54 protein-coding genes and 1 pseudogene (1 of these 55 running past the window's edge) are annotated in these 57671 nt (G+C 35.7%); 54 read left to right on the plus strand and 1 reads right to left on the minus strand.

Annotated elements, in window-relative coordinates; all coding sequences use genetic code 11:
• The first annotated feature begins 256 nt into the window (after positions 1 to 256).
• The 24 genes and pseudogenes from rfbA (at position 257) to SBH76_RS05945 (ending at position 28311) form a co-directional block, all read left to right on the plus strand.
• Positions 257 to 1150, plus strand: a complete 894-nt coding sequence (gene rfbA / locus SBH76_RS05830) for a glucose-1-phosphate thymidylyltransferase RfbA (protein WP_007594425.1) — start codon at positions 257 to 259, stop codon at positions 1148 to 1150.
• Between the two features lie 77 nt (positions 1151 to 1227).
• Positions 1228 to 2250 carry a dTDP-glucose 4,6-dehydratase gene (gene rfbB / locus SBH76_RS05835; protein WP_317977124.1) on the plus strand — a complete coding sequence of 341 codons (1023 nt, stop codon included), beginning with the start codon at positions 1228 to 1230 and terminating at the stop codon, positions 2248 to 2250.
• Complete coding sequence (rfbD, locus tag SBH76_RS05840) at positions 2250 to 3110, plus strand: dTDP-4-dehydrorhamnose reductase (RefSeq protein WP_317977125.1); 861 nt, start codon at positions 2250 to 2252, stop codon at positions 3108 to 3110. Before rfbB ends, rfbD begins: the two co-directional genes overlap by 1 nt.
• Positions 3110 to 4456, plus strand: a complete 1347-nt coding sequence (gene glmM / locus SBH76_RS05845; RefSeq protein WP_317977126.1) for a phosphoglucosamine mutase — start codon at positions 3110 to 3112, stop codon at positions 4454 to 4456. Before rfbD ends, glmM begins: the two co-directional genes overlap by 1 nt.
• Positions 4457 to 4518: 62 nt before the next feature.
• Positions 4519 to 6183 carry a 2-isopropylmalate synthase gene (gene leuA, locus SBH76_RS05850; RefSeq protein WP_317977127.1) on the plus strand — a complete coding sequence of 555 codons (1665 nt, stop codon included), beginning with the start codon at positions 4519 to 4521 and terminating at the stop codon, positions 6181 to 6183.
• A gap of 78 nt (positions 6184 to 6261) precedes the next feature.
• The gene (locus SBH76_RS05855; RefSeq protein WP_317977128.1) at positions 6262 to 7242 is read left to right on the plus strand and encodes a glycosyltransferase family 8 protein; all 981 of its coding nucleotides are present in this window, start codon (positions 6262 to 6264) and stop codon (positions 7240 to 7242) included.
• Positions 7243 to 7251: 9 nt separating this feature from the next.
• On the plus strand, positions 7252 to 8130 hold the full coding sequence (locus tag SBH76_RS05860) for a glycosyltransferase (protein ID WP_317977129.1): 879 nt from the start codon (positions 7252 to 7254) through the stop codon (positions 8128 to 8130).
• Between the two features lie 8 nt (positions 8131 to 8138).
• Positions 8139 to 9119, plus strand: coding sequence for a glycosyltransferase family 2 protein (locus SBH76_RS05865; protein ID WP_317977130.1), 981 nt, complete (start codon positions 8139 to 8141; stop codon positions 9117 to 9119).
• Positions 9119 to 10546 (plus strand): lipopolysaccharide biosynthesis protein, encoded by a 1428-nt coding sequence (locus SBH76_RS05870; protein ID WP_317977131.1) that lies wholly within the window; start codon positions 9119 to 9121, stop codon positions 10544 to 10546. The genes SBH76_RS05865 and SBH76_RS05870 overlap by 1 nt, the downstream gene beginning before the upstream one ends.
• A 2-nt stretch (positions 10547 to 10548) precedes the next feature.
• Complete coding sequence (locus tag SBH76_RS05875; RefSeq protein ID WP_317977132.1) at positions 10549 to 11556, plus strand: ATP-grasp domain-containing protein; 1008 nt, start codon at positions 10549 to 10551, stop codon at positions 11554 to 11556.
• Between the two features lie 13 nt (positions 11557 to 11569).
• Entirely contained in the window at positions 11570 to 12802 is a 1233-nt protein-coding gene (locus tag SBH76_RS05880) for a lipopolysaccharide biosynthesis protein (RefSeq protein WP_317977133.1), read from the plus strand.
• Entirely contained in the window at positions 12799 to 13734 is a 936-nt protein-coding gene (locus SBH76_RS05885) for a glycosyltransferase family 2 protein (protein WP_317977134.1), read from the plus strand. The genes SBH76_RS05880 and SBH76_RS05885 overlap by 4 nt, the downstream gene beginning before the upstream one ends.
• Before the next feature lie 2 nt (positions 13735 to 13736).
• A complete protein-coding gene (locus SBH76_RS05890) occupies positions 13737 to 14426 on the plus strand; it encodes a glycosyltransferase family 2 protein (protein WP_317977135.1) in 690 nt (229 codons plus the stop codon).
• A gap of 1 nt (position 14427) precedes the next feature.
• A complete protein-coding gene (locus tag SBH76_RS05895) occupies positions 14428 to 14775 on the plus strand; it encodes a DUF2304 domain-containing protein (RefSeq protein ID WP_317977136.1) in 348 nt (115 codons plus the stop codon).
• A gap of 236 nt (positions 14776 to 15011) precedes the next feature.
• Positions 15012 to 15269, plus strand: a complete 258-nt coding sequence (locus tag SBH76_RS05900; RefSeq protein ID WP_009664024.1) for a type II toxin-antitoxin system RelB/DinJ family antitoxin — start codon at positions 15012 to 15014, stop codon at positions 15267 to 15269.
• Positions 15269 to 15484 (plus strand): annotated as a pseudogene (locus SBH76_RS05905) (Txe/YoeB family addiction module toxin). The gene SBH76_RS05900 and the pseudogene SBH76_RS05905 overlap by 1 nt, the downstream one beginning before the upstream one ends.
• A gap of 246 nt (positions 15485 to 15730) precedes the next feature.
• The gene (locus tag SBH76_RS05910; protein ID WP_317977137.1) at positions 15731 to 16063 is read left to right on the plus strand and encodes an RpnC/YadD family protein; all 333 of its coding nucleotides are present in this window, start codon (positions 15731 to 15733) and stop codon (positions 16061 to 16063) included.
• A 414-nt stretch (positions 16064 to 16477) separates the two neighbouring features.
• Entirely contained in the window at positions 16478 to 17434 is a 957-nt protein-coding gene (locus SBH76_RS05915; RefSeq protein ID WP_317977138.1) for a helix-turn-helix transcriptional regulator, read from the plus strand.
• On the plus strand, positions 17431 to 20130 hold the full coding sequence (locus tag SBH76_RS05920) for a dynamin family protein (RefSeq protein WP_317977139.1): 2700 nt from the start codon (positions 17431 to 17433) through the stop codon (positions 20128 to 20130). The genes SBH76_RS05915 and SBH76_RS05920 overlap by 4 nt, the downstream gene beginning before the upstream one ends.
• Positions 20131 to 21756: a dynamin family protein gene (locus SBH76_RS05925; protein ID WP_317977140.1), complete on the plus strand. Its 1626-nt coding sequence runs from the start codon at positions 20131 to 20133 to the stop codon at positions 21754 to 21756.
• A gap of 2 nt (positions 21757 to 21758) precedes the next feature.
• A complete protein-coding gene (locus tag SBH76_RS05930) occupies positions 21759 to 23816 on the plus strand; it encodes a dynamin family protein (protein WP_317977141.1) in 2058 nt (685 codons plus the stop codon).
• A gap of 8 nt (positions 23817 to 23824) precedes the next feature.
• Positions 23825 to 27160, plus strand: coding sequence for an ATP-binding protein (locus SBH76_RS05935; protein WP_317977142.1), 3336 nt, complete (start codon positions 23825 to 23827; stop codon positions 27158 to 27160).
• A gap of 1 nt (position 27161) precedes the next feature.
• Entirely contained in the window at positions 27162 to 27944 is a 783-nt protein-coding gene (locus SBH76_RS05940; protein WP_317977143.1) for a DNA/RNA non-specific endonuclease, read from the plus strand.
• Positions 27937 to 28311: an immunity protein YezG family protein gene (locus tag SBH76_RS05945; protein WP_317977144.1), complete on the plus strand. Its 375-nt coding sequence runs from the start codon at positions 27937 to 27939 to the stop codon at positions 28309 to 28311. Before SBH76_RS05940 ends, SBH76_RS05945 begins: the two co-directional genes overlap by 8 nt.
• Positions 28312 to 28550: 239 nt before the next feature.
• Here SBH76_RS05945 and SBH76_RS05950 read toward each other — a convergent pair whose 3' ends face one another.
• Complete coding sequence (locus SBH76_RS05950; RefSeq protein WP_317977145.1) at positions 28551 to 28718, minus strand: hypothetical protein; 168 nt, start codon at positions 28716 to 28718, stop codon at positions 28551 to 28553.
• Between the two features lie 191 nt (positions 28719 to 28909).
• Here SBH76_RS05950 and SBH76_RS05955 point away from each other — a divergent pair, with 191 nt between their 5' ends.
• The 30 genes from SBH76_RS05955 to SBH76_RS06100 form a co-directional block, all read left to right on the plus strand.
• Positions 28910 to 29737 (plus strand): Rpn family recombination-promoting nuclease/putative transposase, encoded by an 828-nt coding sequence (locus tag SBH76_RS05955; RefSeq protein WP_317977146.1) that lies wholly within the window; start codon positions 28910 to 28912, stop codon positions 29735 to 29737.
• Positions 29738 to 30064: 327 nt separating this feature from the next.
• Complete coding sequence (locus SBH76_RS05960) at positions 30065 to 30289, plus strand: hypothetical protein (RefSeq protein ID WP_317977147.1); 225 nt, start codon at positions 30065 to 30067, stop codon at positions 30287 to 30289.
• Between the two features lie 375 nt (positions 30290 to 30664).
• Positions 30665 to 30925 carry a translation elongation factor Ts gene (locus SBH76_RS05965; protein WP_317977148.1) on the plus strand — a complete coding sequence of 87 codons (261 nt, stop codon included), beginning with the start codon at positions 30665 to 30667 and terminating at the stop codon, positions 30923 to 30925.
• A gap of 161 nt (positions 30926 to 31086) precedes the next feature.
• Positions 31087 to 32127, plus strand: a complete 1041-nt coding sequence (argC, locus tag SBH76_RS05970; protein WP_317977149.1) for an N-acetyl-gamma-glutamyl-phosphate reductase — start codon at positions 31087 to 31089, stop codon at positions 32125 to 32127.
• Positions 32124 to 32585 (plus strand): GNAT family N-acetyltransferase, encoded by a 462-nt coding sequence (locus tag SBH76_RS05975; RefSeq protein ID WP_317977150.1) that lies wholly within the window; start codon positions 32124 to 32126, stop codon positions 32583 to 32585. Before argC ends, SBH76_RS05975 begins: the two co-directional genes overlap by 4 nt.
• Before the next feature lie 70 nt (positions 32586 to 32655).
• Complete coding sequence (gene argJ, locus SBH76_RS05980; protein ID WP_317977151.1) at positions 32656 to 33882, plus strand: bifunctional ornithine acetyltransferase/N-acetylglutamate synthase; 1227 nt, start codon at positions 32656 to 32658, stop codon at positions 33880 to 33882.
• An 11-nt stretch (positions 33883 to 33893) separates the two neighbouring features.
• A complete protein-coding gene (argB, locus tag SBH76_RS05985) occupies positions 33894 to 34760 on the plus strand; it encodes an acetylglutamate kinase (RefSeq protein ID WP_317977152.1) in 867 nt (288 codons plus the stop codon).
• Positions 34757 to 35944: an aspartate aminotransferase family protein gene (locus tag SBH76_RS05990; RefSeq protein WP_317977153.1), complete on the plus strand. Its 1188-nt coding sequence runs from the start codon at positions 34757 to 34759 to the stop codon at positions 35942 to 35944. The genes argB and SBH76_RS05990 overlap by 4 nt, the downstream gene beginning before the upstream one ends.
• A gap of 14 nt (positions 35945 to 35958) precedes the next feature.
• Complete coding sequence (gene glnA / locus SBH76_RS05995; protein ID WP_009663913.1) at positions 35959 to 37263, plus strand: type I glutamate--ammonia ligase; 1305 nt, start codon at positions 35959 to 35961, stop codon at positions 37261 to 37263.
• Between the two features lie 41 nt (positions 37264 to 37304).
• On the plus strand, positions 37305 to 37856 hold the full coding sequence (locus tag SBH76_RS06000) for an ANTAR domain-containing response regulator (RefSeq protein WP_009663904.1): 552 nt from the start codon (positions 37305 to 37307) through the stop codon (positions 37854 to 37856).
• An 18-nt stretch (positions 37857 to 37874) separates the two neighbouring features.
• Entirely contained in the window at positions 37875 to 38678 is an 804-nt protein-coding gene (gene dapF / locus SBH76_RS06005) for a diaminopimelate epimerase (protein WP_317977154.1), read from the plus strand.
• 327 nt (positions 38679 to 39005) lie between these two features.
• Positions 39006 to 40094, plus strand: coding sequence for a PucR family transcriptional regulator (locus SBH76_RS06010; protein ID WP_007594353.1), 1089 nt, complete (start codon positions 39006 to 39008; stop codon positions 40092 to 40094).
• 103 nt (positions 40095 to 40197) lie between these two features.
• A complete protein-coding gene (locus SBH76_RS06015) occupies positions 40198 to 41523 on the plus strand; it encodes a S41 family peptidase (RefSeq protein WP_317977155.1) in 1326 nt (441 codons plus the stop codon).
• A gap of 2 nt (positions 41524 to 41525) precedes the next feature.
• Positions 41526 to 44951, plus strand: coding sequence for an SNF2-related protein (locus tag SBH76_RS06020; protein ID WP_317977156.1), 3426 nt, complete (start codon positions 41526 to 41528; stop codon positions 44949 to 44951).
• A 35-nt stretch (positions 44952 to 44986) separates the two neighbouring features.
• Positions 44987 to 45916 carry an HPr(Ser) kinase/phosphatase gene (hprK, locus tag SBH76_RS06025; RefSeq protein WP_317977157.1) on the plus strand — a complete coding sequence of 310 codons (930 nt, stop codon included), beginning with the start codon at positions 44987 to 44989 and terminating at the stop codon, positions 45914 to 45916.
• Positions 45917 to 45946: 30 nt separating this feature from the next.
• A complete protein-coding gene (murB, locus tag SBH76_RS06030) occupies positions 45947 to 46828 on the plus strand; it encodes a UDP-N-acetylmuramate dehydrogenase (protein WP_317977231.1) in 882 nt (293 codons plus the stop codon).
• A 1-nt stretch (position 46829) separates the two neighbouring features.
• Complete coding sequence (gene rapZ / locus SBH76_RS06035; RefSeq protein ID WP_317977158.1) at positions 46830 to 47705, plus strand: RNase adapter RapZ; 876 nt, start codon at positions 46830 to 46832, stop codon at positions 47703 to 47705.
• Positions 47706 to 47713: 8 nt separating this feature from the next.
• Positions 47714 to 48676: a DNA-binding protein WhiA gene (gene whiA, locus SBH76_RS06040; RefSeq protein ID WP_007594340.1), complete on the plus strand. Its 963-nt coding sequence runs from the start codon at positions 47714 to 47716 to the stop codon at positions 48674 to 48676.
• Positions 48669 to 48929, plus strand: coding sequence for an HPr family phosphocarrier protein (locus SBH76_RS06045; RefSeq protein ID WP_317977159.1), 261 nt, complete (start codon positions 48669 to 48671; stop codon positions 48927 to 48929). The genes whiA and SBH76_RS06045 overlap by 8 nt, the downstream gene beginning before the upstream one ends.
• A gap of 212 nt (positions 48930 to 49141) precedes the next feature.
• Entirely contained in the window at positions 49142 to 49945 is an 804-nt protein-coding gene (locus SBH76_RS06050; protein ID WP_317977160.1) for a basic amino acid ABC transporter substrate-binding protein, read from the plus strand.
• Position 49946: 1 nt separating this feature from the next.
• Positions 49947 to 50639 carry an amino acid ABC transporter permease gene (locus tag SBH76_RS06055; protein WP_314098305.1) on the plus strand — a complete coding sequence of 231 codons (693 nt, stop codon included), beginning with the start codon at positions 49947 to 49949 and terminating at the stop codon, positions 50637 to 50639.
• Complete coding sequence (locus SBH76_RS06060; protein ID WP_007594329.1) at positions 50629 to 51366, plus strand: amino acid ABC transporter ATP-binding protein; 738 nt, start codon at positions 50629 to 50631, stop codon at positions 51364 to 51366. Before SBH76_RS06055 ends, SBH76_RS06060 begins: the two co-directional genes overlap by 11 nt.
• Positions 51367 to 51526: 160 nt before the next feature.
• Entirely contained in the window at positions 51527 to 52222 is a 696-nt protein-coding gene (locus SBH76_RS06065; RefSeq protein ID WP_317977161.1) for an MIP/aquaporin family protein, read from the plus strand.
• A 104-nt stretch (positions 52223 to 52326) separates the two neighbouring features.
• Positions 52327 to 53724, plus strand: a complete 1398-nt coding sequence (gene clpX, locus SBH76_RS06070; protein ID WP_290650182.1) for an ATP-dependent Clp protease ATP-binding subunit ClpX — start codon at positions 52327 to 52329, stop codon at positions 53722 to 53724.
• 8 nt (positions 53725 to 53732) lie between these two features.
• Positions 53733 to 54212: a signal peptidase II gene (locus tag SBH76_RS06075; protein WP_315085385.1), complete on the plus strand. Its 480-nt coding sequence runs from the start codon at positions 53733 to 53735 to the stop codon at positions 54210 to 54212.
• 19 nt (positions 54213 to 54231) lie between these two features.
• Complete coding sequence (locus SBH76_RS06080; protein ID WP_007594322.1) at positions 54232 to 55497, plus strand: HlyC/CorC family transporter; 1266 nt, start codon at positions 54232 to 54234, stop codon at positions 55495 to 55497.
• On the plus strand, positions 55497 to 56141 hold the full coding sequence (locus SBH76_RS06085) for an HAD-IA family hydrolase (RefSeq protein ID WP_317977162.1): 645 nt from the start codon (positions 55497 to 55499) through the stop codon (positions 56139 to 56141). Before SBH76_RS06080 ends, SBH76_RS06085 begins: the two co-directional genes overlap by 1 nt.
• On the plus strand, positions 56135 to 56455 hold the full coding sequence (locus tag SBH76_RS06090; protein ID WP_034214850.1) for a hypothetical protein: 321 nt from the start codon (positions 56135 to 56137) through the stop codon (positions 56453 to 56455). Before SBH76_RS06085 ends, SBH76_RS06090 begins: the two co-directional genes overlap by 7 nt.
• Entirely contained in the window at positions 56443 to 56985 is a 543-nt protein-coding gene (locus SBH76_RS06095; RefSeq protein WP_315085391.1) for an NUDIX domain-containing protein, read from the plus strand. Before SBH76_RS06090 ends, SBH76_RS06095 begins: the two co-directional genes overlap by 13 nt.
• A gap of 114 nt (positions 56986 to 57099) precedes the next feature.
• On the plus strand, positions 57100 to 57671 hold the 5' portion of the coding sequence (locus SBH76_RS06100; RefSeq protein ID WP_317977163.1) for a trans-sulfuration enzyme family protein. The gene runs 568 nt beyond the window's last position; only the first 572 of its 1140 coding nucleotides appear in the window; it begins with the start codon at positions 57100 to 57102; the stop codon falls past the right edge of the window.

Consider the following 57671-nt stretch of genomic DNA (forward strand, 5'->3'; position numbering starts at 1 on the left):
TTCATCCATTGATAAAATAACCTTTCTGATAAGTCAGTCCCTCCTAGTGTTAGAATATACAAAATAGTATTCTACCATAAGTGGGACATTTTTATTTGTGGTATAATGGGACTTTATCATATATGGCTTATATAACATACAATCCTTTTTTATTTCTTCACAGATTTGTCAAATTATGGTATTATAAAAGTTATTGAAAGTTATATTCATAACGGCTTTGAGGTTGAAAAAGCCCTAGCGAAAGTGAGGACGAACAATGAAGGGTATTATATTAGCAGGAGGTAGCGGCACAAGATTATATCCGCTTACAAAGGTTACATCAAAACAGCTATTGCCTATTTATGACAAGCCAATGATTTATTATCCTATTTCCGTATTGATGGAGGCAGGCATTAGAGAGATACTTATAATTTCCACACCGGATGACACTCCGAGATTTAAAGAATTACTTGGAGACGGTGCACAATTCGGACTTAAACTGGAATATGCAGTTCAGCCAAGCCCTGATGGACTGGCACAGGCATTTATTATCGGAGAGAAGTTCATAGGTAATGAGCCGGTGGCGATGATACTTGGAGACAATATTTTCCATGGACATGGACTTAAGAATCATTTGAAATCGGCAGCTTCAAAGACAAAGGGAGCTACAGTATTCGGATACTATGTAGACGATCCTGAAAGATTCGGTATTGTAGAGTTTGATAAAAACGGAAAGGCAGTTTCCATAGAGGAAAAACCTGAAAAACCGAAGAGCAATTACTGTGTTACAGGACTTTACTTCTATGATAATGATGTGGTTGAGTACGCTAAGAACTTAAAGCCTTCTGCCAGAGGGGAGCTTGAGATTACAGATCTTAACAGAATCTATCTTGAAAAAGGTGAACTTGAGGTGAAAGTACTCGGACAGGGATTTACATGGCTGGATACAGGAACACATGAGAGCCTTGTTGAGGCTACCAACTTTGTATATACAATGGAGACACATCAGCACAGAAAGATTGCCTGCTTGGAAGAGATTGCGTATTTAAACGGCTGGATAAATGATGAAGAACTTTTGAAAGCTTATGAAATATTCAAGAAAAATCAGTATGGCAAATATCTGAAAGATGTATATGACGGTAAATACATAGACCATATACATCAGTCATAATTTATGATTTATTAGGGCCGGGAATCTTTAAAGACTCAGTCCGGTTTATAAAATTAAAACTATAAAAGAGGTTAATTATGAAAATTATTGTTACTGGCGGTGCAGGATTTATCGGCGGAAATTTTGTCCACTATATGGTAAATCAATATCCTGAGGATATGATTATAAATCTTGATCTTCTTACATACGCAGGAAATCTTGAGACTTTGAAGCCGGTGGAAAATGCACCTAATTACAAGTTTGTAAAGGGTGATATCGCAGACAGAGAATTTATCTTCAAGCTCTTTGAAGAAGAAAAGCCTGATGTTGTAATCAACTTTGCAGCAGAGAGCCATGTAGACAGATCAATAACAGATCCTGAGAGTTTTGTAAGAACAAATGTAATGGGAACTACAACTCTACTTGATGCCTGCAGAACCTATGGAATCAAGAGATATCATCAGGTATCCACAGATGAGGTATACGGAGATCTTCCGCTTGACAGACCGGATTTATTCTTTACAGAAGAAACACCGCTTCATACATCAAGCCCGTACTCATCATCAAAGGCAAGTGCCGACCTTTTCGTACTTGCATACCACAGAACCTATGGTCTTCCTGTGACAGTGTCAAGATGTTCAAATAACTACGGACCTTACCACTTCCCTGAGAAGCTTATACCGCTTATCATAAGCAGAGCGCTCAATGACGAGGAGCTTCCTGTATACGGCAAGGGAGAGAATGTAAGAGACTGGCTCTATGTTACAGACCACTGTAAGGCAATTGACCTTGTGGTAAGAAAGGGTAAAATCGGTGAGGTCTACAATATCGGCGGACACAATGAGAGAACCAATCTTGAGGTGGTAAAGACAATACTTAAGGCGCTTAACAAGCCTGAGAGTCTTATCAAGTTTGTAACGGACAGACCGGGACATGACAGAAGATATGCCATAGACCCGACCAAGATAGAAACCGAGCTTGGATGGAAGCCGGAGTATACATTTGATACAGGTATTGTAAAGACTATTGAATGGTATCTTAACAATAAAGACTGGTGGGAGCATATCATCAGTGGAGAATACACAAAGTATTTTGAGAATATGTACGGAGAAAGACTTTAATGAGAGTATTGGTAACAGGTGCAAAGGGTCAGCTTGGAAGCGATCTTCTTTGCGAGTTGTCAAATAGAAATATTGATGCGATAGGCATAGACATTGATGATTTGGATATTACGGATTCCGAGGCGACAAAGGAAGTAATAGAAAAAATCAATGGTGAAAAAAAGCTTGATGCAATCATCCACTGTGCGGCATATACGGCAGTGGATGCGGCGGAAGATAATGAAGCCCTTGTAACAAAGATAAATGCGGAAGGTACTAAAAATATTGCGAAGGTGGCAAAGGCACTTGACCTTTCCATGATGTATATTTCTACAGACTATGTATTTGACGGAGAGGGCGAAAGACCTTGGGAACCGGATGATAATAGAGCACCTCTCAATGTATACGGTATGGCAAAATATAAGGGAGAGCTATATGTAGAAGAATTACTTGAGAAATATTTTATAGTAAGAATTTCTTGGGTATTCGGACTTCATGGAAATAACTTTATAAAAACAATGATAAGACTCGGAAAAGAAAGAGGAGCTGTAAGTGTGGTAAACGACCAAATCGGATCACCTACATATACTCCCGATCTTTCAAGACTTTTGGTGGATATGATTTTAACCGACAAATACGGCAGATATCATGCTACAAATGAGGGACTTTGCTCATGGTACGAATTTGCCTGTGAGATATTTAAACAGGCAAATCTTGATGTAGCAGTCACACCTGTGAACTCCGATGCTTTCCCGGTGAAGGCAAAGAGACCACACAACTCAAGAATGGATAAATCAAAGCTGACAAAAAACGGATTTGAACTTTTGCCTTCGTGGCAGGACGCTCTAAAGAGATATTTGTCAGAACTGGAGAATGGCTAATGGGAAAATATTTCGGTACAGACGGATTTAGAGGAGAAGCAAATATAGACCTTACAGTTGAACATGCATATAAGGTCGGAAGATTTTTGGGGAGCTTCTACTCTAAAGACGGAAAAAAATGCAGAGTTGTTATAGGTAAGGATACAAGAAGATCAAGCTATATGTTTGAGTATTCTTTGGTAGCGGGACTTACAGCATCCGGAGCTGATGTATATCTGCTTCATGTTACTACAACACCAAGTGTATCCTATGTTGTAAGAAGTGATGATTTTGACTGCGGTATAATGATTTCCGCAAGCCATAATCCATACTATGACAACGGTATAAAGGTAATCAACGGTAAAGGTGAAAAGCTTGAAGAGGAAGTTATAGAAAAGATAGAAAGCTATATTGACGGAACTGCAGATGCCATTCCTTTTGCAACAAAGGAAGATATCGGAAGAACGATAGACTATGCCGCAGGCAGAAACAGATATATAGGATATCTGATTTCTATAGCTACCAGATCCTTTAAGGGAAAGAAGGTGGCACTGGATCTTGCAAACGGTTCGGCTTCAAGCATTGCAAAGAATGTATTTGATGCTTTGGGAGCGGATACTTATGTAATTCATAACAATCCTGACGGTATAAATATAAATACAGATTGCGGCTCAACACATATGGAGAGCCTTCAAAAATGTGTTTTGGAAAACGGTTGTGACATAGGTTTTGCCTATGACGGAGATGCCGACAGATGTCTTTGTGTTGATGAAAACGGTAATGTGGTGGACGGAGACCTGATCCTTTATATTTGCGGCAAGTATATGAAGGAGAGAGGAGAGCTTTTCAATAACACAGTGGTAACTACAATAATGTCAAACTTCGGACTATATAAAGCCTTTGAAAGAGAAAATATAAATTTTGAAAAGACTGCTGTAGGTGATAAATATGTATATGAAAATATGCAAAATAACGGTCACTGCCTTGGCGGTGAGCAGTCGGGACATATTATATTTGCAAAACATGCCACAACGGGTGACGGAATACTTACATCACTTAAGGTAATGGAGGTGGTGCTTGAAACCAAGCAGACTCTATCAAAACTTGCAAGTGAAGTGGATATCTTCCCACAGGTTTTAAAGAATGTGAGAGTTGTGGATAAGCAAAAAGCCGGAGAAAACAAGGCGGTGCTTGAGGCGGTAGATGCCGTAAGCAAAGCACTTGGAGATGACGGAAGAATACTTCTTCGTCCAAGCGGTACGGAGCCTCTTATCAGAGTAATGGTAGAAGCAAAGAGCATGGAAGAATGCGAAAAATATACAGATGAAGTAATAAAAGTTATGGAAAAAGAAGGACTTTTAATATAGGGGGACAAAAATCAGAGAATGGGACAAAGCTTAAACTTAGATTAGAAAAGAGGAGAGATTAAATGTATCATATTGAAAGATATAAGAGAAATCCTGTAGTGGATTTTAAAGAGAGAACATGGCCGAATAAGCAAATAGAGAAAGCACCTATATGGTGTTCATCAGATCTAAGAGACGGCAATCAGGCATTGGTCGAGCCAATGGTGGTAGAAGAAAAGATAGAGATGTTTAATCTGCTTGTAAAGTTGGGCTTTAAGGAAATAGAGATAGGTTTTCCGGCAGCATCCCAGATAGAATTTGACTTCCTTCGTCAGCTTGTGGACAGAAAACTTATACCGGATGATGTTGTAGTACAGATACTTTGCCAGTGTAGAGAGCATCTTATAAAAAGAAGTTTTGAAGCTATAAAGGGAATTAAAAAATGTATAATGCATATCTATAATTCCACGGATACATTACAAAGAGATGTAGTATACGCTCTTGATAGAGAAGGAATAAAAAATATTGCACTTGAAGGTGTGGATCTTGTAAAGAAGTATATGAAAGACCATGACGGTGAAATTATATTGGAATATTCACCTGAGAGCTTTATGGGAACAGAACTTGATTTTGCACTTGATGTATGTGACGCCGTTGTAGATGCATGGGGCGCTACAAAAGATAAGAAGATAATAATCAATCTTCCGAACACTGTTGAGATGACAACACCTAATGTATTTGCAGACAGAATAGAGTGGATGAGTACACACCTAAAAAACAGAGAGGCGATTATACTTTCCACACATCCTCATAATGACAGAGGTACAGGTACAGCTGTTGCGGAACTTGCGCTTTTGGCAGGAGCCGACAGAATGGAGGGTACACTTTTCGGAAACGGTGAGAGAACAGGAAATGTGGATATACTTAATATTGCCTACAATATGTTTTCACAGGGTATTGATCCGAATCTTAATATCAGCAATATTAAAGAAATCATAGATGTATATGAGAGAACCACAAAGATGAGCATCAACCCGAGACATCCATATGCAGGAAAGCTTGTATTTACAGCTTTTTCAGGTTCTCATCAGGATGCTATAAATAAGGGCGTTCAGGCGATGAGACAGAGAAACAACCCATACTGGGAAGTTCCATATCTGCCTATAGATCCTGCAGATATAGGTCGTGAGTATGAGCCTGTAGTAAGAATAAACTCACAGTCCGGAAAGGGCGGAGTTGCATTTGTTATGGATACATTCTATGGCTTCAAATTGCCGAAGGGTATGCACAAGGAATTCGCAGATATTATTCAGAAGATCTCAGAAGTACAGGGTGAAGTTTCACCGGAAGAAATCTACAAGGAATTTGAAAAGAATTACATTGAGAAGAAAGAACCTCTGCATTTCAACAAATGTATTATCACTGATGCCGATGAGGACGGAGATTTCTCTACATATGTTAAGGTTACATACACATTTAACGGTGAAGAGAAAGTGTTTGAGAGTACCGGAAACGGTCCTATCGATGCTGTTAAGAGAGGCCTTGAAAATGTTGTCGGTAAGGGAATTAAGGTTCTTGATTATAATGAGCATGCTCTTACATCAGGTTCAAATGCAAAGGCGGCTTCATATATCCATATGCTTGATGTGGAAAGCGGAAAGACCACTTATGGTGTGGGTATTTCAGGTAATATCACAAGATCGTCTATCAGAGCTTTATTCTCTGCAGTAAATAGATTGTTCTATTAAAAGTACTTTTATTAAAGGAATACATGCGTATTAAAGTGTGTATTCCTTTATGTTCATATAATAATAAATGAGGTAAGTATGAATATAGTTTATATAGCAAATGAAAAATTTGCAGTGCACCTGGGTGTCAGCTTATATTCGCTATATGAGAGAAACAGATACGAAAAAGATATCAGAGTCTTCATCATTTCCACAGGAATTGGTGAGGACTCTTTGGACAAATTGAAAAGTATAGCAAAAAGATTTGGCAGAGATGTAGAAATAATAGAACTTAAAGATACATCAAAATATTTTGATACAGGTTTGCAGGATTCAACATTTGATATCAGTAAGATGGGTAGACTGCTGGTAGGTGAGATTTTGCCTGAAGATGTTGATAGAATACTTTATCTGGATTGTGATATGGTTATATTGCATTCTATAAGGGAATTATACAATACAGAGCTTGGAGAAAATATAATAGCTGCGGTGGAAGAGCCTACAGTACTTGAAAGAGTAAGGTATGAAATAGGACTTGACTTTGAGGCGTCTTATGTAAATGCCGGACTCCTGCTCATAGATTTAAAAAAGTGGAGAGAGAATAATCTTGGAGAAAAGACTATAAGCTACAGTAAAAGTATATGGGATAAGAGTCTTTTCGGTGAGCAGGATGCCATAAACGGTGTACTCAGATGGAAGATAAAAAAGCTTTTGCCTAAGTATAATTTCTTTTCAAATTATAAATATTTTTCATACAATTCATTTATTAAAGTTTACAGTGCAAGCCTTTCCTACACAAAGAAGGATTTAAAAGAAGCAAAGAGAAGACCGGTAATAATACATTTTGCAGGGGATGAAAGGCCTTGGATTGCGGGAAGCTTTAATCCGTATAAGAAAGCATATGATTACTTTAAGAAAAAGACTCCTTTTAGAGATGTTCCTATAGAAAAGGGAAAGAATCTGTATATGCTCATATATCATATGATGGATTTGATTACATTTATTTGTCCTACATTAAGAAAAAGAATATCCGAGTATTACATAGATAAAGCATACAAGAAGCATTCTGAAAGAAAATAAGGAGAGCAAATGAAATTAGCTTTAGTAGTATTAAATTATAATGATGCGGATAACACATTAAAAGTCCTTGGGAATACGGCAAATTATGATGTATTTGATAAAGTAATTGTGGTAGACAATGCTTCAAATGATGATTCAAGAATCAGATTAAAAAGCTACTGCGAAGATAATGAAAAAATATACTTTGTAGAAAACCATGAAAATAAAGGATATGGTGCCGGAAATAATATCGGTATTTTTGTAGCGAAAAAACTTGGAATGGATTTGGCTTTGATTGCAAATCCGGATACAGACTTTGAAGAACGAGTGATTAAAGTATTAAAGTCAGCTATGGAAAAAAATGAAAATATCGGCATATGTGCTCCTTTGGTAGAAACAAATGATGTATATGGCGGCAGAGAAAATGTATTAAAAGGCGCGTCATGTTGGCCGATGAGAGATTTTCTTCATTCATTGGCGGAGAACGGTCCTATATGCAGACGAATCTTTACAAAGGCACTTCATTATGACAGAAACTTTTATAATGCCAAGATAAGAAAAGTAGGCGCTGTACTTGGGGCACTACTTATGGTAAGAGTTGACGCATTTATAAAGGTCGGTGGCTATGACGAAAAGATGTTTTTATACGGTGAGGAGGATTTGCTTTCAAAAAAGATGGAAGGTATCGGATTAAAAACGGCCGTTATTACAGGATATAAGTATAAGCATATACATTCCGCAAGCATCAAAAAAAGTTTAAAGAGCCTTTATTCACGCCAGAAAATCAGAGAAGAGTCCACAATGTATTTTTATAAAAATTATCTGAATATAAACCCTCTTCAGCAGATATTTGCAAAAGTTTTCTTTGCATTTGTAAGACTTGAAGTGATTATTTTCGGGTTAGTGTAGGAAAGTTTATGATAGAGATTTTACTTGCGACCTATAACGGTGAAAGATTTTTGTCTGAGCAGATAGAAAGTATAATAAATCAAAGCTTTACGGACTACAGGATACTTGCAAGTGACGATAATTCAAGCGATTGTACACTTGAAATATTAAGAGGCTATGAGAGCGTATTGGGCGAAAAGATAAATGTTGTTCAGAGCAATACTCACAGCGCGAAAGAAAACTTTTACAATCTGCTTGATATGGCTGATGCCGAATATATTGCACTATGCGATCAGGATGACTTTTGGGAAAGAGACAGACTCAAAAAAAGCTTGAAGGCTGTACAAAGGCTTGAAAGAAGGTATGGCAAAGAAACACCGATACTTGTGCATTCGGATTTGGAGATAGTGGATGAAAACCTGAATTCACAAAACAAAAAAATGTCTGAGCTTACAGGTATGAGTGAAGCCATAACGCATGCAAAAAAAGAGTCAAAATACCTTTATACAATAAGTACTAAAGAAAGTTTTTCAAGATATCTTGTTGAAAACAATATTACAGGAAATACGGTGATTATAAATAAAGCATTACTTGATATATATAAAAGACCTAAAGTTTCTTTTATGCACGACTGGTGGCTTGGAATAATCGCTTTTACATTCGGTAAGGTGGGATATCTTAATGAGTGCTTGGTAAAATATCGCCAACACGAAAGCAATGAACTTGGTGCAAAGAATCCTCTGGAACTTCGCAATATAAGAAAGAGAAACAAACAAAGGATAAGAGAAAACTATGACTGTATGTTTGCACAGGTAGATGAGTTTTTAAGATTATATAAAGATGAACTTGGAAAAAGCAGGTCGGCCGATACATATTTTGCACGCAAATATTTAAATGCCTTTGCAAATATGAAATCTAAAAACAGAGTATCAAAGATAAGAGATATCTTGAAATATTCATTTTTTAAAAGTTCAAAAATACTTACAATAGGAGAGATGTTGAATATCTGATGAATAAAAAAAATAAAAGTGAGATTTCCACATCTCTTTTTTGGAAAATACTTGAAAACGGGGGTTCACAGGGAGTCCAGTTTATAGTATCCGTACTCCTTGCAAGGCTTTTAAGTCCCTCAGAGTATGGAATAGTTGCAATAGTTTTGATATTTACAACAATAGCAAATGTTTTGGTACAAAACGGTTTTGCTTCAGCACTGATACAAAAGTTTCATGCAGATGATTTGGACTTTTCATCTGTGCTGATTTTTAATGTATTTTTATCGGTGGCGATATATATACTGTTATTTTTGGGCTCTCCCGTCATAGCCGATATATATAAAAATCCGGAGCTTACAGGCATACTTAGAGTTATGGGCATAATAATACTGCCCGGAAGTATTATATCAATAGAAAATTCATATGTTGCCAGAAATATGAAGTTTAAAACACTTTTCATAGCAACATTTCTTTCGTCTGTGATTTCAGGCAGCGTGAGTGTAATTATGGCACTTGAGGGAGCAAAGGTCTGGTCTTTAGTGTTTCAGCAGATAGTCTATTATTTTGCACTCCTTATAATACTCGGTATAGGTATAAAATATTTTCCGGGGCTTAAGTTCAGCTTGGAGAGATTAAAAACGATGTTTGCCTATGGCTCGAAGCTCTTGGCGGCATCACTTATAGATACGATTTTTACAAATATACACGGACTTGTCATAGGTAAGGCATACAGTGAGGATATGCTTGGCTCATTCAACAGAGGTGAGCAATTTCCAAAACTTGTAGTAAGCAATCTTTCATCAGCCATACAGTCCGTACTTCTTCCTGCCATGTCAAAGAAACAGGAAAGTAAGGAGGATGTAAAATCACTTTTAAAGTCATCGGTAAGACTTTCCACATTTGTGGTGGCACCTATGATGTGCGGTCTGGCGGCGGTCAGTGACAATCTGATACTTTTACTGCTTGGAGAAAAGTGGAGGATTGCAATACCGTTTTTGCAGATGATGTGTTTTTCATATGTATTTTGGCCGATTCATGTATCAAACCTTGAGGCATTAAATGCTATGGGCAGAAGTGATATATTTTTAAAGCTTGAAATTATAAAAAAGATCCTTGGAATTGCCATATTGCTGATAGGAATAAGGTATAATGTATTTGTGTTTGTAGGGCTTAAGGCTTTTTCAGATTTGATTTGTGCATATATAAATGCGGCACCGAATGAAAGGCTTTTGGGTTACACACTAAAAGAACAGAGTATGGATGCTTTAAATAACTTCATACCTGCTATAATTATGGGAATTATTATTTACATTGCAGGTAAGCATATAGGAATCGGTATTTTAAGTCTTCTGATACAGATAGTGCTTGGTGTAATTATTTATATAGCATTGGCTGTAGTTATGAAAAATGAGAACTTTAAGATGATAGTGAGTAAGGTGAGATAATAATGAATATACTTTTGACCAGTGTGGGTAGAAGAGCATATATAATCGATTATTTAAGGGATATATATAAGGACCTCGGATTAGAGGGGAAGATAATAGCAACAAATTCGGATATGAATACAACAGCTATGAGTGTAGCTGATAAGGCTTTTGAGTCACCGCTTATATATGATGAAGAATATATTCCGTTTCTACTGGAAATATGCAAAAATGAAAAAATAGATATTTTAATTTCACTCTTTGACATTGACCTTATGATACTTGCAAAGAATAAAAGCAGACTTGAGGCTTTGGGTGTAAAGGTCATTGTTTCAAATGAGGATGTTATAAATATTTGTAATGATAAATTTGAAATGCTTAAATATCTTGAGAAGATAAATTTGCCTGTGCCGGAGACCTATTTGGATCTTGATAAGGCACTTGAATATGCTGATTTTCATAAAAAAACTTATATTTTAAAACCAAGATGGGGAGTGGGATCTCTAAGCATATTTGAGGCTGAGAATAAAAAAGAACTTGAAGTTCTCTATGAAAAGGCAAAGAGAAGTATTCAAAAATCCTATTTAAGATTTGAGTCAAATGCCGATATGAACAGAGCAATACTTATACAGGAAAAAATCAAAGGAGATGAGTTTGGACTGGATATTTTCAATGATCTTAAAGGCGAGAACTTAAGTGTTACGGTAAAGAGAAAATATGCCATGAGATCGGGTGAAACCGATATTGCAGAGGTTACCAAAAACAGCGATCTTAAAACTGTAGGAAAGAAGATAGCAAAAAGTCTTTCTCATATAGGTAATCTTGATATGGATATACTCTTATCAGACGGGAAAGCCTATATAATAGATATGAATGCAAGGTTTGGCGGAGGCTATCCTTTTACTCACAATGCCGGAGTGAACGAGCTGGAAGCAATTATAAGACTTTGTGGCGGCATGGAACTTAATGATTTAAGTGTTAAAAAATACGGCTGCTTTGCAAAAGAAATAACCATGGTGGAATTAAAATAGATTTGGATATATTATGGACAGTAAAGAAAGAAGTGCATATTTTTGGAATATGCTGGGAAGCCTTGTATATGCTGTTACCAGCATGCTGCTGGGGGTGGCTGTAACAAAGATTGCAGGTGCATATGCAGGAGGAATATTTTTCTTCGGATTTTCTACATTAGGCCAGCAACTTTATATAGTTTCATACTTTGGAATGAGACCGATACAGGTTACCGATGTTTCAAATGAATACAGTTTCGGAGATTATCTGAGGCTTAGAGTTATTACCTCGGCTCTGGCTGTTTTGGCAGGCTTTGTATATACAATTATTATGACTAAGGACAGCTATGTCTTTGAAGTATATATGATTTTGTCACTGTATAAGATTTTAGACGGATTTTGTGATATATTTGAGTCTGAAATGCAAAGGCAGGACAGGCTTGATATGACAGGAAAGGCAACACTTTTCAGAACAATATTTTGTGTCGGCATATTCCTTGTTACACTTGGAGTTACAAAGGATTTAAAATTAAGTTCATTGGCGCTTTTACCGAGTATAGTGATAGCCGCAATAATTTTTGATATACTGCCTTTAAGAAGATTAGGTCCTGATAAAGTTGTAAAAAAGAATTCTTATATAAGCTTAATAAATAAGAGCAAATGGCTTTTTTTAGGAGCTTTTATAGATCTTTATATCTTTGCGGCGGCAAAGTACGCTGTAAATTACAGACTTGGAGAGGAACTAAACGGCTACTTCAGCATAATATTTATCCCGACATCCATTATAAATCTGATGGCAGGCTTTATAATAAGGCCGATACTTACAAAACTTTCATTGCTGTATAAGACAGGTAACAGAAAAAAGTTTATTTCGACAATATCAAAGATTGCGGTATTTATATTTGTGGCCACTTTATTTGGAATGCTTGCGGCTTATATTCTCGGAATACCTGCACTCAAGCTGGTGCTTGGTGATGTGGGAAATGCAATAGAGCCTTACAAACCTGCCTTGGTTTTGGTAATACTTGGTGGCGGACTTTATGCAATAGTAAATCTAGGATATTACTGTTTGGTTATCTTTGAAATGACAGGAGTTATATTTTCAATATATGCTGTAGGGGCAGTGTTTGCATACTTTATCAGTGATTTCATGGTAAGGAGTTTCGGAATGAACGGAGCGGCTTTTGCATATATGATAACCATGCTGTTACTTTCAATATCCTTCCTTGTTGCAGTGATTTTTGGACTCAGAAAGGTTAAAAAATGAATTTAGTAGATGTAATAATACCTACATATAAACCTGACAATAAATTTTTGGTATCAATAAAAAGACTTTTGGCTCAGACAGTAGCACCGGGTAAGATAATTATTATAAATACAGACAAAGCTGTATGGGATAAGACCGGAATAGAAGAGAAATTAAAAGAGCTTTTTGAAGAAAGCGATACTGAACTTATATTGGAGCATATAGAAAAGCAGGATTTTGACCATGGGGCGACAAGAAACTTTGGAGTGTCAAAGTCAAAGGCCGAGTATTTTGTTTGCATGACTCAGGACGCAGTCTGTTTTGACAAGAAGACTATTGAATATTTGCTTAGAGGTATGGATAAGTCCATCAAGATGACTTATGCAAGACAGGTACCGGATAAAAATGCAAATAAAATAGAGAAGTTTACAAGAGAATTTAATTATCCTGCAGAGTCAATGATAAAGTCATTTAACGAAAGACAGACACTTGGAATTAAGACATATTTTGCTTCAAATGTCTGTGCGGCATATGAAAGAGAAACTTTTGATGCTTTGGGAAGATTTGATACCGGTCAGATTTTGAATGAAGATATGCTTTTTGCCTACAAGCTTATAGAAAACGGATATTTTGTAAAATATGAGGCATGGGCAATGGTGGTACATTCTCACAATTATACCGGAGTTACTCAGTTTAAAAGAAACTTTGATATCGGGGCGTCACAGGCAAGCAATCCTCATATCTTTAAGAATATAAAAAGTGAGAGCGAAGGTAAAAAAATGGTATTTAAAACTATGGAACACCTTCTTGCCACTCACTCATATATCAGTGCAATCAGGCTTATTTATATCAGTGCCTGCAAGTATGCGGGATTTTTGGCAGGAAAAAATTACAAGAAATTGCCAAAGGGTGTTGTGAGAGCCTTTAGTATGAACAGAGAGTTTTGGAGATAGATATGGCTGATACATTGGTAATAATACCGGCGTTTAATGAAGAAAAGAATATTGCAAATGTAATAGATCGACTGACAAATACATTAAATGATGTGGACTATGTGATTGTAAATGACGGTTCCATTGACTCTACATCCAAGATCTGCAGAGAAAGAGGATTTAATATTATAGATTTGCCGGTAAACCTGGGGCTTGCAGGTGCTTTTCAAACCGGTATGAAGTATGCACACAAGCATGGCTATAAATATGCTGTGCAATTTGACGGTGACGGACAGCACAGACCCGAATACATTCCTGAAATGAGGAAAAAATGTGAGGAATGTGATATAGTAATTGTTTCAAGGTTTGTCACTAAGAAAAAGCCGTTTACTCCGAGAATGCTAGGCTCCCGACTTATTGCTCTTGCAATAAAGTTAAGTACAGGTGCTACTATTCATGATCCTACCTCGGGTATGAGAATGTATAATGAAAAGCTGATTACAGAGTTTGCACTTAGACTTAACTACGCACCTGAGCCGGATACAATATCCTATCTGATAAAGCAAGGCGTGAAAGTATGTGAAATACAGGGTGAAATGGATGAAAGAGTGGCGGGAATAAGTTATCTTACTCCTATAAATGCCGCCAAATACATGTTTAGAATGCTTTGCTCCATTATATTTATTCAAAGTTTTAGAGAGAAGAAGAAATAATATGACTGCTATACTAAGAATAGGTTTGATTTTGATATCAATAATGTCATTTTTTGTCATTATAAGAAAAATAAGAAAATCAAAGATAAGAATAGAGGATGGACTCTTCTGGGTGGTCTTTGCCATCATACTGATAATCTTTGCCATATTCCCAAGAATAATTTATTTTATATCCGATCTGGTCGGTGCAAAATCCCCGGCAAATATAGTCTATCTGATAATAATAGGCATGCTCCTTATAAAGCTCTTCTTTATGAGTATACAGATGTCACTCCTTGAGAACAAGGTGGTGAATCTGGCTCAGGAGATGGCGCTGAAGGAGAAGGAGGATAGGGATAGTAGAGAATAAGAATCTATATAGTAATTAAAGAGGTATCATGGATGAAAGTGATACCTCTATTTTAGTTTTGTATAAGCAGGTTATAAATTCTATTACTAATGACAAGTTGTGTCGAAAGTTAATAAAGTGCAAAGTTATAGAGAAACAATTTTATTAAACGATGTATTATCGTTTTCAATATAAGTGAAATGCTTTACAAACAAGTGCAAATAGAATACAATAAAGTTAAAGGAAGGAGGATGATTATGGCACAAATTAGTTTGAGAATTGATGATGATGTAAAGGTAAATGCAGAGAAAGTATGCAAAGATATTGGAATGTCAATGTCTACAGCAGTAAATATCTATTTGAAAAGGCTTGGGTCAGAGAGACGAATACCGTTCGAAGTGTCGGCGGATCCTTTTTACAGTAAAGAGAATATGGATGAATTGGAGAGGAGAGTTGCCAATATTCGCACAGGAAAAAGTGTGTTAAAAGAACATGACTTAATAGGAGTTGAATGATGCGAAAACTATGGGATGATAATGCATGGAAAGAATATCTGTATTGGCAAACACATGATAAGAAGATTTTAAAGAAAATCCATAGGTTATTGGTAGATATTGATAGAAATGGATATGAATGTACCGGATAGCCTGAACCGCTTAGTGGAAATCTTTCGGGATATTGGAGCGTTCGTATTGATGAGAAAAATCGAATCGTATTCAGATTATTTTAGAACAGTATTGAAATAATACAGTGTGGTTCTCACTACGGTGATAAATAAGAGTACTGTGAAAATATATAAAGAGATTGTTGGGAATTGATATCAATAAGAAAGGGGCGGTGTGACTTATTTTGAGTCACACCACCCCTAAATTTATACGTGAAAAAGAGTGTGATATCAAAGTAATGTTTTGACTACAATGTTGATGAAAATAGGAGAAAGCTTTGATAATGTGGCGGTACTATATTATCTGAACTGATGGGAGTTTTTACAAAAGATGATTGTTACAGTGACAATTTTCCTGTAACATCTAAAATGAAATATGATTTTAAGTATGTTAAGGAGGGTAATAAGATGACAGATGCAATGAAGGAGTTATACGACATATTTAAAGAAGAATCTAAAGACAAGTGGATAAAAGAGGGTAAAAGAGAGGGTATAAAAGAAGGTAGAGAAGAGGGTATAAAAGAAGGTGTTATAAATACATTACTTATGCTTGTAAAAGATGGAATAATTTCAGTAGAAGATGCTGCAAAAAGAGCAAACTTAAGCGTAAGTAAGTTTCAAAAATATTTGAATGAAAAAATGTAAATGCTTTATTAAGGCTCAAAACAATGAGGACACTGTAGAAGGTGTCCTTTTTTGTATGGCTTTAATTAGGTTGAGACTATGTAAGATAAAGAGGGTAATAAAGAGGGTAATAATGAGTGTAATAAGTGGGGTAATAAAGTTGTAATTTATCAAGATTCAGATGAAACACAGAAGACTATTTTCCAATAAATAAAAAATAAATTAAGTAAATATAAGGGGCACAATGAAAAATGTTCTTTTTTGTAAGAAAAATGATTAAATATTAATTTTACTAATGAAAAATATTAATAAATTTGTTATAATTAGCTGGTGTTATTATATGAGGGTAAATATAAATTTTTATATATAAATAATTTTTACAATGACAATATATGTCTATGTTAAATAGTATATTAGGCATATAGGAGATGAGATATGAATGTTTTTGGGGCAGATAGGTCATCACGATTGCTTAAGATATATTCCAAGCTGGTGAAAGGCTATATTGTAAATAAAAGAGAAGAAGCTGATAACTTCAATGTGGATGAAAGAACGATTCAAAGGGATATCGCTTCCATAAAAGATTATATGTGTTCCGATATGGCGAGTAACGGTATTATAAACTCCATAGTCTACGACAAAGAGGCAGGTGGTTATAAGATGGAATCATCATATCAAGGAACTTTGTCAAACAGTGAGACACTTGCAGTATGTAAAATATTGTTGGACAGCAGGGCATTTCCAAAAGATGAAATGCAAGGGATACTTGATAAACTTATAAGTTGCTGTGTACCGAAAGAGAACAGACAGCCGGTCAAGGAGTTGATAGGAAATGAAGAACATCATTATATAGAGCTGAGGCATAAAACAAACTTCCTTGATACATTATGGGATCTTGGTCAGGCGATTAGAAGCTGTAAATATGTGGAACTTGAGTACAGGAGAACCAAAGATAAGACAATCGTAAAAAGAAAAGTAAAGCCTGTAGGAATAATGTTTTCCGAGTACTACTTTTATATCACTGCATTTATAGATGACAAAGAAGTTTGTGAGAACTTTGATGTAATAAATGATGCGTTCCCTACAATATACCGTGTAGATAGAATCGTCAGCTATAAAGTACTAGAAGATAGATTTAAAATGCCTTATAAAGACAGATTCGAAGAAGGAGAGTTTAGAAAGCGAGTTCAATTTATGTATGGCGGAAAAATAAACAGAATCCGTTTTGAATACAACGGCTCTGACGTTGACGCAATACTTGACCGCCTACCAACTGCAAAGATAGAAAGCGAAAAGGATGGCAAGTATATCATTAGGGCAGAGGTATTTGGTAAGGGTATTGATATGTGGATTAGAAGTCAGGGGGAGAATGTGAAGGTGATAAAGGAATGAAAGATAATAATATTTTAATTAATATCGAGCGCGATATGGATAATTGCAAAATAAATGTTGAGCGTAAATTTAATGAAGAAAAAGACTACATAACCAGAACACTAAAAAAATTTAGTGATGAGCAATGCGAAAAGATATGTGCATGTACGAATCCATCTTTGTGGGATTATAAGTCTGTTAGGATAAGTTCAACCATAGCTAATATAAATAATCATTTCACATATACTTTAAATAGTATTTATGCAAAATACAAAGAAAGAGTTATTTTTTACAAGCATAGGCTAAAAACAGATTTTGGTATTTCACCAAAAGTTTTAAACAGCCTTTCGGTAAGAGATGTAAAGTATAATCAGGAAGATGCAGAAAAGATTGATAGTAAAAGCTATCTTATTTTAAGAGATTGTACGAGAACAATATATGAATATATTCAATCATATATAGGTAATTATGATGTATTCATTGAGTATGTATCAGAACAATTATCAAGATGTATAAATTCAATATTTAAGGATGTGTTAGAAGAAAATATTGAATATTATAAATTAGAGTTAATAAGCCTAATATTGAATACAAAAAGTGACTTTACAAATATAGTAAATGGCACAATGACTGTAGGAGAATTGAATTCAAGTGAGGATAATGTAAACGATAATTTAAATTTGATTAATAATGAGAAGGAGCTAGATAGAATAGTAGAAGAAAAAAAATCTGCTGATATGCATATAAAGGAAGAAGAGAAAAAAACAGCATATAATGGTAATATACGTAGTACTAATTATAATTTCTGTGATTTATATAGTAGTTGTAATATATTATATAAATTTAAACTTCCATATTTTAAGTTTATTAATTCGGTTAATAAAATTTTGCCATATTTAGATGTGGAGCAACGTATATATATAGAAAAAGAACTGGGAAGTCTGACGAGTAGGTTGGAGGATAATAGCTTATATTTGGGGACAGTTGGATCTTTTTCAAGTGGAAAGTCTACTTTTTTAAACTCTATATTACATAAAAACTTACTACCGACTGATGCAATTCAGGGTACAACTGTAACTACAAGTATTTTAAAAAGATCAAGTGTGGATGATTTGGATATAGTTTACACAGATGGAAGTAGAAAACTATTCTCACAAAATAAGAGTGAATTGATAAAAGAATACTTTAGAGGTTCAGAAGCGTTATCATATTATAATGATTTTGAATTACAGGTAGACTTATTCAAAAAACTTATTTCAGTTGAAGAAATAGGAAAAAGAGTGAATTATGTCACTTTCTACTATAAAAATGAGCATATGCCACAGGGAATAGCTTTGGTAGACACTCCGGGTACAGAGTCGTTAAACAGTCGGCACAATGAAGTCACTAAGAATGCGATAGACAATATATGTGATGCTATTGTTGTTATTATACCTCAAGAAAAGCCGGTATCAGAGGATTTAATAGACTATATAAATACAAATTTGGAAAAGCAAAAGCAAGAAATTATTTTTGTTGTTACTAAGGTTGAGATGCTTGGGGACAAGGATGAATTACCAATGCTTATGAAAAACATTAAGAAAAGACTGGAAAAATATATTCATATAGAGGTGAAAAATGTAATTCCTATGCCTACTTTTGTTTACCTTAAGGAAGTCGACATGGATATGAAAACAAATATAAAAGCAATAAGCGGTATGCCGGAAGACGAGAGAAGTGAAATGGTAAAGCTTTATGAGGATGGTATTGAGAAAATAAAGAATATTCTTGAGAACAACAGAACAACTTATATTAATAATAGGGCTATGAATATAAGTGATAATATAGTGAGTAGTATTGATAGCATAGTCTCACAAAAGGTAAAAAAGGAAGAGGAGGAAAAGAAAAAGTATACAAAGAGCATTATGTCTGTAGAAAAATTTCAGAAACGAGTTGTAGAGAGATTTAAGCAGTTTAGACATGATATGGAAAGATGTATTAATGATGAAATAGATAACCTAAACAGAGATGTAGAAAGAAAAAAGCTTGAAATGCAGACAACATCAAAGACTTGTAAAAAATTAAGTGATCTTACAAATGTGTTTGATTTTGAAAAAATATTTGATGAGTATAGGGTTGAAAAGTATGAAGATATTACTAAAGAGCTTTTAGCCGAAATGGAGTCTGAATATACTGATTTAGTTGTTGATATCAAAGAGGAATTATTGAATGAATACGGTTGTTGTAATATAAAAAATATTGATACAGATGAACTTGTAGATAGCTCATGGAAAATTTCTGATAGTGAATTTGAAAAAGTAAAAAACATATGTAAGGAAGCTCAAAAACAAGCACTACGAGAGTTAGATGTTTTTGCAGATAAGGCTGGTAAAGGGCTTAGTTCTTGGGGATTAACATTCAAATATATATTGAGTAAGTCAAATACAGTAAAGAGTATATCTAGAGATTTTGAACAAATAACTACTAAGATGATTGACGCAATATCACTTACAATGAGAGAATTTTTAGTAACTGAAATATCAGACATTATAGATTCAAATATGGATATTGGAAAAGAAAATATTATATATCTCTTGAAGTACAATAAATCAGATATAGAAAAATATATTGAGGATAGAAAGCAAATACTTAGGAATACTAATTCTGATATTCAGATGATGGAAAAGGTAATGGTTAGTATAAATAAGTATAAGAATATTATAAAGGAGATTAATTAGATGGTAGATTTTGAAAAATTACAGAAGATTTCAAACCTACTGGGGGAGTGTAATAATAAGGAGTTAGCAGGATTATTAGCTAATTTTATTGAAAGTCATAGTAAAGGTGGTACTAAAACGGTAGGATTTGTAGGTGATGATTTGGTGGGAAAGAGTACAATTATCAACTATATTTTGGGTGAAAATGTGCTTCCGACGACAATTATTCCTACAACACCTGAGATTACTATAAAGTATGGAGATAAATATTCGATATATGATGAACAAGGGGTTATGGTACCTGATAGTGACTTGGTGCAGCTGGAAGAAATATCATCAAATGTAACAATAGTTGCAAACAATAGCTATTTGAAGGATAAGTCATTAGAATTTAAGGAGTTCCATGGATTATTCAGTAAAAAGAAGCTTGATGACATAAGTCTAATGATTGATATTTATAAATGTGATGCAGTAGTATTGGTCATGACAGCTGAACATCTGCTTAGTGAAACAGAAACTATGTTTATAAGTAATTATATAAAGTATGGTGGAGCAAAGAATATTCTATTGGTTATAAACAAACTTTCATTAGTTGCAGATAGTGATGCAGATAATGTTATAGATTATGTTGAAAAACAAATACAGCTGAAATTTAGTGAAGTAGAATGGAGTATTTTTGATGACACCGGAAAGTATGAAAAGATACTGAATAAGTATAATAAGACTGATGTTAAGAAGGAGTTTGAAAAGTTATTAGGACCGGAAAAAATAAATGATGAGTATGTACTTTTAAAAGGGGTATTAGAGTATATAAAAACACATATAGAATCTCAAAAACTTGAAGTTGAAAAATTGGAAAAAGAAAATATAGATGAAATAAAAAATAATAGGGAAAAACTGTTGCAACAAAAAGAACTTGAGGCTATGTCAATTGAAAGTACAATGCTGGAATTTCAACAAAGACAACATGACAGCATAGAGGAGATTGATACCTTCATAAAGAGAGAATTTGATAAGTTGTCAGTAGATATAAATGATAGATTCAGTGATGCAGTTGATAAATTTCTTTGGTATAACTCTGAGTTTGAAGATGTATGGGAAAACGGTATAACAGCAGTGGCTTCAAGAGTCGATGAATATGTTACATCAAGAATTAATGATGATACTACTTGGCTTAATAGTTTTTTTCATACCAATCTTTCGACTGAATATACAAATATCGATATAAAATATAAAGGTCAGGCTAATGAAGAGTGTGGTATAGATTATGGAAAATATAGGAAATACCTTCCTATAGGAATTGCAGGCGGAGTTGGAATAGGCTTTTTCTTATTCAGAATTATTGGTGCGGTAATATCTATTGGTGGTGGTTTTTTGGCTTATACATATCTGAAACTGAAGGATATTGCTCAGAGTGATGAATTAAAAAATAAAATCAATTCAAAAATCAGGGATATATCATATGAGACAAGGAAGGCTTCAAATAAAGAGATTACTAAGATTTATGAAGATATACTTAGAGAGTTTAAAAGAGAAGCTTCTGAGTTTATTGAAATGAAATATAAAATAAATGATATAGAAGTAAATTCTCATAAGGAAGAAATAGATACTTTAACAAAAATAATAAGAAAGATTGAGGAGATATAATTATGCCAATTAGTAGCTATGAGGATATGAAGGAGAAAAAGGGTAAGATAGTACATTCATTGATAGAAGTGGCAGAAGTTGTGGATGAGCTAATTGATATAGGGGTAAATATTAATGATTCGGATTTGGTGGCTCTATTGAATTTAAAGAAAAAGGTTGAAGATGATGACTTTAAGGTGCTTGTTATAGGTGAGTTTAAGAATGGAAAGAGTACATTTATAAATTCAATGATGGGATCCAAAATTCTACCGGCATACTCAACACCATGCACAGCTGTGATTAATGAAGTAAAATATGGTGAAAGGGAGAGTGCTACTCTGTATTTCAAGAATCCGCTACCGAATAAAATATCTTCTGATATTTCAATTAAGGCAAAGCAACATATTGAAAAGTTTGCAGGTAAAACTATTCCACCAATAGAATTGGATGTAGATGAATTAAAGGAATATGTAGTTATACCGGATCCTACAAAAGATCAGGCGGATTCTATTCAGGAATTACCATATGATAAAGTGATATTGAGATATCCTATAGAATTATGTCATGACGGTATCACTATTATAGATTCTCCGGGGCTAAATGAAAATGGTACTAGGACCAAAGTTACAGGGGAATATCTAAAACAGGCGGATGCTATAATTTTTGTATTTAGATGTCCTAAGATTGCAGGAGAATCTGAGATGAATTATATAACTGATCAGATTCGCAATAATGAATATAAAGACATATTCTTTATTTGTAATGCAATTAATCAAGTGCCTGATGATGAGCAGGATAGACTTATAAAGTTTGGAAATAAAAAACTATCATCGCTGACTGATTTGGGCGAAAAAGGGATATTTTATGTTGATGCTTTAGGTGCACTGAAAGCGAGAATGAATAAAGATAAGTCTGCGTTAGCAGATACAGGAATGCTTGAATTTGAAACCGCACTCTCAGAGTACCTTAGAGAGAACAAGGGTAAAGCAAAGCTTATGCAAGTTATAAGTCCAGCAATAAATCACATTGATATAAAACTAAGGAAGGAGTATATAGAAAATTATATTAAATCTCTTGATAAGGAAGTGGATGAGCGTGAAGAAAGAATAAAAGCTGCTATGCCTAACTTAGATAAGGCCAGACAAAGAAAGAAAGACACAATAAGTATAATAGCTCTCAGGATGAGAGAATTGGAAGATGATATAGAGAACTCTATGAATGATGAGTTTGATACTATAATTAATAGAGTTCCCAAAGTCGTAGAGGATATGAAACTTGAAAACAGTATGACAGTCAATCCTTTTAAGCAGAAATCTAAGAAAGATGCACTCGAAAAAGAGGTTGTATCTAATCTTGAACAATTTGTACAAAAAGAAATGGCAGTTTGGGGTAGGGATAAGTTAAAGGTGCTTGTAGATCGGAAAATCAATGAACTGGAGAAGGAAATCGGAAAAAATATAGATGAGTTCTATGATTATTTGGATGAATTCAGATATGTGGTAAGTGGAGTAGAAAAGCCACAGAATATATCTGGGCTAAGCAGAGTTTCCGCTACTATCTTAGGTACAATTGTAGGTGGACCTGTATATGGAGCTGTAGGGGCAAGCTTAGGCTTGGGAGAAGTTGCAAAAAGGTCTGCGATAACAATGGGCTTAACCTTTGCAGGAGGTACAATACTGGCTTTTACACCAATTGGATTAGCGGCAGCTACAACAGCGACTACAATCGCTCTTCTTGGAGCCGGAATATTACAGCTGGCAACAGGTGGTAAGGCTTTAACAGATAAATATAAAAACAAGTTAAAAGAAAGTTTTATTAAGAGCTTAAAAGAAACAAGAGAGAAAAGTTGTAAAGACTATGCCAATACAGTTACTAATGATGTTAGAGAAAAATTTAAATATGTAGAACAGGTATTAGATGGTGAGATAGAGCAGATATTAGGTTATATTGCTGCCTTAGACAGGGATAAAAATGATAGTAAAGAAGATAGAGACATAAAAGTTGTCAGACTAAAAGAATGCGAGGGAAGATTGCTTGATATAAGAAATTCCTTAAAAAATATTGGGGATTCTCTTGATTAGGAGGGAAAATGAGTTTAAGAGAACAGATGAGCAGTAATAATGATAATGTTGTGCAAAAGGTTAGAGTAAAAGATTTAATGGAGAATAAACCTTTAATATCAGATACTGCTGCAAGCTTATTATTTGCTGAGAAAATTGTTAAGAAGCTGTATTTAAATGATTTGGAAAGATATAAAGTATCAAAGCCAAGCAGAAGTGTTTTAGAGTTATCTACAGATAGAAATATTAAGATGTTTAAGATATCAGGTCTGGTGTTTGACAAGGATGAAAAGATATTGGACAGACTTAATAATGTATACAGTTCTATGCATGGTTTGGGATTGTCTATTGTATTTATGTTGAAAAGTGACGGAACAAGCATTGACCTCTATATGGGTACAAAAAGTATAGAAGAAGATTTTACTGAAAATCCTGAGCTTGGAAAAGCATTTGAGAAATCATTTACAGGTAATTTCCCAGGCAGTCAAATAACAGATGTAGATATATTGGAATATAATGACTTGTTGGAGAATATATTGCCTAAAAATGGAAAGAATACAGTTACTGCATTAACCAGCATACCATCTATAAAAGATAAAGATGCTCATAATGAACAGTTTATACAGGGAATAGAGAAGTTTGTGGATGCAATGCAGGGTGAAGTTTTTACAGTGCTTATTATTTCTGATCCTATTTCAGATTGGAGAATGGAGCAGGTTAAACAGGGGTATGGAGAAATATACTCTCAGATGTCATCTTTAGCTGAGTATAGTTTGACAGTGGGTACAAATGAAGGAATTTCCATATCTGAGTCTGAGATGAAGGGGTATACGGATACAATCGGTAATAGTATATCTAAGACCCAGAGTTTTACAAAGGGTTCAAGCAAAACTAAAAGTGAGAGCATAACAAATACAATCGGTATTAGCGCAGGGCTTAATGGAAGTGGTTCAGTAGCACAAGGAACAAGTAGTTCGACTTCATTAAGTGCAAATGCTGGAGCTACAATTCCGATTGTACCGGTTGTATCAGCCGGTATAGGTATTGCAAAAACTTTTGCTTCAAGTCTGACTAATACTATAACAGGTGGAGCTAATGTTGGTGTAAGTGCATCAAGGGCATATCAACATGGTGAGTCGGTAGGGACTAATGAGAGTGAAAGTGAAGGAACACAAAAATCTTCACAAAAATCTACTTCAACCACAACTCAGAGTACAAGTCAAAAAGGGATGAATACAGGGACATCAACATCTTCAATGATCAAGTTTGAGAATAAACAAATTAAAGTATTTTTAGAATGTGTTGATGAGCACTTAAAAAGAATAAAAGAATGTGAGAACTATGGAATGTGGGCAAGTGCTGCGTATTTTATAAGTAATTCAAAAGAAACGTCTATTATTTCTGCAAGTGCTTATAGAGGAATAATTAATGGAGAAGGTACTTCATTAGAATCAGCGAACATGAATACTTGGTTTAGAGATGATTCAACAAAGATGATAAATGAATACTTACGTCATTTTACACATCCAAGTTTTCATGATCCTGACTATTTAATTAACCTCGAAGCTATTACAGATGTAACTCCGGCTACAATGTTAAGCACAAAGGAGTTATCTGTACAATGTGGTATACCGTATAATGGAGTTCCAGGTATATTTGTAAGAGAGATGGCAAGGTTTGGGAGAGATGTGCAGAGTACGAAGAATGTCGATTTACCGATTAGATTAGGTAATATTTATCATATGGGAAAAGAGTACAACAATCATGTAGTAAATGTTGATTTAAAAAGATTAGGTGAGCATACATTTATTACAGGTTCAACCGGCTCAGGTAAGTCTAATACAGTATACTCTCTGGTTGCCAGACTAAATAAACTGTTACCTAATGATTATCCTTATGTAGGACAGTACATAGATAAACAGATACCAACTTTGATTATTGAGCCTGCAAAGGGTGAGTACAAGCAAGTGTTTGGAGATAAATTTAATGTTTATGGAACTAATCCTGCTATTACAGAATTACTCAGAATAAATCCGTTTAAGTTTGAAAACGGTATTCATGTATTAGAACATATTGATAGACTGGTAGATATTTTTAACGTATGTTGGCCAATGTATGCGGCGATGCCGGCAGTATTGAAAGAAGCAATAGAGAAAGCATATATCTCAAGCGGATGGGATCTTAAATGTTCCATAAATACAAACGGTATTGATATATATCCAAGCTTCATGGATTTATTACAGGCTTTAAGAGAAGTGGTAAGCAGCTCAGAATATTCAGAGGAAGTTAAGGATAATTATACAGGATCATTGGTAACGAGGGTAAGGTCTTTAACTAACGGATTGAATGGACAAATTTTTACAGCTGATGAGATTGATAGTAATAAGTTGTTTAATGAAAGTACAATAATTGACCTGAGTAGAGTGGGTTCCAGCGAAACAAAGTCAATGATTATGGGAATCATTATTATGAGATTACAAGAAAGAAGAATGTGTGAAGGCGGTATAAATTTACCTCTAAAGCATGTTACTGTAATTGAAGAAGCTCATAATCTTTTAAGGAGAGTTTCTACAGAACAAACGTCAGAGAGTTCAAACTTGCTTGGGAAGTCGGTTGAGATGATGGCAAATGCCATAGCTGAGATGAGAACGTATGGTGAAGGTTTTGTTATAGTCGACCAATCACCGACATTGCTTGATATGTCAGTAATAAGAAACACTAATACAAAAGTAATTATGCATTTACCTGATTTGACTGATAGAGAACTTGTAGGCAGAGCGGCAGGATTAACAGACAGTCAGATTGTTGAGCTCGCAAAAATTCCTACAGGCGTAGCAGCAGTATATCAGAACAAATGGGTAGAAGCGGTATTATGCAAAATTGATAAATATAATATTGAACCAAAGGAATATAAACATCAGTATAAAGCGGGTGGTAATGGTCAGTTATGTACTACAAAAGTTATTGAATATCTACTCTCAAGTTTAAAAAATGCAGAAGTTAGAAGTGATATTGAAAAGTTAAAGAGATTTTTGGTTGGAGCTGATATTTCATCTTCAGTTAAATGTGAGATAATAAGTTCAATTAATCTAAATAAAAAATTAGAGAGAAATAAAATCGAAAGAATTATTTCTCATATAGTTGATAGGGACAATGATATATTTTCAAAGGTAAAATACACAGATAATATAGAAGAGTGGAACAGTAGGTTGATTCAAGAGTTAAATATATCTACAGAGCAATTGTCGATAGAATCACTGAATAGTATTCTTGAATGCCTAATTCATTTTAGAAGTTTAGAGAACTCTGCAAGTGATGAGAACTTCAACAAGTGGATGCAGGAAATGGAAAGGAGGATTGTTTAGTTTGGGATTTTCTGAGATAGCAAAAGAAGCCGTAAATGTGGTAAAAGATACAGTTAAAGATATCGCAGAGAAAAAGGAAGAATTAAATAAAGATATTGCTAAAAATAAAGAATCGATTTTTCCTGATTTTTTCAAGGATATTAAATTAGTATCTAACACTGAGACAAACTGTGAAAATGCTGATAAAGTAAAGAGTAATTTGGACGATAAAGATGATGTTTTTCCTGACTTTTTTAAGGAAATAAAACTTGTAGGCGTTGATTTTACGGGAGAATCTGTCCAAAGTGATACAAATGAGTTGAAAAAATATTACGATGATAATGATAAGTTGTATCGTATTGGTGATGACCTGTTGCCAAATAATAAATATGAAATAAATGGATATAGTTATGAAACCGATGATAAGGGAAGAATTATATTGGTTGAGGGTATATTATACATTAAAGATAGGGAAGGTCGATTAATAATTGGCGACTCTATAGAAACTATTGGTAAAGGTGACCAAAAAGATGGTGATGATAGAGGTCATTTGATAGGAGACCGATTTAATGGTTCAAACGGACTTGAAAATATGATTCCACAGGATGCCGATATAAATAGAAAAGACTATAGGAATTTTGAAAATGAATTAGCAAAGGAAGTAAAAGACGGAAAAGAAGTACAAATTAAGATTGAGGTAATATACTCTGAAGATTCTAGGCGTCCTGAAGCTTTAGTTGTTAATTATAGTATTGATGGAAAGGAGAACATTAGGATTTTTCCAAATGATCAGGATTATGGATAATAAAATTTTTCAAGAGGTATTTGATATTTTACAGTCGGTTTTACCAACAAAATGGGAAAGGGTTTGCTTTTTTGCAGGTTATACTGAGGGAAGCTATACTATGAAGTATTATACGTATTATAATGGAATGTATGTAGATTGTTTCAGCCAGGAAGAAATAAGTAGAACACAGTTAATTAAATTATTTATGAGTATTGATAAACTTCTTTCACCGGAGAGAAAAAAGTTAGATGAAGAACATAGGTGGACTGTGATGACGATGATAGTTGGTGCTGATGGAAGTATGAAATCAGAGTTTGACTATAAGGACATTAGTGAAATCGCTATACAGTATGAAAGAGAATGGGAGAGCAAGTATTTGTGTTAGTTCTAGAGTAAGAACTATATCGAGATTATCTACAAATTAAAATGTAAGGGTCAATCCAATCACACAGGTTGAGAGAAAAGCTACAGAATTAGAGAGTGCTGATGTGATTCAAATAAGTTCGACTTTATAGCGAAGTGGCGTTTTGCTACTTCGCTATTTCTATGCTACACAGCTATGCAGCCTGTATACAACAGGTATCATATTTTAAGTATTCACCTACTGTATACATTGAAGTAATATCAATCCGATGATTTTCTTGACTCTGCTATTTCTACATTTATCTCATCCTGTGACATATCGGAAATATTATATTTATTTGCAATCTTACTTGCTTTCTTTAAAGCACTGATTCCGGGTGTGTCGGTGTCATCTGAATTTATATTAAATTGAATAGTTTTATTTTGCATCTTAAACCTCCGGAATCAAAAAACTTATAAGTTAATTATAGCATAGTATATTGTATTTCTATCAAGTATATTGATTTAATCAATACCATTTATTATAATAATTAAAAGTGCAGTTCATTATATCTAATAATTTTATATCTACATTTCTTATAGTTTCTGATTTTAAAAGGTTCTATTTATAAAGGAGGTTTATGTCTGACAGGTCTATACAAAAATTCAAAGAATATGTACAAAAGTTAAATCCCATTGACGATATTATATTTAGAAAGATGGCAGAGAATAAGGAGTTTTGTGAAGAAATATTAAGGATATTTTTGCAAGATTATCAGCTGAAAGTCTTAAATAATAAGTCGCAATATGCTATAACTAATATAGAAAGACGCTCCGTTATACTTGATGCTTATTGTGAGTTAAAAGACGGAAGTCGAGTGAATATTGAGGTTCAAAATGCCGATAATGTAAATCATCAAAAAAGAGTGAGATATTACAGTAGCGTTTTGACTACGAGCTTGATGAAAAAAGGCGAAAGCTTTGAGAATGTGCCGGAAGTGTGCATGATATATATTTGCAATTTTGATATATTCAAAGAAAACAAGAGCTCATATTTAATAAAAAGGGTGATAGCCGGAAGTAATACGGAAGTTGACAATGGGCTCAAAGAAATATATATCAGTGCCAATATAAATGACGGTACTATACTATCTGAACTGATGGGAGTTTTTACAAAAGATGATTGTTACAGTGACAATTTTCCTGTAACATCTAAAATGAAATATGATTTTAAGTATGTTAAGGAGGGTAATAAAATGACGGATGCAATGAAGGAGTTATACGACATATTTAAAGAGGATTTTGATCAGGAAGTATTAGAAAAGTCTAAAAGCAAGTGGATAAAAGAGGGTGTAATAAATACATTGATTATGCTTGTAAAAGACGGAATAATTTCAGTAGAAGATGCTGCAAAAAGAGCAAACCTAAGCGTAAGCAAGTTCCAAAAATATTTAAATGAAAAGATGTAAATACTATGATATGACTTAAAACAATGAGGACACTGTAAAAGGTGTCCTTTTTGTAAGAAAACTGATTAAATATTAATTTTGCTAACGAAAATATTAATAAATTTGTTGTAATTAGTCGGTGTTATTATATGAGGAGGAAATAAAAAAATATGTATAAATAACTTTTACGATGACAATATATGTCCATGTTAAATAGTATATTAGGCATATAGGAGATGAGATATGAATGTTTTTGGAGTAGATAAGTCAACACAATTGCTTAAGATATATTTTAAGTTGGTGAAAGGCTATATTGTAAATAAAAGAGAATAAGCAGATAACTTCAATGTGGATGAAAGAACGATTCAAAGTTATATCGTTTCCATAAAAGATTATATGTGTTCCGATATGGTGAGTAACGGTATTATAAACTTCATAGTCTATGACAAAGAGGCAGGTGGTTATAGGATGGAATCATCATATCAAGGAACTTTGTCAAACAGTGAGACATTTGCAGTATGTAAAATATTGTTGGACAGCAGGGTATTTCTCAAAGATGAACTGCAAAGATAAAAAATGAAAAGGATTTTAAGTGTATTATTATGGCAAATGAAGTGTCTCATTTTATTTTGTACTAACTATTTTATGATACGATAAGGAGAAATAATAAAAAATATGCTTAATATAATTAGAATAATAAAGAAATTATGGGATAGATATCTTGTGAATATAGATGTAAGAATTTTTGTATTTGCATTTTTGAGCATTTATTATATTTACACATTACTGAGGTATTCTTTATACGCTTTACCATATTGGATAAAGGTTTTTCACGTATTATTACAACATTAATATTTGGAAAATTATGTCAATATATGGGAAACCATAAAGGAATTTATTTACTTGAAGTGCATGGAATAAGGTTTAAAAATAAAGGAGGGTAATAAGATGACAGATGCAATGAAGGAGTTATACGACATATTTAAAGAGGATATTGTTCAGGAAGTATTAGAAAAGTCTAAAAGTAAGTGGATAAAAGAGGGTAGAAGAGAGGGCAAAAAAGAAGGTAGAAGAGAGGGCAGAAAAGAAGGGGTTATAAATACATTACTTATGTTTGTAAAAGACGGAATAGTATCAGTAGAAGATGCGGCCAAAAGAGCAAACCTAAGCGTAAGCAAGTTCCAAAAATATTTGAATGAAAAAATGTAAGTACTTTAGTACGAATTAAAACAACTAGGACACTGTAAAAGGTGTCCTTTTTTGTTCGAAAATTTTTATGCACAAAACCTTGATTTTATTCATAAAAAGTGTATAATTATGAAAAAATAAAAGTAATTATAAAATCGAAGGAAAGGATGAGAGGTCTTTTTATGATAAAGGTAGGCATTGTGGGAGCTACGGGATATGCAGGAGCTGAGCTTATAAGACTCTTATTACAAAGAGATGATGTAAAAATAGTGGGATTCGGCTCGAAGAGCTTTGCGGGTGAGAGCTACTCGAAGGTCTTTAGAAGCATGTATAAATATGCAGATGATATCTGTGAAAACGACAATGTTTTGGAACTGTCAAAGAAAGCGGACATTATATTTACAGCTACACCTCAAGGCTTTCTGTCTGAGAATATAAATGATGAGGTACTTGCAAATGCCAAGGTGATAGACCTTTCAGCAGACTTCAGAATAAAGGATGTGGATGTATATGAAAAGTGGTATAAGCTTGAGCACAAGTCAAAAAATCTTATAAAAGAGGCAGTATACGGTCTACCTGAGCTTTACCGTGAAGATATAAAGAAGGCGAGACTGATTGCAAATCCGGGATGTTACCCTACCTGTTCAATACTTTCACTGCAGCCGCTTTTAAAGCATAAGCTGATAGATAAAAACAGCATCATAATAGATGCGAAGTCTGGAACTTCGGGAGCAGGTAGAAGTGCCAAGGTTGACAATCTTTTTTGTGAAGTAAATGAAAATATGAAGGCTTACGGAATCGGAAGCCACAGACATACACCTGAGATAGAAGCTCAGCTTTCAAAGGCGGCAGGAGAGGATATTGTAATAAGTTTTACACCTCATCTTGTTCCTATGATGAGAGGAATTTTGGTGACTGCATATGCCACACTGAAGCCGAATATCAGTGAAGAAGATATAAAAAATGCCTATGAGAGCGAGTATGCAAATGAGAAGTTTATAAGGCTTCTTAGGAAAAACGAAAATGCGGAAACGAGATTTGTAAAGGGAAGCAATTTTGTGGATATAGGCTATGTAACAGATAAGAGGACAAACAGGATAGTAGTGACCGGTGCCATTGACAACCTGATAAAGGGAGCGGCAGGTCAGGCCGTCCAGAATATGAATTTAATGTTTGGGATAGATGAAGAATATGGATTAAAAAGTTTACCGATGTCAATATGATGAAAAAGGATATAGAAATAAGGACAATGAAAATAGAGGACTATACTGAGGTGATGGCTCTTTGGAAAAGTATAAAGGGCTTCAGGATCAGGGCGGTTGATGATGATTTTGAACATATAAAAAGATTTCTTGACAGAAATGTCGGGCTTAGTGTTGTGGCTGTAAAGAATAATCAAATAGTCGGAACCATACTTTCAGGTCATGACGGCAGACAGGCGACATTTTACCATGTATGTGTGGATTCAAGGTGCAGAGGAGAAAATATAGCCGGTAAGATGGTAAAGGAAGCTATAGAGAGGGTAAATGCCGAAGGTATAAGTAAGATAACTCTTATAGCATTCAAGCAAAATCTTGCAGGAAATATTTTTTGGAAGAGTCAAAACTGGAAGCAAAATAAGGATATAAACAGCTATGAACTTGTACTGAATGAGGAAAATATATCAAGTATTGTAGCATAATCGTCTATACAGGGATTAAAGCTTTGAGCAGATGCTACAGTTAATCATAAAAGCAATATAAGGAGAATGTATGAAGACAATAAATGGCGGAATATGTGCACCGAATGGATTTTTGGCAAGTGCAACCGAGGCAAATATAAAATATAAAAACAGAACCGATATGGCTATGATTTTTTCTAAAGTTCCTGCAATATCTGCAGGAGTCTACACCACAAATCTTGTAAAGGCGGCGCCTGTACTTTGGGACAGAAAAATAACGGATAGCGAAGTTGATGTAAATGCAATAGTTATAAATTCAGGTATTGCCAATGCCTGCACCAAGGATGAGGGAATGGAGTACTGTAAACAGAGCGCAAAAAAGGCGGCATCTGAACTGGGAGCGGAAGAGAATTCAATACTTGTGGCTTCCACAGGTGTTATAGGTATGCAGCTTCCTATAGAAAAGATTTGCGCAGGAATAGAATCGCTTTCAAACTCTTTAGAGCAGAGTGAAAAGGCTGCAAATGAAGCTGCCAAGGCTATAATGACTACAGATACCGTTTCAAAGGAAATCGCTATAGAGTTTGAAATATCGGGAAAGACGGTAAAGATGGGAGCTATGTGTAAAGGTTCGGGGATGATACATCCGAATATGTGCACAATGCTCGGATTTATCACAACAGATGTAAATATCTCAAAGGAGCTTTTATTAAAGGCTTTGAGAGAAGATGTGGTGGATACCTTCAATATGGTGAGTGTGGACGGAGATACGTCCACAAACGATTCTCTTATAATACTTGCAAACGGACTTGCTGATAATGAAAAGATAGTTAATGAAAGCAGTGAGGAATATAAGGTATTTAAGAGCAATCTAAATTTCGTTACAACAGCTCTTTCAAAGATGATTGCAGGAGACGGTGAGGGAGCCACCGCGCTTTTTGAAGTTGTGGTAGAGGGTGCAAAGACTAAGGAGACCGCAAGAACTTTGGCAAAATCTGTAGTTACCTCATCACTAACAAAGGCGGCCATATTCGGACATGATGCCAACTGGGGAAGAATACTTTGTGCTCTCGGTTACAGCGGTGAAAAGTTTGATCCCGACAATATGGAGCTTTACTTTGAGAGTGAAAACGGAAAGATTTTGATATATAAGGACGGAGTATCTGTAGGCTTTGATGAAGAAAAAGCAAGCAAGATATTGTCTGCCAAGGAAGTCAGAGCCTTGGTAAAGTTAAATATGGGAGATTTTGCTGCAACGGCGTGGGGATGTGATTTGACATTTGACTATGTAAAAATCAATGCGGACTACAGAAGCTAGAGAGGTGTTTTATGGATAAATTACTTGAAAAGGTGGGGACTCTTATAGAGGCTTTGCCTTATATACAGGCGTTTAATAAAAAGATTGTGGTTGTAAAGTATGGCGGTTCGGCAATGCTTGATGAGAACTTAAAGAAAAAGGTAATACAGGATATCGTACTTTTAAAGCTTGTAGGTATGCAGCCTGTTATCGTTCACGGAGGAGGAAAGGAGATTTCCAAGTGGCTTGAAAAGGTGAATATTGAGCCTCATTTTGTAAACGGCTTAAGGTTTACAGATGATGCAACAATGGAAGTTGTTGAAATGGTGTTAAACAAAGTGAATAAAGAGTTGGTACAGATGATAGGAGAGCTTGGAATGAAAGCTGTAGGTATCAGCGGAAAGGACGGTTCCCTGCTACATTGCCATAAAAAGGAAGTTGACGGTGAGGATATAGGTATGGTCGGAGAAGTGAGTGAGGTAAACCCCGACATAATCTTTGATCTTTTGGAAAAAGATTTTTTACCTGTCATATGTCCTGTAGGTTTTGATAAAGAGTATACAAGCTACAATGTAAATGCGGACGATGCGGCATGTGCAATTGCAAAGGCACTGAAGGCGGAAAAGCTGGCATTTCTTACAGATGTTGAAGGTGTATACAAGGACTTTAACGATAAGAGCAGCCTGATAGAAAAGATAAGTATAAGTGAAATTGAAAAGCTTATAGAAAACGGACAGATGGGAGAAGGTATGCTGCCGAAGCTTTCAAACTGTGTGGATGCGGTAAAAAACGGAGTAAACAGGGTGACGATTGCCGACGGCAGGGTTGCACATTGCCTTTTGCTTGAGATGTTTACAAACAAAGGTATAGGTACCATGATAGTAGGAGATCAGTTATGAAGATGAAGGATTCAATAGATTGCGCCGAGCAATTGTTATTAAAGACGTATAACAGGTATCAGGTGGTATTTGATCACGGTGACGGGATAAAGCTTTTTGATACTGACGGAAATGAATATCTGGATTTTTTTGCCGGCATTGCGGTACAGGGACTAGGATATAATTATAGGGGAATAAATGAGGCATTAAAATCACAGGCGGATAAGCTTTGGCATATATCAAACTATTTTTATAATGAGCCTGTTATAGAGGCCGGAGAAAAACTTCTTGAAATCAGCAAAATGGAAAAGGTGTTTTTTACAAACTCGGGTACGGAAGCTATAGAGGGTGCGATAAAGATTGCAAAAAAGTACGGTAAAAAAACCGGTGGAAGATTTGAAATAATCGCAATGGAAGGAAGTTTTCACGGCAGAAGCTTAGGAGCACTTTCGGTAACAGGAAATGAGCATTATAGAGAGGATTTCTATCCGCTGATTCCGGGAGTAAAATTTGCAAAATATAATGATATAGAGTCTGTAAAAAATCTTGTTAGTGACAAAACCTGTGCTATAATACTTGAGACGGTACAGGGTGAGGGTGGAATTCATCCTGCAACGAAAGAGTTCCTTGAAGGTATCAAAAAGCTTACGGATGAACATTATTTGATACTGATTTTGGATGAAATTCAATGTGGAATGGGAAGAACAGGCAGGTATTTTGCCTGGCAGGAATACGGCATCAAGCCTGATGTTATGACGGTGGCAAAGGCACTTGGTAACGGAGTGCCGATAGGTGCATTTTTGACATCGGGTAAGGCAAGCGATGTATTAAAGCCGGGAGATCACGGTTCCACATATGGAGGGAATCCTTTGGTATGTGCGGTGGCATCCAAGGTACTGGATATCTTTAAGGAGGACGACATAACAGGAAATGTAAAAGCAGTGGGAGATTATCTCAAAGAAAAGCTTGAGGGTATGGCAAAGGAATATCCTTTTATAAAGGAAGTCAGAGGAAAGGGACTGCTTCTGGGTATGGAGTTTGACATACCTGTGGCCGATATTATAAAGTCGGCGCTCCTTGATGAGAAAATGGTACTTATAAATGCCGGAAGCAATATTTTGAGATTTATTCCGCCGCTTATTATTTCAAAAGAAGATGTTGATGATGCACTCGAAAGGTTAAAAAGGGTGCTTAATAAGTTTTAAAGAAAAGGTGAGCAATGACGAAGGAAGAGATTTTTGCCATAGTTGAAGAGGAAGATGTAGAATTTATCAGATTACAGTTTACCGATATTTTCGGAACTTTGAAAAATATCGCAATAACTGCAAGTCAGCTTGAGGATGCCATGGAAAACAGGATCCTTTTTGACGGTTCAAGTGTAAAGGGATTTGCGCCTATAGAAGATTCGGATTTGTATTTACATCCGGATCTTTCTACCTTTTGTATATTTCCTTGGAGACCTCAGCAGGGAAAGGTTGCAAGATTTATCTGCAATATTCACAGAACTGACGGAAGTGTTTTTGAAGCCGACCCGAGGGCGGTATTACTTGATGCATATGATAAAGCAAGGAAGTTAGGACTTAATATATTTATTGAAGCCGAGTGTGAATTCTTTTTGCTCAACACTGATGATAAAGGTGAGGTAAGTCTGAATGTGAAGGAAAAGGCCAGTTATTTTGATATCGGCCCTCTTGACATGTCTGAAAATATCAGAAGAGATATTGTACTGACTTTGGAAGAGATGGGTATAAAGATAAAGTCTTCACATCATGAGATAGCAAAGGCACAGCATGAGATAGATTTTACGGATCAGGATGCGCTAAAATGTGCCGACGCCATTCAGACATTCAGAATGGCGGTAAAAACTTTGGCAAAAAGGCATGGTCTCAGTGCTTCCTTTATGCCGAAACTTTTTGAGAATGAAAACGGAAGCGGAATGCATTTTAAAATATCCGCTTTTGACGATAACGGAAAGAATATATTTGAAGATAATGCTAAGCTCAGTGACAGGGCAAAGTCAACAATTGCGGGAATTCTTCATCACGCAAGGGAATTATCGCTTATAAATAATCCTTTGGTAAATTCTTATAAGAGATTGAAGCCGAATTTTGATGCACCGGTTTATGTGTCATGGAGTTCAAATTCCAACAGAAGTGCTCTTCTTAGAATACCGACAGAAAGAAACAATCAGATAAAACTTGAGCTTAGAAGTCCCGATTCCGCTACAAATCCGTATCTTTGTATTGCGATGCTTATATATTCAATATTGGACGGACTGGAAAACAGTATGGAGCTTGAAGATGCTATTAATGAAAATATGTACTCAGGAAAAAATTATAATATTAAAAAGCTTCCGGATACATTAAGTGAGGCGATTGATGAATTTGAAAGTTCAAATTTTGTTAAGGAAAAGCTTGGAACTCAAATATTTAATGAGTACATAGAGGCAAAGAAAATCGAATGGAACGAGTTTAACAATGCTATAACAGACTGGGAGATTAAGAAATATCTGGAAAGATTCTAGTAAAGAACTTTTGAGTTTTTAATCAAGGAGAAAGGACAGTAATGTCAGATATAATCATTGCATTTCCAAATCCGGGTGACAGCAAGGTTTTGAGGTCGATTTTGATAAAAAACGGATATTCTATTGTCGGGGTGGTGGCATCAGGTGCCCAGGCAATAAATCTGTCTGACGATATTGATTATGGCATTGTGGTCTGTGCTTATCAGCTTAATGATATGCAATATATGGAGCTTAAGGAGAATATGAATGAAACCTGCGAGCTTTTGCTGGTATGTTCACCGGGCAAGCTTAATGAGGCGCCTGATGATGATATAAACTTTTTACCGATGCCTTTTAAAGTAATAGAACTGGTAAAAAAGGTGAGTGAAATATCGGATAAACTTTATTATGAGAGAAAAAGAAAGAAAAAGCAGGAAGAGCGAGGCGGCAAAAATTTTATGGCTATACAAAAAGCCAAGGAACTTTTGATAAAGCACAAAAATATGACTGAGCCTGAGGCACATAAATATTTGCAGATTAGCAGTATGAAAAACGGAGAAACCATTATCAATACGGCAAAAAAGATTTGTTTGTTGTATGGTGGTAAGGAATAAATATAGATGGAGATTTTTATGAAGTTTGTAAAAATGCAGGGAGCGGGAAACGACTATGTATATGTGGACTGTTTCAAGGAAAAGGTGGAAAATCCAAGTGAGGTTGCTATAAAGGTAAGTGACAGACATTTCGGTATCGGAAGTGACGGTCTGATACTTATATGCCCTTCAGATATAGCGGATGTAAAGATGGATATGTACAATGCCGACGGAAGTAGAGGGCTTATGTGTGGAAACGGATCAAGATGTGTGGCTAAATATGTATACGACCATGGCTATGTGAAGTCTGAAAAGTTTACCATGGAAACAGGCGCAGGTATTAAGTATATTGAAGTGGAGCCAAAAGACGGTGTTGCAGAATATATTAATGTAAATATGGGAAAGGCAACCATTACATCCGATTTTCCTGAGAAGATATTGATAAACGGTGAAGAGAAAGAGTTTATAGGAGTGGATATAGGAAATCCACATGCCGTATATTATGTAAATTCTTTGAAAGAACTTAAAGAGATGAATCTTGAAAATGTAGGCGAGTACTATGAGAAACATGAGAGATTTCCTCAAAAGGTAAATTCCGAATTTATTTATATAGAAGACAGAAAGAATATTCATATGAGAGTATGGGAGAGAGGCTCGGGAGAAACTCTTGCCTGCGGCACGGGAGCATGTGCAAGTGCGTTTGCTACAATGAAAAGAGGATTATGTGAAACTACGGTAAGAGTTCACCTGCTTGGAGGAGACCTTGATATCAGTCTTGTAGATGATGAGATATATATGAGAGGTAAAGCCGAGTATGTATTTACCGGTGAAATAAACTTTTAAAGTTTTCATATAAAATACACAATAAGTGAAAACAGCACATGGCGTTCTTTATAGATATGGTAAATTTTTAATAGAACACCTGCGTACTCTGTTATGTATAGGCAAAATTACATAAACAAATAAAAAAAAATCGTATTTCCTATTGATTTACTTGTGATAATGCATTATTATTTATGTGAAACTTGTTAATATCTGCTATCAGGTATTTAGAGCAGATCGAATTCGAAAATTAATTGTTGTCAAATATGACGGCTGATTAATGACTGTCTCATTCTGATTTTTGTATGAGATGGTAGAGAAAAGTAATAGAGTAAAGGAGATAGTTATATGATCTCAAACCAGATTCTTCAAAATACCATAGATGGTTTAAAGAGTATTACGAGAACAGAACTTTGTGTTTGTGACATTGAGGGTAAGGTTTTAGCAACAACTTTTGCCGAGGCCGATACTTACGGATTACAGGTAAGTACATTTGCGAGTTCTTTGGCAGACTCTCAGGCAATAGGTGGATTCCAGTTTTTTAAGATTTTTGATGAGCACCAGCTTGAGTATGTTCTTATGGTTGAGGGAACAACCGATGACACCTATATGGTGGGAAGAATGGCATCATTCCAGGTAGAGAACCTTCTTATAGCGTACAAGGAGAGATTTGATAAAGACAACTTTATAAAGAATCTCTTGCTTGACAATTTACTGCTTGTAGATATCTACAACAGAGCAAAGAAATTACATATCGAGACTACTGTAAGAAGAGTGGTATATATTATTGAAACAAAGAATGAGAGAGATGTATCAAGTCTTGAAGCTGTAAAAGCTCTTTTTGCATCAAGAAATAAGGACTTTGTTACAGCTGTTGATGAGAGAGATATCATTCTTGTAAAAGAGATGAAGGAAGGATCTGCATACGAGGATCTGGACAGAGTAGCAAGATCTGTTATTGATGAGCTTAATTCTATCGGAATTTTGAACGTTACAGTCGCTTACGGAACTATAGTAAATGAGATTAAAGAAGTGTCAAAGTCTTATAAAGAGGCTAAGATGGCACTTGATGTAGGTAAGATATTCTATGCTGCAGAGAACATTGTTGCATATTCAAGACTTGGAATAGGAAGACTTATATATCAGTTACCTATACCACTTTGCAAGATGTTTATCAAGGAGATATTTGACGGAAAGAATCCTGAGGATCTTGACGAGGAGACACTTACTACAATCAATAAATTCTTTGAAAACAGTTTAAACGTATCTGAGACATCCAGACAGCTCTTTATTCACAGAAATACTTTGGTATATCGTTTGGATAAGCTTCAAAAGAGTACAGGACTTGATCTTAGAATGTTTGAGGATGCAATCACTTTTAAGATTGCATTGATGGTTGTAAAGTATATGTCATACATGGATAAACTCGGCTATTAAGTTTGAAAGTAAAATTTGATAAATTAGGATATGGGGAGATTTATATCTCCCCTTTATTTTTAATGTGTGATATAGTAGGGGATAGAGAAAATGGAGGTGTTATATGTTTGAACATCGTGAAATAGATGACTATGAGAAATATATTAATGAAAGGCAACAAGGAAGAACGGGTACAAACGGTTCCGGTCTAAGAGATGATAGAAATCGGGAAAGAAATCAAAAAAGAAAAGGAAGAATGAGCGGGGTTATAGGATTTATTCTGGGAATTATGACATCGTTTGTTTTAGTATATGTAGGATTTGCTTTTGCATTCAATAACGGAAATGTACTGTCTCTGTTTTTAAAGAGAAATAATAAGCTTGACTATAAAAAAATAGAAGAAAAGACATCGGTTTTACAAAACATTATAGACAGATATTTTCTGTTTGATGAAGATATGACAAAGGTGGAAGACGGTATTTACGCCGGAATGATGAACGGACTTGGGGATCCTTATACGGTATATTATACAAAGGAGGAATACAAGGCGCTCAATGAAGATACCGAGGGAAAGTACTCAGGTATAGGTGCCGTGGTTTCACAAAATCCGAATACCAAGATTATCACCATTGTAAAGATATTTGATAACAGTCCGGCAAATGATGCGGGGCTTCAGGTCGGAGATATTATCGATAAAATAGACGGTGAAGAAGTTGCCGGAACGGATATGGATATACTTGTAAAGACCAAAATCAGAGGTGAAGAGGGCACAAGTTTTAAAATGACAGTCCTTAGAGGTGATGACAGAAAAGAAGTTGAACTTGATCTTACAAGAAGATCTATAGAGGTGGAGACCGTAGCAGGTAAAATGCTTGATAACAATATCGGCTATATAGCTGTAAGTCAGTTTGATGCGGTTACCTCGGAACAGTTTAAATCAAATATAGAGTCGTTGCAGTCACAGGGAATGACAAAGTTGATAGTGGACCTTCGTGGAAACCCGGGAGGATTGCTTGATCAGGTGGTGGATATGCTTGATTATATACTGCCTGACGGATTGGTTTTATATACGGAAGATAAGTACGGAGAAAGAGAGGAATATTATTCTGACGGAAGTCATGAGTTGAAGATTCCTATGGTTGTACTTGTAAATGAGAACTCGGCATCCGCATCGGAAGTTTTTACAGCCACATTCAGAGACTTTGAGTGGGGTACAGTGGTAGGAAAAACCACATTCGGTAAGGGTATAGTACAAAATGTACTTCCGCTTGGAGACGGTACGGCAGTTAAAATTACTACACAGCATTACTATCCTCCGTCAGGTTATGACTTACATAAGGTAGGAATAAAGCCTGATTTAGAGGTGGATTTAAATGAAGGTGCAAAGATAGGAACTGATTCCGACAACCAGCTTAGTGCCGCTATTGATATATTAAAGAATGAGGAATAAAAATGGATTTTCGTTTTCTTGACGGCGTGAAAACAGCCGCTGATTTAAAAAAAGAAAAAGAAGATATGGAAAATATAAAGGCGGATATGATATCCGCTTCGGATACGGAAGAGAAAAAGGCTATTTATAAATACTTCGACGGAGAGGCTATTATAGATAGCCTTTCTATGTCTGCCGATACTGCAAAGAAGGCTAAAGAACTGATAAAAAACAATCAGGTACGTCTGACTGAAGTAAGCGACGGTATAATATCATATGGAAATGCATACGGATATTATACTCAGGATCCTAATGTTTGCGGAATAGCGGTTGCAAAAGTTGAATCATCTGAAAATTGCAAAGTGGATATAGAGTTTGGCAAAGACAGATTAAAAAGAGCATATTGTAGTTGTTCGAAATGCTCTGATAAAAACAGAATCAGAGGGTACCTTAATGATACAAGGAACTGTGAACATGTGGTTGCAACAGTATTTCTTTTAAATGCGTATTTAGACAGCCATGAGCTGGGGGATGAAACAAATTACTTCGGTGAGGCATTTCTTTCGTATTTTGATGAAGAAACAGACATTAATGAAGAACCTGTACATATAGTACCTAAGCTTATAATGTCGTATAAGAGCGAGTATGATACAAGCTTATATATACAGTTTAAAATCGGCAGAAAAAAGCTTGTGCAGATAAAAAGTTACAGGAATTTTGTTGATGCACTAAGAGATAATGAAATTTATCCTCTTGGTAAAAACGACAGTGTTAAGCTTGGATATGGGGCATTTGACGATAAGAGTATAAAGTATGTAAAGTTTATTGAAGAGCTTGTGGATACAGAGGCCTCTATAAGCTATAAACTGCTTGATTATGTAAAGACGGGCCTCAATGTATCGAAAATACCGGTAGACGGAGCAAATATAGATGATATTTACAACTTACTTGTCGGAGAAAAAGTAGAGCTGACAACAGAGTACTTCTCAAAGAAAACCGTTACGGATATTGAACTTAGAGATTTTAATGAAAAGATTACTATCGGGATAAATCCTATTTATGACAGAGATTTGTTTGCAGGTATAAACCTGGAAGTGGATTTTCCTCTGTCGTTTATATCAAACAATTATGTCTACTGCATTAAAGATAATTATCTTAACAGATGTGATGAAAATCTTTTGAAGATATTTAAAGCAATGAATGATTCAGGGTACGGATATCGGGAGATAAAGATAGGAAGAAAAAATATAGGCAGGTTTTATTCCAATGTATTGCCAAGTATAAAAGATTATGCGAATATAGTAGATAATGCTCCCGAGGCAATAAGTTTTGTGCCTGAAAAGCCGGAGATTACATATTATCTTGATATGGAAGATAACATTGTAACGGGAAGAGCGGAAGCGACTTATACCGGCGGCAGAGTGGACATTTTGTCGGGGAAAATATTTGAAAGAAATGATAATGAGCTTTTAAGAAATCAAAAACATGAAGAAAAGGCTATAGAGGCTTTAAAGATATATCTTCCCTATGAGAATAAGCAAAATTTCCTTAGTGCAGAGACAGAAGAGGAACTTTATGAGCTGAAGGTTTCGGGTATTGATAAATTAAATAAATACGGGAAGGTACTTGGAAGTGAGGCTTTCAATAATATCAGAGTATACAAAAAGCCTGCTGCAGGAGTTGGAGTATCTGTAAATTCAAATCTTTTGCAACTGGAATTCTTATCAGATGATATGAGTGTAGAGGAACTTGCAAATATTGTTACAAGTTACAGAAAAAAGAAAAAATATTATCGTTTAAAGAGCGGAGCTTTTATAAATATGGATTCCGATTACATGAAGAATTTCAATGAGATGCTGAATGTACTGGAAATTTCTCCTAAAGATTTGAGAGTCGGTGCACTTACAGTGCCTTTGTATCGTTCACTCTATATTGATGAAATGATGGAAGTGCATAATGAACTGGTAGAAAGAAGAGATGAGAGTTTTGTCAAACTGATTGAGAAATTTGACAATATAAAATCCATGGACTTTGTTCCGCCGGCTGAAGTGTCAAATGTTTTAAGGAAATATCAAAAAGAAGGCTTTAAATGGTTGCGTTCCGTGGAAGAACTTGGATTTGGCGGAATTTTGGCAGATGATATGGGACTTGGAAAGACCCTGCAGATTATCTCTCTTTTGATAGATGCAAAAAAGAACGGAAGGCTTAAAAAAGCTCTTATAGTATGTCCGGCATCTTTAGTATATAATTGGAGTGAGGAAATATCAAAATTTGATACAAAGGGTGAACTTAGAGTATGTGTACTTGCAGCCGCCAAAGAAGAAAGGCAAAAAAGTATTGAAGAGCATGAAGATTTTGATATCTATATAAGTTCTTATGATACCTTAAGGAGAGATATTTCACTGTATCACGATATGAGATTTTCTCATCAGATAATTGATGAGGCTCAGTTTATAAAAAATCAAAATACCGGAGTTGCAAAGGCGGTAAAAACTGTGAAAGCTGATGTAAAGTATGCTTTGACCGGAACGCCGATAGAGAACAGATTAAGTGAGCTTTGGAGTATTTTTGATTATATAATGCCGGGATTTTTGTACAGTTATAATTCATTCAAATCAAAGTATGAAAATACGATAGTAAAAGACGGTAATGATGAAAGCGCAAAGCTTCTTTCAAAGATGATCAGTCCTTTTGTACTTAGAAGGCTTAAGTCCGAGGTGGCAACGGATTTGCCGGATAAGATAGAAGAAGTCAGAGTATCAAGGTTTGATAAAAAGCAGCAGTTGGCATATGATACCGAGCTTACCAAACTGAAAAATGTATTAAACGGCAATGAAGAATATAACAGTTCAAAGATGATAATATTGTCGGAGATTACAAAGTTAAGACAAATCTGCTGCGATCCGGGGCTTATTTTTGAAGATTATACCGGAGATTCAGCAAAACTTGAAACCTGTATCGATCTTGTAAAAAGCGGTATAGAAGCAGGACATAAAATTCTTTTATTTTCACAATTTACTTCAATGCTTGATATAATAAAGAAGAGATTTGAAGAAGAAAATATAAGCAGCTATGTTATTACAGGTTCTACAAGTAAAGAAAAAAGAATCAAGCTTGTAAATGATTTTAATAATGACGATACAAATGTATTCCTTATTTCATTGAAAGCGGGAGGCACAGGTCTTAATCTTGTAGGTGCCGACATAGTTATTCACTATGATCCGTGGTGGAATTTTGCTGCACAAAATCAGGCCACAGACAGAGCCCACAGAATAGGGCAAAAAAATAAAGTAACGGTTTACAGACTTATTGCAAAGGGAACTATAGAAGAGAAGATAGTTAAGCTTCAAGAGTCAAAGAAGGATTTGGCTGACAGAGTATTAAACTTTGAAGAGGGCATATCCTTGGCAAATATTTCAAAAGAAGAATTGCTTGAGCTTTTGGGATAAGTCTTAAGATAGGGGGAATCATGATAGGAGGTACTATGGGAGAAAACGTAACAATCAAGGAACTAATAAAGGATTTGAATCTGGAAAACTTCACACCGGATATAGATACGGAATCTATAATATTGAAGCATCCTGATATAAACAGACCGGCATTACAGCTGGCAGGTTTCTTTGATCATTTTGACAGTGAAAGAGTACAGATAATAGGTAATGTGGAGAACGCATTTATTCAGACATTGAATGACGAAAAGAGAAAGGAAACCTATGATAAGCTGCTTTCATATAAGGTTCCATGTATATTATATGCAAGAGGAATAAAGCCGGATGAGGATATGATTTCTTACTGTGTACATTATGGTGTACCATGTCTCGGCATTGAACAGTCTACAACTTATATTACCGCAGAGCTTGTAAGATGGCTTAATGTACAATTGGCTCCTGTTATTTCCATACATGGTGTTTTGGTGGATGTATACGGTGAAGGAGTACTTATAACCGGAGACAGCGGTATCGGAAAGAGTGAGGCGGCTCTTGAACTTGTAAAGAGAGGTCACAGACTTGTATCCGATGACGTTGTTGAAATCAGAAAGGTGTCACAGCAGACTTTGGTAGGAACGGCACCTGATATAACCAAGCATTTTATTGAGCTTAGGGGAATAGGAATTATAGATGTAAAGGCGTTATTCGGTGTACTCAGCGTTAAGGATACCCAGTCCATCGATCTGGTAATACAGCTTGAAGATTGGGTACAAAATAAGGACTATGACAGACTCGGACTTGAGGATAATTATATAGAGTACTTGGGAAATAAGGTTGTATGTCATGTTTTACCTGTAAGACCCGGAAGAAACCTTGCAATCATTGTAGAAACCGCGGCTGTAAATCACAGACAGAAGCAGATGGGATACAATGCGGCAAAGGAACTCTACAACAGAGTACAGGCAAATATAGCCGGAAAAGATTGATATTAAAATAGTAGCGGAGACAAAATGCAGATGGATTTTAAAAGTATCCTTGGTGAAAATTGCAAAACAGGTGAATTGTTAAAAAAGCATACTACTTTTAAAGTAGGAGGGGAGTGTGATTATTTTCTGACTCCCGTCACTGAGGAAGAACTGAGCCGATGTATGGATATAATAGAAAAAGGAAACTTAAAATATTATATTTTTGGAAAAGGCAGTAATATACTGGCTGATGACAAAGGATATGACGGGGTGATTATCTCCACGGTTTGTTTGAATAACAGTATTACACATGAGGGCAATATTATAGAAGCAGGTGCCGGAGTGGGACTTGATAAGATAAGTGACTATGCTATGGAAAATTCACTTACAGGATTTGAATTTGCCTGCGGTATACCGGGAAGCCTTGGCGGTGCGATAGTAATGAATGCAGGTGCATATGGCGGAGAGATGTCAAATGTACTGACGAAAGTAAAGGTGCTTTGTGCTGACGGAAGCACCAAGTGGAAAGATGTTTCAGAACTTGATTTGGGTTATAGAAAAAGTAATATTTTAGCAAATAAAGAGATTGTACTGGCTGCAAAGCTTAAACTTGAGCATGGCAACAAGGATGAAATAAGAGCACAAATAGAGGATTTAAACAACAGGAGAAGTGAAAAACAGCCGCTGGAGTATCCCAGTGCAGGTTCCACATTTAAGAGACCGGAAGGATATTTTGCAGGTAAACTTATAGATGATGCCGGACTTAGAGGCTTCAGGCTCGGAGGTGCCGCAGTATCTCAAAAACACTGCGGTTTTGTAATAAATTATGACAATGCCTCATCTGATGATATAAAGAAGCTGATAGAACATATAAAGAAAGAAGTATGTGAAAAGTTCGGTGTAAAACTTGAATGTGAAGTAAGGATGATTTGATATGAAGATGATAATTGTAACAGGAATGTCCGGTTCAGGTAAGACTGTTGCATTAAAGATGTTTGAGGATTTCGGATATTACTGTGTCGACAATTTGCCGGTAGAACTTTTGTTAAACTTTGTAGATCTTACAATCGAATCCGAAAGAGGTATGAAGGGCATAGCTTTAGGTATCGATATCAGAAGCGGACTTAACGGATTACAGGAAGTATTTGATGAACTCAGCCATAAAAAAATCAATATGGAAATTCTCTTTCTTGAAGCGGATGATGAAACATTGATAAAAAGATACAAAGAGACAAGAAGAAATCATCCTTTAGCCGCAGAGGGCAGACTTATAGACGGAATAAATCTTGAGAGAGAAAGATTGACATTTTTAAGAGAGAGAGCGGACAGAATACTTGATACAGGCAGATTTTTGACTAAAGAGTTGAAACAGGAACTTAAAAAAATCTATGTTGACGGAAAGTCTTTTAATAATCTTTTTGTTACAGTGCTTTCATTCGGATATATGTACGGTATACCTGATGATCCCGATTTGTTATTTGATGTAAGATTTTTACCGAATCCTTTTTACGATCAAAAGCTCAGGCTGAAAACCGGTGAAGAAAAGGAAGTTTCGGATTATGTTTTCTCAAATAATGATGCGGATATTTTTCTTGATAAGCTGGATGATATGATTAAATTTCTGATACCCAGATATATTGATGAGGGTAAGAGCGCTTTGGTAATAGGCATAGGTTGCACAGGCGGACAACACCGTTCGGTAGCTATTGCGGCGGCTCTTAAAGAAAGACTTGATAATATAGAGGGTATCGGTGTCAGGCTGGAACACAGAGATATGGGCAAAAATATTTCAAGAATTTCACAAAGATAGGAGAGCGGATGACATTTTCTTCAGAAGTGAAAAATGAAATCGCAAGGATAAATCCTACGGTTAGGCATTGCATACTTGCAGAAATTTTGGCAATTGTTTACTTCATTGGTACTGTTTCTTTATCACAAAGTGGTGAATTGTCTTTAAAAATAAACACCGAATTTTCAGGACTTGCCAGAAAGTACTTTACATTAATAAAAAAAACATTTAATATAAATACAGATGTAGTGATAAGCAATAGTACATTGGTTAGGCGTAAACGTCTATATTCTGTAAGCATTGTAGACAGCGCAGGAGCCAAAGAAGTGCTTAAAGCTATAAAGCTTCTTAAAAATCAAGAGTTGATTGATAATTTGCCGCTTGGCAGTAATACAGTCTTACTGAATTCATGTTGTAAAAAGGCCTTTTTCAGAGGAGCATTTCTTTCCTCGGGCTCTATAACAGATCCTGAGAAGGGATATCATCTTGAGATAGTATGTTCGACTATGGAGAATGCACTCATTTTAAAGGAATTGATGGAAGACCTGTCACTCTTACCAAAGATTACTGTAAGGAAAAAAGCTTATGTAGTATACATAAAGGACAGTGAGCAAATATCATTGGCACTTGGTCTGATGGAAGCACCTACATCGCTTATGAGTTTCGAAAATATTCGAATCTTAAAAGGAATGCGAAACGATGTAAATCGAAAAGTGAATTGCGAGACTGCAAATATTAATAAAACGGTTTCAGCATCACTTTCTCAACTTGAGGATATACAACTTATTAAAGAGATGATGGGACTTGATAAATTGACATCAAATCTGGAGGCGGTAGCCAATGCCAGATTGGAAAATCCTGATGCTTCATTGGTGGAACTTGGAAAAATGATTAGTCCACAGCTCGGGAAAAGTGGGGTTAATCATAGGTTGCGTAAACTCTCAAACATCGCAAGCCAGTTAAGAGAACAAGTAAGGAGAGAAAATGGTTAGGAAGTCAGTTAAGGTTGCAATTGATGCAAAAACTGAAGCCAGACCGGTAGCTATGCTAGTACAGGTGGCCAGCCAGTTTGAAAGCAGGATTTATGTGGAAAGTGGTACTAAAAAAGTAAATGCAAAAAGTATCATGGGCATGATGACATTGAAGTTTGGTGATGGCAAAGAGGTATACATATCAGCAGACGGTAATGATGAAGAACATGCCGTGAACGAGATGGAAAAATATTTGACTTCAGCAGCAATATAAGCTGAGAAAATATATTGCATTTATGGGGTATGAAACGCTGGGATTTAGGACTCTAATTTTGTATGGACTATTATGGTTAGGATTATAACCTTATAAAAATACAGAGTTGGAGTCTTTTCATATGTTTATTTTTAAAAATACTCTTGCATTCTTATAAAAAAGAGTGTATTATTATGCAATAGTGATTGATAAATATACAAATGGAGGATATTATGAAGAAGAAAATATTAGCATTGGTTATATCGGGATTGATGGCAACAAGTTTAGTAGCATGTGGCGGTTCAAAGACTGCCGAAACAAAAGCTGCAAATGAGAGTGCGGCAGATACAGCTTCAGGAGAAGTAAAAACTATACAGTCAGGAAAACTTATAGTAGCAACAAATGCGGAGTTTCCACCATATGAGTACCACGACGGTGATAAAATTGTAGGTATTGATATGGAGATAGCGGAAGAAGTTGCAAAGAAGCTCGGATTTGAAGTTGAAGTGGAGGATATAGCATTTGATTCCGTTATCCTTGAGGTAACATCGGGTAAAGCTGATGTAGGTATTGCAGGTATTTCAGCTACAGAGGAGAGAAAGCAGAGTGTTGATTTTTCAGACACATATACAACATCAAAGCAGCTTATCATAGTAAAAGATGATTCGACTATAGCTTCAGGTGCGGATCTTGAAGGCAAGACACTCGGTGTACAGACAGGTACTACAGGAGATATCCTGGTTAGTGATATAAAGGGTGCAACTGTTGAGAGATATGCAAAGGGTATGGATGCGGTTCAGGCACTCAGCCAGGGAAAGATAGACGCGGTAGTTATCGACAGTGAGGTGGCAAAGAAGTTTGTTGAAGAGACAAGCGGACTTAAGACTTTAGATGAAGCATATGCAGAAGAAGAATATGCTATTGCAATCAAAAAAGGTAATACAGCACTTTTAGATGCGGTTAATAAGGCACTTTCAGAGTTAAAGGCTGACGGAACAGTGGACAGTATTATTGCAAAATATATCAAGGCTAATTAATATGTTTGAAGAGTTAAAATCACAATTTATTTTAAATTTTATAACGGATAACAGATGGCTTTTACTCATAAACGGACTTGCCGTCACATTAAAGATTACATTTTTTGCCGTAATCCTTGGTTTTATACTGGGGTTTGGAGTGGCTGTTGTAAGAAATATATACGACAATACAAAGAAGTTGAAGTTTTTAAACTTCCTTTGCAATATTTATATTACAGTAATAAGAGGAACACCTGTAGTAGTTCAGCTCCTTATAATATACTTTGTTATATTCAGTTCTGTAAGAATAGATAAAAGCTTTGCCGCAATACTTGCATTCGGTATAAACTCGGGAGCATATCAGGCTGAAATATTCCGTTCGGGTATAAACTCAGTACCGAAAGGACAAATGGAAGCCGGAAGAAGTTTGGGATTTAGTTATCCTCAAACAATGATAAATATAATAATGCCACAGGTTATAAAGAATATATTGCCTACTCTTGCAAACGAGTTTATAGTTTTGATGAAGGAGACCTCGGTAGCAAGTTATATTGCTTTGGATGATCTTACAAAGGCGGGAGATGTTATAAGAAGCAAAACATATTCGGCAATGATGCCTTTCCTTGCGGTTGCTCTACTCTATCTTATCATGGTAATGCTTTTCAGCTATTTGGTAAAATTACTTGAGAGGAGGTTGGCTAGAAGTGGAAGGTAAAAAACTTATTGAAGTAAGAAATTTAAGCAAGCATTTTCATAAAAAGCAGGTACTTAAAGATATATCTCTGGATATAAATAAAGGAGATGTAGTATGTCTTATCGGCCCTTCCGGTTCGGGTAAGTCAACATTTCTCAGATGCTTAAACAGACTTGAGGAAGCAAGCAGCGGTGAGATATTGTTTGAAGGCACGGACATATGTAAAAAAGATGTAAATATAGATTTACATCGTCAGAAAATGGGAATGGTTTTTCAGCAGTTTAACCTTTTTCCACATATGACAGTGCTTAAAAACTTGATTATAGCACCTATGAAGCTTCAGGGTGTTGACGAAGAGTCTGCAACGGCGTATGCCATGAGCCTTTTGGAAAAAGTAGGACTTGCGGACAGAGCAAATGAATATCCTTCAAAGCTTTCAGGCGGACAGCAGCAAAGAGTTGCTATAGTCAGAGCACTTTGCATGAAACCTGATGTAATGCTTTTTGATGAGCCTACCTCAGCACTTGATCCCGAGATGGTAGGAGAAGTGCTTACAGTTATGAAGGATCTTGCACAGCAGAAGATGACCATGGTAGTGGTAACACATGAGATGGGCTTTGCCAGAGAGGTGGCAAACAGAGTGGTTTTCCTTGATGAAGGTGAGTTTGTGGAAGAGAATGCACCTGAGGAATTCTTCACAAATCCCAAAAATGAAAGACTTAAGACCTTCCTCAGTAAGGTTTTATAAAACAAAAAGGACCGAAAAAGGTCCTTTTTTTAATAAAAATATTTAGAGAATTTTTAATAGACTTTTATAAAATTTAGTTGTATAATACCATTCGTTATGCTGCAAAGGATTTCAAATCTTTTGTAGATTAGTTATACTTTAGAGAATATTGGAGGTAATAATGAAAAAGTATTTAGCAGAGTTTATAGGTACATTTGTACTCACACTGTTCGGATGTGGCAGTGCTGTAGCGGCAAACACACTTTTGGCTCAGAGTAATGTGGTGGTTCCGCTTGGATTTTCTACATTGCTTATCGCATTTGCATTCGGACTTTCTATAGTTGCTATGGCATATTCTATAGGAAATATTTCAGGATGTCATATCAATCCGGCCGTTTCACTCGGCATGTTGGTATCAGGCAGAATGGATGTAAAGGATTTCGTAGGATATGTAATATCACAGCTTCTAGGAGGTATCTTAGGTGCAGGATTACTTTGTGTGATACTCGGCTCAAATGCATCACTTGGAACAAACGGTTTCGGTGAGGCAAGTGCAATGGGTATATCAATGGGAATTGCGTTCCTCGTAGAGGTTATACTTACATTTGTATTTGTATTGGCAATACTCGGTGTTACTTCAAAGGCTGAGAACGGAAGAGTTGCCGGACTTGTTATAGGCTTTACACTTACTTTGATTCATATATTCGGAATTCCTTTCACAGGAACATCGGTTAACCCTGCAAGAAGCTTCGGACCTGCACTTGTAAGCGGTCTTGGCTCGGTAGCATTTGCACAGGTATGGGTATTTATACTTGCTCCGCTTGTAGGTGGTGCACTTGCGGCAGTATGCTATAACTTCTTATCAAAGGAAGACTAAAACTTAATATAAACATAAAATGTGCCGTATTTCCCTAATATGGCACATTTTTTCTTTTTGTGCTAGAATAACATAAAACTGTTTGAAACATTAGGAATGGAAAAATGGAAGACAAGATAGATTATAATAAAAACGAAAAAGACGATAAAAATAATAATTATGAAAAAATATGTTATATGTGCAGGAGACCGGAATCAAAGACCGGTACGATGATATCAATGCCCGGAGGTATAGATATCTGTCCAGACTGTATACAGAAAACTTTCAACTCTATGCAGAGTATGGATATGAGTAAGCTTACCAATATGTCAAAAATCAATATGGACGATTTAAAAAATGTGGACCTTGGCAGCTTTACAATACCGAATATGAATCTGAATCCCATACCCGAAAGAGCCAGAGTAAAGAAAAGAGATGAAAAGAGAACAGAGCCTCTTTTTACAATGAAGGATATACCTGCACCGCATAAAATAAAAGAGATGCTGGATGAATATGTTATAGGTCAGGATCAGGCCAAGAGGATAATCTCTGTTGCAGTATACAATCATTATAAGAGAATATTTTTAGATAAGGATAAGGAAGGAACAAGAGTTGATAAGTCAAACATCCTGATGATTGGGCCGACGGGAAGTGGAAAGACTTATCTGGTAAAGACACTTGCAAAGCTTCTTAATGTGCCTTTGGCCATAGCCGATGCAACTTCTCTTACCGAGGCCGGATATATAGGTGATGATATAGAAAGCGTTATCTCAAAGCTTTTACTTTCAGCAGGTAATGATGTGGAAAGAGCTGAATGCGGTATCGTTTTTATAGATGAGATAGACAAGATTGCAAAGAAGAAAAATACCAATTCAAGAGATGTAAGCGGTGAGAGCGTACAACAGGAGCTTTTAAAACTTTTGGAAGGCAGCAAGGTGGAGGTACCTGTAGGTACAAATCAAAAGAATGTTATGGCACCTATGGAAACTGTAAACACTGATAATATACTCTTTATATGCGGTGGAGCCTTCCCTGCGCTTGATGATATTATAAAGGAAAGACTTCAAAAGAATACAAGCATGGGATTTAACTCGGATCTTAAAGATAAATATGATAATGATGAAAATCTCTATGCAAAGGTCACAAATGAGGACATAAGAAAATTCGGTATGATACCTGAGTTTATAGGAAGGCTGCCTGTTATATGTACTCTTTCAAAACTTGATAAAGAGGCTTTCAAAAAGATTCTTATAGAGCCTAAGAATGCTATTTTAAAACAGTATAAGCGACTTTTGGAGCTTGATGAAGTGGAACTTTCATTTGATGATGATGCGATGGATTGGATTGCCGAACAGGCTATGAAAAAGGATACAGGTGCGAGAGCACTTCGCTCCATTATTGAGGAGTTTATGCTCGATATAATGTATGAGACACCGAAGGATAAAAATATCGGTAAAGTTATTATTACAAGAGATTATTTGGAGCATAAGGGCAGTCCGAATATAGTGTTCAGAAATATATAGGAGGATATATGTTTGCTGTTTTGATACCGATACTTGCAGGTCTTGATATAGTTTTGAAATATGCAGTAAATTCAATGGACAAAAAAGAACTGCCGAGAACTTTTGCAAAAAAGATAGAAATAGATAAATTTCACAATGACGGCTTTGTATTCGGAAAGCTTAAGAAAAAGAAGAAAATAGTAAAGTATGTTCCGGTATTTATTACTTCAATACTGGTGGGAGTACTGTCTGTTTTACTTCCTAAAAAGGGAAATAATATCAGAAAGTTATCTCTAATCCTTGTTATTGCAGGTTCACTGAGCAATATCTTTGACAGATTTACAAGAGGCTATGTGGTGGATTATATACGCATAAAGACTAAGGGCGCCGATAAGGTGATCTTTAATCTGGGAGATATATTTATATTGCTTGGCAGTCTGATAATGCCTTTCGGAGTAAAGAAAAAAACAAAAGAAATATTGCCGGATATTGTATCCGAAGAAGAGTAATTCGAGTATAGGAGAAATTTTGGAAACGAGTGACATATTACAGTTAGTCATTTTGGTATTATTATTGTCTGCTTCAGCATTCTTTTCATCTGCTGAAACAGCCCTCATGACTTCAAATAAATTAAGAATAAGAAATTTGGCGGAAAACGGTGATAAAAGAGCTGAAAAGGTTTTGGAAATCACAGCAAATACGGATAAGATGCTTTCCGCTATTTTGATTGGAAATAATATAGTAAACCTTTCCGCTTCGGCACTGTCCACGACACTTACATTAAAGATGTTCGGCAGCAGTCTGGTAGGTATTGCTACAGGTATATTGACATTCCTTATACTGGTATTCGGTGAAATCACACCTAAGAATGTAGCATCAAAGAATGCAGAGAATATTGCATTAAAATATATCGGAATTATTTCCGTATTGGTTGTTATTTTGACACCTGTAATCTATGTGGTAAACAAGGTGGCGGGAATCGTTATTTCCCTCTTCGTTAAAAATAATGATGACAATAATATGGTGACAGAGGATGAGCTCAGAGCAATGGTGGAGGTCAGCCATGAGGACGGAGTTATTGAAAAAGAAGAAAAGAAGATGATTGTAAATGTGGTGGACTTCGGAGATACGGTTGCGGGAGATATAATGCTTCCGAGAGTCGATATGGTGATGGTGTCTGTGGAATCCTCTTATGAAGAGATACTCAAAATCTTTCGAGAAGAGAGATACACCAGAATACCGGTGTATGAAGAAAGCCCTGATAATGTTATCGGAATACTTAATGTAAAAGACTTCCTGCTGATAGAGGATAAGGAGAATTTTTCTGTAAAGGAGCATTTGAGAGAACCTCTTTATACCTATGAATATAAAAAGACTTCATCACTTATGGTGGATATGAGAAAGACAGGTGCCAATATAGTAATAGTGCTGGATGAATACGGTACAACTGTAGGACTGATTACTCTGGAAGATATGCTTGAAGAGATTGTAGGTGAAATCAGAGATGAGTTTGATGCCGATGAGGATGAAGGTATAACAAAGATTTCCGAAACGGAGTACCTTATAGACGGATCTACAAATCTGGATGATGTCAATGACAGAATAGGACTGGAACTGAGTTCCGAGGAGTATGAGTCTATAGGCGGAATCATAATGGAGAAGCTTGGAAGATTGCCTGTAGAGGGAGAAGTTATCACATTTGACAATATTATTTTGACAGTAAAGAAAATGGATCATGCGAGAATTGAGAAGGTGGGATTGAAGTTAAAGCCTTCTTTAGTTAAGGAGCAGTAATGAAGCAAAAGCATATTTTATTTGATTTGGACGGCACTATAGTAAGGTCGGATCTCGGTATTACAAAGGGTGTACAAAAATCACTCGAGCACTTCGGTATATATGAAGAGCTTGATGATTTAAAAAAGTTTGTTGGGCCTCCGATGGTTGAAAGCTATACAAATTTTTACGGATTCAGTCTGGAGCAATATAAAGAAGCGCTTGATGTATTCCATGATTATTACAGAACTGTAGGTATATTTGAATGTGAGCTTTATGACGGTATAGAAGAGATGCTTGACAGTCTGTCAAAAGAATATAAGCTTTATGTGGCGACTTCAAAGCCTGAAAGAGAGGCAAGAAGAGTTATAGAGCATTTCGGACTGGACAAATATTTTACATTTGTAGGCGGCTCAGACGGAGATTTTAACACAAAGAGAGCTACAAAGACCGCAGTAATTGAGTATGTGCTTGAGACAAACAAAATAATGGACAGGGGCTTTGCTATAATGGTGGGAGACAAGAGCCATGATATAGTAGGTGCAGGTAATGCAGGTCTTAAGAGTATCGGAGTACTTTACGGTTATGGCGGCTTGGAGGAGTTTGAAGGCGCAAATTACATTGTAAAGAATGTGGAAGATTTGAGAGATATGTTTTTATGTTAAAAAAAGGTGACTTGTTAAATATAGGATATTATGATTATGGCCAATATTTCACAGGAAGTCTGGAGGGCGTAAGATTCAGGCTGGGAAGAGATCCGCTTGAAAAGGTAAATTTTACGCCAAAGGATAAGAGGGGCGAGGCCAAGCTGAAACTGACAGTATGGCCTGAGCCCTTTAATTTTGACCATACTGAAGATGATAAGAAAAAAGACCGGTATTTTGATTATACAGGTGAGGGCCTTAATGAGGCGATTGAATTTTTAAACAATATGGCTGATATATTAAAGTCGGATAAGGAGAAAGCATGGGAGATATAATCAGGGAAAAAAGAGAGCTTGCCTATGAGGGGGCAATAGTAAAGGTCTATAAAGACCATATGTTGATAGACGGCAGAAAAGCCGTATGGGATTATATACAACATAACGGTGCGGCTGCGGTAGTACCTGTACTTGAAAACGGAAAGATACTTCTGGTACGTCAGTACAGAAATGCGCTTAACAGATATACTCTTGAACTTCCCGCAGGAAAGGTTGATTCAAAGGATGAGCCCAGAAGAATATGTGCATTCAGAGAACTTGAAGAAGAGACCGGTTATAAAGTTGCTTCACCTGATGAGCTTGAGTTCTTGATAAGAATTGATACTATGGTGGCCTTCGGAGATGAGGAAATTGATATCTTTGTGGCAAAAAATCTTATTAAGAGTGAGCAGCATCTTGATGAAGATGAGAGCATTGATGTGGAAGAGTGGGCACTTGAAGATCTGGTGGATTTGATTTACAAGGGTGAATTGAAGGATTCAAAGACGGTAGCCGCTATTATCGCTTATAAGAATAAGTATAATTTATAGATATAGTCTTTCCTTATAACCAGAGCAAGAAAACATCTTATTGACCGGGAAAATATGAGATTGTAAAATATTTCCTATTGTTAATAATAGTTTTTAGAAAAGTCAGGTGAATTTATGAATATTGAAACATTATGTGTACACAGTCCAAATGAAGATAAGAATGCTCATGCATACGGTGCAATGACGGTGCCGATATTCCAGACGGCTACATTCTCTCATCCGGGAGTAGGCGAAAGTACAGGATATGACTATTCACGTCAATCAAATCCTACAAGAACGGAGCTTGAGGACTGCATAAGTGCTATGGAAGGTGCTTATGATACGGTGGCTACCTCTACCGGAATGGCGGCATGTTCTTTGGTACTGGAGCTTTTTAATGCAGGTGATCACATAATATCTCAGGAGGATATTTACGGCGGAAGTACCAGACTCTTTAATACACTTGGAATTGAGAGAGGCAGAAAATTCAGCTATGTCGATACAACAAATCCTGAAAATGTACTAAATGCAATAAATGAAAATACAAAGGCCATATTTATTGAAACACCAAGCAATCCTACAATGCTTGTTACAGATATAAGAGAGATGGCAAAGATTGCAAAGAAACATAATCTTTTATTGATTGTTGACAATACATTTTTAAGCCCGTATTTTCAAAACCCGATAAAGCTCGGTGCGGATATTGT

Origin of the sequence: Lachnoanaerobaculum sanguinis (assembly GCF_033242365.1) — a bacterium.
Classification (GTDB): Bacteria; Bacillota; Clostridia; order Lachnospirales; family Lachnospiraceae; genus Lachnoanaerobaculum; species Lachnoanaerobaculum sanguinis.

What these genes read in the sequence shown, in the direction of transcription:
- rfbA (WP_007594425.1), top strand. Translation starts at nt 257, where the DNA reads ATGAAGGGTATTATATTAGCAGGAGGTAGCGGCACAAGATTATATCCG.
- rfbB (WP_317977124.1), top strand. Translation starts at nt 1,228, where the DNA reads ATGAAAATTATTGTTACTGGCGGTGCAGGATTTATCGGCGGAAATTTT.
- rfbD (WP_317977125.1), top strand. Translation starts at nt 2,250, where the DNA reads ATGAGAGTATTGGTAACAGGTGCAAAGGGTCAGCTTGGAAGCGATCTT.
- glmM (WP_317977126.1), top strand. Translation starts at nt 3,110, where the DNA reads ATGGGAAAATATTTCGGTACAGACGGATTTAGAGGAGAAGCAAATATA.
- leuA (WP_317977127.1), top strand. Translation starts at nt 4,519, where the DNA reads ATGTATCATATTGAAAGATATAAGAGAAATCCTGTAGTGGATTTTAAA.
- SBH76_RS05855 (WP_317977128.1), top strand. Translation starts at nt 6,262, where the DNA reads ATGAATATAGTTTATATAGCAAATGAAAAATTTGCAGTGCACCTGGGT.
- SBH76_RS05860 (WP_317977129.1), top strand. Translation starts at nt 7,252, where the DNA reads ATGAAATTAGCTTTAGTAGTATTAAATTATAATGATGCGGATAACACA.
- SBH76_RS05865 (WP_317977130.1), top strand. Translation starts at nt 8,139, where the DNA reads ATGATAGAGATTTTACTTGCGACCTATAACGGTGAAAGATTTTTGTCT.
- SBH76_RS05870 (WP_317977131.1), top strand. Translation starts at nt 9,119, where the DNA reads ATGAATAAAAAAAATAAAAGTGAGATTTCCACATCTCTTTTTTGGAAA.
- SBH76_RS05875 (WP_317977132.1), top strand. Translation starts at nt 10,549, where the DNA reads ATGAATATACTTTTGACCAGTGTGGGTAGAAGAGCATATATAATCGAT.
- SBH76_RS05880 (WP_317977133.1), top strand. Translation starts at nt 11,570, where the DNA reads ATGGACAGTAAAGAAAGAAGTGCATATTTTTGGAATATGCTGGGAAGC.
- SBH76_RS05885 (WP_317977134.1), top strand. Translation starts at nt 12,799, where the DNA reads ATGAATTTAGTAGATGTAATAATACCTACATATAAACCTGACAATAAA.
- SBH76_RS05890 (WP_317977135.1), top strand. Translation starts at nt 13,737, where the DNA reads ATGGCTGATACATTGGTAATAATACCGGCGTTTAATGAAGAAAAGAAT.
- SBH76_RS05895 (WP_317977136.1), top strand. Translation starts at nt 14,428, where the DNA reads ATGACTGCTATACTAAGAATAGGTTTGATTTTGATATCAATAATGTCA.
- SBH76_RS05900 (WP_009664024.1), top strand. Translation starts at nt 15,012, where the DNA reads ATGGCACAAATTAGTTTGAGAATTGATGATGATGTAAAGGTAAATGCA.
- SBH76_RS05910 (WP_317977137.1), top strand. Translation starts at nt 15,731, where the DNA reads ATGGGAGTTTTTACAAAAGATGATTGTTACAGTGACAATTTTCCTGTA.
- SBH76_RS05915 (WP_317977138.1), top strand. Translation starts at nt 16,478, where the DNA reads ATGAATGTTTTTGGGGCAGATAGGTCATCACGATTGCTTAAGATATAT.
- SBH76_RS05920 (WP_317977139.1), top strand. Translation starts at nt 17,431, where the DNA reads ATGAAAGATAATAATATTTTAATTAATATCGAGCGCGATATGGATAAT.
- SBH76_RS05925 (WP_317977140.1), top strand. Translation starts at nt 20,131, where the DNA reads ATGGTAGATTTTGAAAAATTACAGAAGATTTCAAACCTACTGGGGGAG.
- SBH76_RS05930 (WP_317977141.1), top strand. Translation starts at nt 21,759, where the DNA reads ATGCCAATTAGTAGCTATGAGGATATGAAGGAGAAAAAGGGTAAGATA.
- SBH76_RS05935 (WP_317977142.1), top strand. Translation starts at nt 23,825, where the DNA reads ATGAGTTTAAGAGAACAGATGAGCAGTAATAATGATAATGTTGTGCAA.
- SBH76_RS05945 (WP_317977144.1), top strand. Translation starts at nt 27,937, where the DNA reads ATGGATAATAAAATTTTTCAAGAGGTATTTGATATTTTACAGTCGGTT.
- SBH76_RS05950 (WP_317977145.1), bottom strand. Translation starts at nt 28,718, where the DNA reads ATGCAAAATAAAACTATTCAATTTAATATAAATTCAGATGACACCGAC.
- SBH76_RS05955 (WP_317977146.1), top strand. Translation starts at nt 28,910, where the DNA reads ATGTCTGACAGGTCTATACAAAAATTCAAAGAATATGTACAAAAGTTA.
- SBH76_RS05965 (WP_317977148.1), top strand. Translation starts at nt 30,665, where the DNA reads ATGACAGATGCAATGAAGGAGTTATACGACATATTTAAAGAGGATATT.
- argC (WP_317977149.1), top strand. Translation starts at nt 31,087, where the DNA reads ATGATAAAGGTAGGCATTGTGGGAGCTACGGGATATGCAGGAGCTGAG.
- SBH76_RS05975 (WP_317977150.1), top strand. Translation starts at nt 32,124, where the DNA reads ATGATGAAAAAGGATATAGAAATAAGGACAATGAAAATAGAGGACTAT.
- argJ (WP_317977151.1), top strand. Translation starts at nt 32,656, where the DNA reads ATGAAGACAATAAATGGCGGAATATGTGCACCGAATGGATTTTTGGCA.
- argB (WP_317977152.1), top strand. Translation starts at nt 33,894, where the DNA reads ATGGATAAATTACTTGAAAAGGTGGGGACTCTTATAGAGGCTTTGCCT.
- SBH76_RS05990 (WP_317977153.1), top strand. Translation starts at nt 34,757, where the DNA reads ATGAAGATGAAGGATTCAATAGATTGCGCCGAGCAATTGTTATTAAAG.
- glnA (WP_009663913.1), top strand. Translation starts at nt 35,959, where the DNA reads ATGACGAAGGAAGAGATTTTTGCCATAGTTGAAGAGGAAGATGTAGAA.
- SBH76_RS06000 (WP_009663904.1), top strand. Translation starts at nt 37,305, where the DNA reads ATGTCAGATATAATCATTGCATTTCCAAATCCGGGTGACAGCAAGGTT.
- dapF (WP_317977154.1), top strand. Translation starts at nt 37,875, where the DNA reads ATGAAGTTTGTAAAAATGCAGGGAGCGGGAAACGACTATGTATATGTG.
- SBH76_RS06010 (WP_007594353.1), top strand. Translation starts at nt 39,006, where the DNA reads ATGATCTCAAACCAGATTCTTCAAAATACCATAGATGGTTTAAAGAGT.
- SBH76_RS06015 (WP_317977155.1), top strand. Translation starts at nt 40,198, where the DNA reads ATGTTTGAACATCGTGAAATAGATGACTATGAGAAATATATTAATGAA.
- SBH76_RS06020 (WP_317977156.1), top strand. Translation starts at nt 41,526, where the DNA reads ATGGATTTTCGTTTTCTTGACGGCGTGAAAACAGCCGCTGATTTAAAA.
- hprK (WP_317977157.1), top strand. Translation starts at nt 44,987, where the DNA reads ATGGGAGAAAACGTAACAATCAAGGAACTAATAAAGGATTTGAATCTG.
- murB (WP_317977231.1), top strand. Translation starts at nt 45,947, where the DNA reads ATGGATTTTAAAAGTATCCTTGGTGAAAATTGCAAAACAGGTGAATTG.
- rapZ (WP_317977158.1), top strand. Translation starts at nt 46,830, where the DNA reads ATGAAGATGATAATTGTAACAGGAATGTCCGGTTCAGGTAAGACTGTT.
- whiA (WP_007594340.1), top strand. Translation starts at nt 47,714, where the DNA reads ATGACATTTTCTTCAGAAGTGAAAAATGAAATCGCAAGGATAAATCCT.
- SBH76_RS06045 (WP_317977159.1), top strand. Translation starts at nt 48,669, where the DNA reads ATGGTTAGGAAGTCAGTTAAGGTTGCAATTGATGCAAAAACTGAAGCC.
- SBH76_RS06050 (WP_317977160.1), top strand. Translation starts at nt 49,142, where the DNA reads ATGAAGAAGAAAATATTAGCATTGGTTATATCGGGATTGATGGCAACA.
- SBH76_RS06055 (WP_314098305.1), top strand. Translation starts at nt 49,947, where the DNA reads ATGTTTGAAGAGTTAAAATCACAATTTATTTTAAATTTTATAACGGAT.
- SBH76_RS06065 (WP_317977161.1), top strand. Translation starts at nt 51,527, where the DNA reads ATGAAAAAGTATTTAGCAGAGTTTATAGGTACATTTGTACTCACACTG.
- clpX (WP_290650182.1), top strand. Translation starts at nt 52,327, where the DNA reads ATGGAAGACAAGATAGATTATAATAAAAACGAAAAAGACGATAAAAAT.
- SBH76_RS06075 (WP_315085385.1), top strand. Translation starts at nt 53,733, where the DNA reads ATGTTTGCTGTTTTGATACCGATACTTGCAGGTCTTGATATAGTTTTG.
- SBH76_RS06085 (WP_317977162.1), top strand. Translation starts at nt 55,497, where the DNA reads ATGAAGCAAAAGCATATTTTATTTGATTTGGACGGCACTATAGTAAGG.
- SBH76_RS06090 (WP_034214850.1), top strand. Translation starts at nt 56,135, where the DNA reads ATGTTAAAAAAAGGTGACTTGTTAAATATAGGATATTATGATTATGGC.
- SBH76_RS06095 (WP_315085391.1), top strand. Translation starts at nt 56,443, where the DNA reads ATGGGAGATATAATCAGGGAAAAAAGAGAGCTTGCCTATGAGGGGGCA.